We start from the raw sequence: 57,671 nt of genomic DNA on the forward strand, positions 1-57,671 counted from the left end.
AATGAAAAAACAAACATTACTATTCGTACTCGCTTTTATAAGCATTTCAACAGTATTTGCCCAAAAAAGTAATATTGACAAAGACATTAAAATGTACACCCAAGTTTGGAACAACATTGTGAACAAAGGTGATATTAACCAAATCAACGATAAAAATTTCGACACAAACCTTGTGATGGTTACAAGTCCAGAAAACATCGTTGGTATTGAAGCCTTTAAAGCCTATTACCAAAACTTCTTAACCGGATTTTCGGACGTTACATTTACGGTTAAAAACATTTTTGGCCAAGGTGACCAACTTGTAAAACATTGGCAGTTCAAAGGGAAGCATACTGGTAATTTCTTCGGAATTCCACCTACTGGAAACCTCGTTGAAGTTGAAGGCGTTACAATAGCGAAAATGAAAAACGGAAAAATTTTACAGGAACAGGATTTTATGGACAGTTCGGTGTTTATGCAGCAATTGGGAGTGGTTTCCAATCCTGAAAATTTAGAAATTGTTGAAGGGCTTTACAAAGCATTTTCAGCGGGCGATATTCCTGGCGCGCTTGCCCCAATGGACCCAAAAATTGTATGGAATGAAGCTGAAGGAAATTCCTTGGCAGATGGCAATCCTTACATAGGTCCGGATGCGGTTTTAAATGGTGTTTTTGCAAGAGTTGGCGGGAATCACGAATATTTCAAACTGGAGAACATTCAGCTTCACGAAATGAGCAACAACCAAGTATTATCAACCCTTCGTTATGATGCCAAAGTGAAGAAAACCGGAAAAGCCTATAATGCCCAAGTTGCACATCTTTGGACGCTTAAGGACGGAAAGATAATTGCTTTTCAGCAATATGTGGATACTAAGAAACTTGATGAAGCTGAGAACAAATAAAACATTAACCAAAAAGTTACCCGACTTCTCGGGAACTAAAGATGAAAATAGCACTAATTACAGGAACAAGTAAAGGCATTGGCCTTGAAACAGCATTGGCTTTCGGTCGTGCTGGCTATAAAGTATTTGCCACGATGCGAAATCCAGCAATGGCTTCAGATTTCAAACAAATAATTAAATCCGAATCACTCGATATTCATATTTCCGAAATGGATGTGGATTCTGATGCTTCAGTTAAAAAATGTATCGATACCGCAGTCCAAAACCACGGTCAGATTGATGTGCTTGTGAACAATGCAGGTATAGAACGTCACGGCTCTATTGAAGAATTGCCTTTGGAAGATTTTAAAGCCATTATGGAAACCAATTATTTCGGGGTGCTGCGATGTACAAAGGCATTGTTGCCTCAAATGCGGAAAAATCGTAGCGGTTGTATTATTAATGTGGCTTCTGTTTCTGGGCATAAATCCAACAGTCCACTAGGCGCATATGCCGCCAGTAAGTTTGCACTTGAAGCCATTAGCGAAGCCTTGGCTGGAGAAGTAAAACCATTTAATATTAAGGTTGCCATCGTAGAACCTGGAATTATAAATACACAAATGGCAAATGATATTTCAGTAGATGAAAAATCTATTTACCCACATTCCAAACGCTTGGCAGGTCTGTTTTCAGCATCACTTCAAAATCCAACAGCGCCAACACTTGTGGCAGACAAGATTTTGGAAATCGCAGAAAGCAACACTTGGAAGTTAAGACATCCTGTGGGTCCTGATGCTGAACCCTTCATTCAATGGAGAAAGTCAATGACGGATGAAGAATGGGTGGATTGGAATGCCGCCAATGACGACGATTGGTATGAAGCAGTTCAAAATACATTTGGATTGGATGCTAGATAGCTGATTTTCCCGCAATATGCAGACACCAAAAAGAACGCAAATGCGGAGAATTAAATAATTGCAGTTATTGATAATCACGTTCATCAATATAAAGCCGTTGAAGGAAAAGCAAAATTCCAGCAAAACAGACAGTCCCCATGAAATAAATATAAAAAAGGATTTAAGACCACAATTTTAAATACCAAAAACATGGCAAAAGCAACAAACAATCTAAAAAATAGATTCGGTCGAAGTTTAACAGACAACGCATTAACACGCTATGTTACTTTCTCTGCTCTCTATATAGCCCAAGGAATACCGGAAGGCATTACCTATTTTGCCATTCCAGCTTGGTTGGCGATGAATGGCAAATCGGCATTGGAAATAGCTGCATTTGTTGGTGTTATCGGTATTCCCTGGAGTTTTAAAATTATAATTGCGCCTTTAATGGACCGTTTCACATTTTTGGCAATGGGCCGAAAGCGGCCGTGGGTAATTTTTGGCCAATTAGGTTTAATAGTCAGCTTTTTGAACATTGGCTTAGTTCCAGACCCGTTAAATAATCTTTCTGCATTAATGGTCGCGGGGTTTTTCATCAGTTTTTTTGGCGCATTTCAAGATGTGGCAACAGATGGAATGGCGGTAGATGTTATTCCGCCAAATGAACAGGCCAGAGCCAATGGCCTTATGTGGGGAACCAAAACAATAGGTATTTCAGCATCTTTGGTCATAGGCACTTGGCTTATTAATACCGTTGGTTTTTCAATCGCGGTTTCCTCACTGTCCATTGCGGTGGCAGCAATCATGTTTTTTCCTATTTATTTTAGGGAACGGCCCGGCGAAAAATCGATGCCGTGGACTCTCGGCGCAGCTTCACCAGATTCCAAACAAACGCAATTGCAAAGCTGGAAGCATATTTTTAAAAGTCTTCTTAAAGTAGTAAGCCTAAAATCCAGTATCGTTTTTGGGGTTGGCGTTTTTATGGTGGGTATTATGTTTGGGCTTGTTGACACACTTTTGCCCATATTTACCATTCAGGAATTGGGCTGGACAAACACCTCCTTTTCCCAAGTTTTCTCAGTTACTTCAGTAATCGGTGGAATATTGGGAATGGTTATAGGCGGCTACTTAGTGGATTATTTTGGAAAAATAAAAATGCTGACCCTATATCTTGGCATCTTGGCACTCCTGATAACAGTCTTTGCTTTTATTCCAAATTTATGGGGCAGTAACATCATTATATACAGTTTTATACTGAGCTACTATACTTTTTACACTTTTTTGTGCATTGCAGTATTTGCATCTGCCATGCACCTGTGCTGGAAAACGGTGGCCGCAACACAATTTACGCTTTATATGGCATTGAGCAATATGGGGCGGGCCTCGGGCTCGGCCTTATTGGGGGTTCTGAAAACAAATTTCACTTGGGAATGGGTCTTTATTTTTATTGCCATCATGCCAGTGGTTATGGCAATCCTTATACAATTTATCAATTTTACAAAACACAGGGACCAGGTAGATAGCTTCGTTGTTTTAAACCAAACCTTGGTGGCGCCGCCTGTGATTAAGGATTAACTTCAAACGATGATTAAACTCTCTAGAAATAGCAGCAGAAACCCACTTAATAAACGCAAGGCCAAAAACCGTCCCGTTTGGGACACGAATATCGGTAAAAAAATAATCGAACACAATCTCGTCCTTTAGGTACGAAATATCATATTACGTACCTAAAGGCACGTTTTTAAAAACGATAACGCATTAATGCCACCGATATAGAGTCCCTAACGGGACAGAATCAAAATCCAATAAATGATTAAACTCTTCCGAAATACCCGCAAAAACCTTCTCGCAGAGGGCAAAACCACAAAATACCTAAAATACGCCATTGGTGAAATTATCCTCGTGGTTATTGGTATTTTGATTGCCTTGAGCATTAATAACTGGAACCAAAACAGAAAAGAAGCAATTGAGGAAAAAGCGATATTAAAAACATTATTACAAAATCTTAACGCAGCAAAAAAGCAGTCTGAAGCACTTATTTCTGAAGAAGAAACCCTAAAAATAAGCCTTATAAGACTTCTTGGAATTGATGCGAACCCTTCTAAAAAAAATGATACAATAATTCCTGATTCAATTTTTAAAACTACAGTTTGGGACCTGCAAAGCGACCAACCAACTTTTAACGCCTATAACAATTTAAAAAACACTAATAAGCTTAGTTTAATAAAAAGCAAAAAAATAAATGAAAAGTTTACAGACTTAGAATTTTACCTAAACAGGCTCAACGACGTACTTGAGGACAGGTTGAGCGTACATCAAATTCGTGTAGATAATATATTGGAAAACGATATTAATTTCATCCCCTTAGTAAAATCGAGCGTACCAACTATTAATATTGAATACGAACCACAAAATAATTATAATCAATTATTAAAAGTTAAAAGAATTAGAAACCTTCTGGGTATGAAATTAGACTTTACCCAAGATGCTATTGATCATCGCATAAATCTCGATAAAGAAATAAAGGATTTAATAACGCTAATTGAATTAGAATTAAATAAAAAATAGCCGAAATACAACATAAATTATGAGAACAAAACTTTTAGTATTTAGTTTGATGGGACTTTTAATGAGTTCAGCATTATACAGTCAAACCCTAGATGAAAAATATACAGAAGATGTAAAAACCATAGCTACAATTATAGATGCCTATTACGCTGTAATTTCAGGAGCAAGCGAAGATCCTTGGCAATTTGAAAGAGACAACTATTTACATTCAGATACTGCAGTTATAACACGGTTAGACGACAACGGAAAAGTAGATTCACATACTTTGGAAGCGGAATACATTCCTTTGTTATTGCTTCCTAAAGAAGATTTTTACGAAAAAGAACTCAAACGAAAAGTGAGTCAATTTGGCAATATGGCGCAAGTTTGGAGTGCCTATGAAGTAAGAACCAAGCCAGAAATCGCTTCAAATATAAGAGGATTAAATAGCATTCAACTTCATTTTGAAAACGGAAGGTGGTTTATAGATAGTTGGACTACGCAAATGGAAACGGAAACCAATACTTTAGTTACAGATTTTTTGAAAGCGGAGTAAAACTTTTAATAGATAATTGTTGTGACCAACTAAAAATATAGGGAGAAAAAATAGAAATCAGTTATGATAAAGCTTTTCAGAAACATCCGCCAAAACCTTCTAAATGACGAGCCTTCCATAGCTTTAGCGAAGGGAGGAGGCAAAACCACAAAATACTTTAAATACGCCATCGGCGAAATCATCCTAGTGGTCATTGGTATTTTGATTGCGTTGAGCATCAATAATTGGAATGAAAACAGAAAAGTACAAAAAGAACAATCGGTATTCCTGACCAATATTGTGCAAGACCTCACGGAAGATTTGACGCAAATCAATAAAATTATCATACATCAGTCGAACAAGCTGGAAAAAGTAAATGCCTTAACCATTGAATTGTCGAAAACAAATGATAAAGATTTCAAAACTATAGAGACCCTATTTTCCCAACTTCAAACTACTGAAAATGACACCTTTTTTGCAAATATGGGAACCTACTCCACCTCAAGCTCTGAAAAAGTCATTGGAAATTTAAATCCTGAATCGCTCAAAATTGCAATTACAAATCTATACGAACGATTTTATTACCGATTGACCTATAATGGCGATTTATATGATGCCGACGACCAAAAAGTAGCTTTTGAAAGAGGGAAATTTTATAACAAAATCACTAAAAAACTAAAAGATAAATATGTAATTGAGAACAGCGAATTTTCAAATCTCATCAGCATTATTTCCTATGACAATTCATTCTATTTGGAATTATGCCACAAAACAAAAGAGGAAATCGAAAGAGTTACGTCTCTCATCAATCAGCGTTTAAAAAATTAACCAATGATAAAACTCTTCAGAAACATCCGCAAAAACCTTCTCGCAGAAGGCAAAACATCAAGATACCTAAAATACGCCATTGGCGAAATTATCCTCGTGGTCATTGGGATTTTAGAACGGAAAATTATTCATTGCACACGTCCCGTTAGGGACTTTATATTGGTAGAAGAGAAATAAAGTATCAACCAGCGTGCCGTTAGGTACGCAATATAAATGCACAATACATGGCAAACACCTATACACAAATCCACATACAAACCGTTTTTGCGGTTCAAAACAGACAGAGCTTAATATTAGGACAATGGAAGGAAGAATTGTACAAATATATAACCGGAATAATTCAAAATTACGACCATAAAGTGCTTCAGATAAACGGAATGCCAGACCACATTCATATTTTATTCGGAATGCGGCCAACGCAATCTCTTTCAGATTTAATGAAATTTGTGAAACAGGATTCGTCAAAATGGATCAACCAAAAAGGGTTTGTAAACAGAAAATTTTCGTGGCAGGCTGGTTATGGTGCATTTTCATATTCGAAATCAGATGTGCAAAATGTGATAAATTATATCAAAAATCAGGAGGCACATCATAAAACAAAAACATTTACCGAGGAATATTTGCAATTATTAAAGGATTTCGAAATCGATTTTGATAATCGTTATATATTCCATCCCATTGAATAATATATGCTGTACCTAAAGGCACAGAAATAATACCGTTAACATATTGCTACCAATATAAAGTCCCTAACGGGACAGATTCAGAATTTTAAATAGAAATGAATTTTACAGACAATCAAATTATAAACCATGAAAACTAAACTACTCCTTTTCTTAAGCATCGCAACGCTTCAATTAAGCGCCCAGAACTATCAAAAAATTCACAACAAAGCCATATTAGTGGATACCCACAACGATTTTCTTATGCAGACAATGGAAAAGAATTTCGTTTTTGATACCAATTTAAAAGGTAAAACCCATAGCGACTTAAACCGAATGAAAGAAGGCGATGTAGATGTGCAGTTTTTTTCCGTTTTTAGTGACGGCGACCAATCGAATCCGTATGCTTTCGCCAATCGTCAAATAGATAGTTTGGATGCCGTTATAAAACGAAATCCAAATAAAATTGTGAAAGTTTTCAATTCAAAAGAACTTTTAAAAGTTGTGAAGCAGAAGAAGATTGCTTCATTAATGGGACTGGAAGGCGGCCATCAATTTGAGAACGATTTGGGCAAACTTGAAGCACTTTACAATCGTGGTGTTCGCTATATAACCTTAACTTGGAACAACTCGACTCCTTGGGCAACAAGTGCTTCCGACGAGTCCTCCCCTAACCCCTCCAAAGGAGGGGGACTTAATTCCGAAGGAAAAAAAGGGCTTACTGCTTTTGGAAAACAAGTAGTTCAAAAAATGAACAGTTTGGGGATGATGGTAGATATTTCGCACGTTGGCGAACAAACGTTTTACGATGTAATCACCACGACTACAAAACCCATTATTGCTTCCCATAGTTCTGTTTACACGCTCTGCCCGCACAAACGAAATTTAAAGGATGACCAAATAAAAGCCATCGCAAAAAATGGAGGCGTTATTCAAATCAATTTTAATTCAGGGTTTATAGACCCGAGTGTTGATAAAAGAGAATCTGCCTTTCTTGAAAAACACAAAGTGGAAATAGATTCCCTTAAAAAAAGTGGGGTGCATCCGTTCCTAGCTGAAGCGGCTATGTACCAAAGATATACGGATGAATCAGAAGCGCTTCGAGCTCCTTTTGATTTTGTAATTCAACATATAGAATACGTCATCAAATTGGTTGGTGTGGATTATGTGGGAATCGGCTCCGATTTTGATGGCATTTTGTTGCCTCCAAAACAATTGGATGATGTAACGGATTATCCTTTAATAACAAAAGTTTTGGTTGAAAAAGGCTATAGCGAAAAGGATATCGACAAAATCCTTGGCGGAAATCTGCTTCGGGTTTTGAAGGCGAATGAAAATAATTAGTAATTGATGGGAACTGAAATGCAACACGAAAGAAACATCCCATCCAACGGAAGCCATTATTCATTGTAAGACTCAAAACCTTTGCGACCTCTGCGCCTCTGCGGTGGATTTTTTTACCGCAAAGGCGCAGAGAACGAAGAGAAATTTCGAAAACCTCATTAAATACTTTTAAACAAACTAAACCAATCATTATGAAAAACACAATTTACTTTCTAATCATTTCAGCAAGCCTTCTTTTAAGCTGCGTCGAAAAACAAGAAACAAAGACCGAAACCGATAGCAAATCCGGCTATATGGATTATTCAAACACCGACGACCAAATAACGGGCGGCATCAAAATGATTCCCATTACAACTCCAAAAGGCACCTTCAATGTTTGGACAAAACGCGTGGGCAACAATCCAAAAATGAAAGTCTTGTTACTTCATGGCGGTCCTGGAGGAACTCACGAAGCTTTTGAAAATTTTGACGGCTATCTTCCGAATGAAGAAATTGAATACATCTATTATGACCAGCTAGACAGTTATTACAGCGACAAACCAAACGATTCTACCCTTTGGACTACAGAACATTTTGTGGAAGAAGTGGAGCAGGTTCGCAAAGCTTTAAATTTAAATAAAGACAATTTTTACTTGCTCGGCCAATCGTGGGGCGGAATTTTGGCGATGGAATATGCACTGAAATATCAAGAAAACTTGAAAGGATTAATAATTTCAAATATGATGGCGAGCATCCCCGAATATGAAAAATATGCAGAAGTTTTGGGAGCCCAACTACCGCCACAGGTTTATAAGGAAATCAAAGACATGGAAGCCAAAGAAGATTTTTCAAATCCTAGATATACGGAGTTGGTGATGAACAATTATTACACAGAGCATATCCTTCGAAAACCTTTGGATGAATGGCCAGAGTTTATCAATCGCACATTTGCGCACCTCAACCCAAATATTTATATCTATATGCAGGGCTATAGCGAATTTGGTGTAACTGGGGACGCAACCCTTAAAGGCTGGGATGTTTCCGATAGGCTAAAAGAAATTAAAGTTCCAACATTAATGATTGGTGGCAAATACGACACTATGGATCCAAAATATATGGAATGGATGAGTACCCAAGTGCAAAACGGAAGAAGTTTAACTGCCAATGCAGGCCACGTTTCACAATATGACGACCCAGAAACTTATTTCCCTGGATTGATAAAGTTTATAAAAGATGTGGATGATGGGAAGTTTTAGCCATTTCGCAAAAAATTAACCACAGAGACACAGAGTACACAAAGAAAGCTCTGTGAAATCTGTGCCTCTGTGCCTCTGTGGTGAAGTTTAAAAACGTTTTCTCAATCAATGATAAAACTCTTCAGAAACATCGCATAATATCTTCCCATCAACTTCAAAAACCACGGCTTCGGTAAGCATTTCCACAGCTTCGGAAAGTTTTATAGCCCCTTTGCACCTAAGATGTAACTTTTTGTACCTTAATTCATTAACTTTAGCACACTCCCCGCAAAAGTCAACCAATTCACGGTACAGAAAGAGTTACAGAAGTTTTTAAATCTAAAAAAATTATATTCAAATGAAATCAAAATCAATAAAAGGAAAATCTACAAAAGAAATCAAAACTGCCTTGGAAGAATGTTTCGCTGACGGTTTCAATCCAACTTTAGCAATTTGCTTTATTTCAAAAAGCCTTGACCGAAGCACTATTACTAATTTGTTGGATGCAGCCGGCATCAGCGTTTTCGGCTGCACCACGAATGGGGAATTTATAGATGAAGAACCCGAAAAAGGCTCGGCAGCTATTTTGTTGATGGACATGAACAAAGACCATTTTCAAATTTATTTTGAAGAATATCCGGAAAAAAATTATCGGGAAGTTGCAAAAGGAATTGCTAAAAAAGCAAAAGAAAAGTTTGCAAACCCTGCTTTTTTTATCGGGATAAGTGATGCTTCTGCAGATGGTGAAGAAGTGCTGCGTGGCATTGAAGAGATAGCAGGATCAGCAGTAAACGCATTTGGAGGTGCTGCAGGAGATGATTATTCATTTTCTGAAACATTCGTATTTACTAATGGGAAAGACAGTGGCAAGGCCATGGTATGTATTGCATTGGATGAGTCAAAAGTGCAAATAAATGGTATTGCCACATGTGGATGGAAGCCAGTGGGTACAGAAAAACTAGTGACCAAAAGTGAAGGAAACCATGTGTTTACAGTAGATAATCTTCCGGTGTTGGATCTTACTGCAAAATATGGCGGTATTACAAATGTATCCCCAGAAAACGATAGTTTATTGATAGAAATAGCTGCCAACTTTCCTTTACAATTGCAACGTGAAAAGGGTGATCCCGTAATGCGGCCAGGCCTTGTGGTAGATTGGAGCGATCGATCTTATTACACCAGTGGTGCAGTGCCGCAAGGATCAAAAGTCCGTTTCTCTTTACCGCCCGATTTTGATGTGATGGAGAAAGTGGTGAAAGGTGTAGAGAATTTAAAAGCTACAGTAATGCCCGAAGCAGATGCGGTGATAGTTTTTAGTTGTACAGGAAGAATATTATCCTTGGGACCATTGATGTCACAGGAACTTGAAGGCATCAAAAATGTTTGGAATGTTCCAATGGTAGGCATGTTCAGTAATGCAGAATTGGGAAGAGCAACTGGAGGAAATCTCGAAATGCACAATTTGACAACTTGTTGTGTGGCATTAAAAGAAAAAGCCCCCCAACCCCCAAAGGGGGAGAATACGTGAACGGAAAAGTCAAAAAACTTCTCCCTTTGCGAGGCACAAAACAATCAAGGGGAGGTGTCGAAGGCGGAGGGGTTCAGCCCCAATTTTAATTGTCAATCAAAACACCATGCAAGCAAAAACAATAAAAGGAAAATCTACGGAAGAAATAAAAACCGCTTTACAACAAAGTCTAACGGACGGTTTTAAACCAACTCTTGCCATTATCTTCCTTTCCATAAAACAGGACCGAGACGCTATTTGCGAAATTTTCAGCAGTGAAAAAATCGCAATCTTTGGCGCTACGACGGCTGGAGAGTTTATCGATGGAGATATTGAAGATGGTAGCATTGTCATGATGTTGCTCGACATGAATCCAGCTTATTTTAAATTGGAGTTTCTTGAAATTAGTCAAGAGACTACTTTTGAAAGTGCAAAAAAATTGGGTCAAATAGCGAAAAAAACTTTTGCCAACCCTTCTTTGATAATAGCTACGGGCGGTGTGTTTATAGATGGTGAAAAAATTATTGAAGGCATCACAGAAGGATTTGGTAAATATGCTTTATCAGAGGACAGGGAAATAACCGTATTTGGAGGTATGGCAGGAGATGATTTGATAGCTGAAAAACCAATTGTTTTTACCAACGGGAAAAGTAAGGACAACGCATTGTTAGCGCTCATTATTGATGAAGATAAAATAGATGTAAGAGGAATCGCTACTTGTGGCTGGAATGCTATTGGCACCACAAAAATAGTTACTAAAAGCAAAGGTAATATTGTATATACCATAGACCATAAACCAGCTTTGGATATGCTAATGAAATACCTTGGCGTTGCCGTAACGCTGGATGACAAAACGGAAATTGTGCCATTTTTAAACTCATGGTATTATCCATTGCAATTAGAACGGGAAAATGGTGATACTGTAATACGTGCAACCCGATTTGCTAATCAAAAAGACCGTTCACTTATATGCACTGGAGGTGTAGCTCAAGGATCAAAAATCAAGTTTTCGCTACCCCCAGATTTTGATTCCACCGAAACAGTAGTTGCAGAATGTGAGAGCATTAAGGACAACGCAACGCAACAAGCCGATGCCTTAATCATGTTTTCATGCGTGAGTAGACATTTATCATTTGGGGTTTTAATGAAAGAGGAAATAGAGCAGGTGCAAAACATTTGGAACGCACCATTGGTAGGCTTTTTTACCTATGGCGAATATGGAAAATCAAAAATTGGTAAAAATGAATTTCATAACAATGCATGTTGTATTGTGGCTTTAAAGGAAAAATAATTCCGAAAACCTTGCCCCGACCCTGAAGGGAGGGTTTTCTATATTTAAATTATGGAAAAAAATAAATTGAAAATATTGGGAATGCACGATGGAGCAACTCCATCGGTTTTTAGGAATGCTGCAAAATTGAGAGTATCAATGACCGAAACTGAATTGAAACTTTGGGAATATTTAAAAATTAAACCATTAGGTTTTAAATTCAGAAGGCAACATCCCATTGGCGGCTTTGTTTTGGATTTTTATTGTCATAAACTGAAGCTATCTATTGAAATTGACGGGGGATACCATTTAACAAAGGAACAAACTGAAAAAGATAAAATAAGAACAAATTACCTTAGTGAAATTGGCATCTCTGAAATAAGATTTACAAACGAACAAGTCCTAAACAAATATGAAAATGTGATAGAAAACGTCAATTCTAAATTGCGCGCTGGCCTCCCCCTTTAGGGGGCTGGGGGGCAGGGCGAGCGTTGGCGATGGTCATTCAAAATTTATAATTTAATTAAATTCCCACAAAATTTGCAATAATTATGAAAGCAAAATCAATACACGGAGCATCCGTTTCAGAAATAAAGACCGCTTTGGAAGTTGCAATAGTAGGTGGTTACAGTCCTACCGTCGCCATTGTTTTTATTTCAGTTAAACAAGAAAGAAAGGCGGTGTGTCAACTTTTAGAGGAAAAAAACATGGACATTTTTGGCGCCACCTCCTGTGGCGAATTCATCAATGGTCATCAAAGCATGGGAGAAATTGCCATTTTACTTTTGGAAATAGCAAAGGAACAGTACACAATCCTATTTGAGGATATAGAAAATTGTACTATGGAGACTACTGCTTCTAAAGTAGCAACTAAGGCGCTAATAGAATTTAGCAACCCTTCTTTGATTGTTTGTAGTACTAAAATAAACCGACAAGGAGAAGTTTTTGGAGGCGATACATTGGTAAAAAGCCTATCACAAAGTCTTGGTCTTGATAAACTGTTTTTTGGTGGTATGGCTGGAGATGATTTGGAAATTAAAGAGACTTTTGTTTTTACCAATAAAAGTGAGACTAATCATGGACTCATAGCATTAGTGCTAAACGGAGACAAAATCGCTTTAAAAGGAATGGCAGTTACAGGTTGGAAGCCTTTAGGAATTACAAGGACTGTTACCAAAAGTAAAGGGAATTTACTCTATGAAATTGATGGTAAATCTGCAGTGGAATTATATTTTAAATATTTAGGAAAGGAAGATAAATTGTCCGAAGAAAATTTTAAAATTTTTGAAGAACTATCTATTGAATATCCATTCATTGTAGAACGGGACAACAACGAAACCGTACTAAGGACCGCAATGAAAATTGATTCCAAAGAAAGAGCATTAGTGATGGACATGCCAATGCCAAAAGGTTCAAAATTTTGGTTTACAAGCCCCCCAGAATTCGATATTGTTGAAGAGGTTATTGAAAAAGCAACACAATTAAAACTAGATACCAATGAAGATGCAGATGCTTTGTTAGTTTTTTCTTGTGCAGGCAGAAAACCCATTCTTGGGCCCATGGTAACCGATGAAAACGAAGGCCTTGCTGGATTGTGGCAGACACCCATGGCAGGATTTTTTACCTATGGCGAGTTTGGAAGGGCATTACAGGGCAAGCAAAATTACCATTCAGGCGCTTGTTGTTGGGTAATATTAAAAGAAAAAGCATGAACGAGCACCTTCAAAAAATACTCGATTTCATTGAGCGGTCGGAACATTTTTCCGAAGAAGAAAAAACAACGCTGATTAAAGCGGCAAAAGAAACAGACCGCGCACTCACCATTTCAGAATTTAAATTGGAACGCACCGAAAAAGTAAAGCGCACCACTGCAATCCTACTGGAAGAAACCATTGAAGAACTGGAACAAAAACGAAAATCTATTGAAGAAACAAACGCTGCGTTAAATAAATCGTTGGAAGAATTAAAATCCGCCCAAGCGCAATTGATTCAGGCAGAAAAAATGGCTTCTCTTGGGGAATTGACCGCCGGAATTGCCCACGAAATACAGAATCCGCTGAACTTCGTCAATAATTTTTCCGAAGTGAGCAAAGAATTGCTCGATGAGATGAAAGAAGAACTGGACGCAGGCAATTATGAAGATGTAAAGGAAATAGCAAACGACGTTATTCAAAATTTGGAGAAAATAAATCACCACGGAAAGCGAGCAGATGGCATCGTAAAAGGAATGCTGCAGCACAGTCGCAAAAACACAGGCGAAAAAGAACCAACTGACATCAATGTTTTAGTTGACGAATATCTGCGTCTCGCCTTCCACGGTCTGCGCGCAAAGGACAAAAGTTTCAACGCAACTTTAGAAACCGATTTTGACGATTCCATCGGAAAAATTGAAATCGTGCCGCAGGATATTGGGAGGGTGGTTTTGAATTTGATTATGAATGCTTTTTATGCAGTTTCGGAACGCAAAACAATGGTTGCAAAAAACTTGACAGGTCTAAAATCGTACCAGCCAACAGTTTCAGTTTCCACAAGAAAATTTAAAGATAAAATAGAAATAAATGTTTCTGATAACGGCAACGGCATTCCTAAAAATGTGCTGGACAAAATATTCCAGCCCTTCTTTACCACCAAACCCACTGGGCAAGGAACGGGATTGGGATTAAGTTTGAGCTATGATATTCTGAAATCACATGGTGGCAGGATTGAAGTTCAATCCCAACCTAATGAAGGAACAATTTTTACCATTTTGTTACCTTTAACCCACAAATAGTCATGAAAAAAATAATGCTCCTTCTATTCATATTGCCACTGGCTGTTGCCGGACAATCTGAGCAATCCGCCTTTCTGGATGCTGATCTGGAAAACCAATGGGGCGTGCTGGTAAATGATTGGAGCTATCATTTGGGCGATAATAAGGAGTGGGCAAACCCAAATTTTAATGATTCTTTATGGCCCAAATTTTCAAACGTGATCCTAAATGTGCCGGATTCCGTCGCCAAAGCAAACAAAAAAGGAATCGTTTGGTTCCGAAAAAAAATAAAGACAATCCTACCGCTAAACCAGCAATTGGTGCTGCGCATACATCAAACCGGAGCTTCAGAAATCTATTTGGACGGGCAATTAATACACCAATTGGGCAGGGTAAGTGCAGCGCAGGATTCCATAATTTATTACAATCCAGGACGGGATTTGCTTTCCTTCCCGCTTGTACCGCAAAAAGACCAAATACTGGCAATACGGTATGCCAACGACCCTTCCCAATTTCCGGTTTTTGCGAGCGATACCGGAATGATTTTGCGGGTGGCAACGCTAAGCCACGCAAATGCAGACCCGCCGCTGCTTAACTATAAAATAAGGTACTACATTGTTTTGGGCGTGGCCATATTTATGCTTATCCTCTTTTTGGCGTATTTTTTCTTTTTCCCGACCGAAAAAATAAACCTATACTTCGCCATTTCGAGCCTTTTTTTCATTCTGTTTATAATCGCTGTTTTAATTTCGTTAAACACCCATCAAAGACCGTTTTTGGCAGAATTTGGCGTAGGTTTCTTTTTAACCTCCCAAGCACTGCTGATTCTCTTCTGTATCTACAAAATCCTAAAACAACGGTTCGGCATCCTGTTTTGGTCCGTAGCTGTAATAGCTGGGCTGCTTATTATTTTGTTGTTCCTTTTCGATTATTTGCTTATAACCCAAATTATAGGTACAATAGTGCTTTTGGAAATATTGCGCATCAGCATAAAATCCCTAAAAACTGATAGGCGGGCGGCGCTTATATTTTTGGTTTTCTGTGTAATAAACATCGCCTTTTGGATAGGTATTATTTTGGACCAACTTTCCGTAATAACATTTCCGTCCCTTTGGCTGTACCAACCATTTGCTTTTTTGCTGATGCCGCTGAGTCTGGCTATTTATCTTGGTTATACCTTCGGAAACAGAAGCAAATCGCTTATAAATAAACTGAAGGAAGTAGAGCTGCTTTCCGAAGAAAACCACCGCATTCTTTCCACGCAAAATGAGACACTGGAAATGCAGGTAAAAGAGCGCACTTCGGCATTAAATACTTCTTTGGAAAATTTAAAAGCTACGCAAAGCCAACTTATACAGGCCGAAAAAATGGCAAGTTTGGGAGAACTTACCGCTGGCATCGCACACGAAATTCAAAATCCGCTGAACTTCGTCAATAATTTTTCTGAAGTAAGCAACGAGCTTTTGGCTGAAATGAATTTGGAACTCAACAAAGGCGCTATTGAAGAAGCGAAAGCTATTTCAGAAGACATAAAACAAAACCTTGAAAAAATAGCTCACCACGGAAAGCGAGCAGACGGCATCGTAAAAGGAATGCTGCAGCACAGTCAGAAAAACACGGGCGAAAAAGAATTCACAGACATCAACAAATTGGCAGACGAATATCTACGCCTCGCCTACCACGGTCTGCGCGCAAAAGACAAAAGTTTTAACGCAACTTTAGAAACCGATTATGACGATTCCATCGGAAAAATTGAAATCGTGCCTCAGGATATTGGCAGGGTTGTTTTGAATTTGATTACGAATGCTTTTTATGCCGTAAACGAACGTAAAAATGAATCGAATGATAAAGATTTCAAACCAACCGTTTCGGTTTCTACAAAAAAAGGGAAAGAGAAAATTCAGATTTCAGTAAAAGACAACGGCAACGGTATTCCCAAAAATATTTTGGACAAAATTTTCCAGCCTTTTTTCACCACAAAACCAACAGGACAGGGAACTGGATTGGGACTAAGCTTGAGTTACGACATTGTAAAAGCGAACGGCGGGGAGCTAAAAGTGGAAACCAAAGTTGACGAAGGAAATCCCGATGACTTCGGGAAAGGAAAGGGAACTGAATTCATCATTTCATTACCAATAAAAAGATAATCGATGAAACTGACCAAAAAAATAGAAACCGAAGTATTAAAAGTGTATGACACTTGGCTGCACAGCTATTTAAATGGTGACGTGGCTACCTACGATTCTTATTTGGATGAAGAATATCACTTTATTGGTTCTACAAATAATGAAGAATTTTTAAACCGAAAAGCTACCACAAAATTCTTTTATGATACCGCTGAACAATTAGCCGGAAAATGTGATTTAAGAAACGAAACCCGAACACTGGAACAATTCGGGGAGCTCATTTTCATTACCCATTTTTTTGATGCTTGGTTTCTTAATGATACTGAATACAATTATTACGGAAGGTTTCGGTTTACATCGGCACTTCAGAAAAATAAGGAAGGCTGGCGTTTTATCTACCAACATTTCTCCATGCCCGATTCCAAAACAGAAGAAGGCGAAACCATTGGTTTTGAAAAAATAAACGAAGAAAATCAACAACTTCGTGATGCCATACAACGCCGCACGATAGAGTTGGAATCAAAAAACAGAGAACTTGAAATTGAAGGTGCGCTACAAAGAATCCGTGCAGAAGCGGTGGCCATGAAACAATCAAGTGATCTACTGGATATCGTGGTCACCATGCGTACCGAATTTATCAAACTAGGTCACGAAGCCCACTATTTCTGGCATATGATGTGGCTGCCTGAGAAATACGAAAAGGCAATGACCTCGGGCGATGGTACAAAAATTGGTTTTGTAATGGAGCTTCCAAGACATATCCACGGTGACATCCCAATGTTGGCCAATTGGGAAAAGAGTGATGATGCTATTATTATCTACCCAATGGATACCGAAGCCGCTTTAGCCTATGTGGATAAAATGGTCACCCTTGGCGATTTTCAGAATATAGATCCGCAAGCACCCAGTGAAGATGACATTCGCCACATTGGCGGACTCACATTTATTATGGCGCGCACCACCCACGGGGAGATTGGGTACAGTTTGCCGGGTGTGGTTAAACATCCTCCAAAGGAAGATCTCGAAATTTTAGAAAAATTTGCTGGCGCTTTTGACCTTGCGCACCGCAGATTTCTCGATCTTAAAAAAGCTGAAAAGCAGACCCGAGAAGTAGCGATAGAGTTAGGTTTAGAAAAAGTGCGTTCACGAAGTTTGGCCATGCATAGCAGTGATGAATTAAGAGCTGCCAGCGCATTGTTGTTCATTGAAATTACCAAATTAGGAATCGAAAGTATTACAAGTGGCTACGTACTTCTGGACGAAGACGAAAAAATAGGTTGGAACTATATGCCAGATCCTTCAACTGGAAAAATAATGCCTATCGCTACTGGGGTTTTTCACGATAAAACGGACAATATGAAGTCTATTATCAAAAACTGGAAAAAACAAGAACCCGTTTTTGTATTGGATTTGGACGAAAAACAAACGATCGCTCACCAAACCTTCATTGCAGAAGAAAGCTTAAATTTTCCAATTTCAGCAGAAAAGTTGATTGCCGTTTCCCCTCCACAACTAAAACTTCACACCTTCAACTTTAAGCAAGGGTATTTATTGATTGTTGGTGGCGAAAAACTGTCCCAAGAACAGATAGATGTGATGTTGCGCTTTACTAAAGTGTTTCAACAAACGTACACCCGTTTCCTCGACCTTCAAAAAGCCGAAGCACAGGCACGAGAAGCACAGATTGAAATGGCATTGGAAAAAGTGCGGAGCCGAAGTATGGGCATGCAAAATTCCGAAGAACTCAAAGAAGTCATTCAGGTTGTTTACAATCAATTTATTCAACTGAATATCAACATTGAGCATACAGGTTTCATTATAAATTATAAAGAAAGGGACGATATGTATATTTGGTTGGCAGACAATCACGATGTGCCAACGCAAGTAACCCTTCCCTACTTTGATTGCGCTCATTTCAACAGTTTTAATGTAGCAAAGCAGAGGGGTAATGATTTCTTCGCTAATCAGCTTTCTTTTGAAGAAAAAAACAAATTTTATAAAAATTTGTTTGAATTTATACCTGAGGCATCTAAGGAAATAAAAGACTACTACTTCGGCCGTAAAGCCCTTGCCATTTCTACTGTATTGTTAGATAATATTGGTCTTTATATAGAGAACTTCGACGGTATCCCCTATTCCGAAGAAGAAAATGCAATTTTACTGCGCTTCGGAAAAGTTTTCCAACAAACCTACACGCGTTTCCTTGACCTTAAAAAAGCCGAAGCACAAACTCGAGAAGCACAGATAAACTTGGCAGTAGAAAGAGTACGTGCAAAGGCACTGGCTATGTATGCTTCGGAAGAAATAATGGAGGTTGTATTTAAGCTGAAAGAAGAAATAATGGGCTTGGATATTCCCAATGTGGCGGCTGCAACCATTCATATAAAAGAAAAAGATGGTACATATACCATGTGGGATCTTACAGCGATGCAAGCAACAAAAAGGAAACTGTATCAACCAATGAAAGTAAATTATCGCTTGGAAGAAATTAACCCCCATCTTTTTATAAAAAGAATGTGGGAGCACACTGACCCCTATTTCTTGGTGGTTCAGGATGAGGAAGATTTTAAACGGACCCTTCAATTTCTTCGGGATCACGATAGGGGAAAAGAAGCAAGCGATTCAGAAGAATTATTAAAAAATGCTAAAATAAAGAAAGCATATCATCCTACAATACCTCTCAACAACGGTAGAATGTGTATTGATTTACTCGAACCGCCTTCCGCAGAAATTGAAACCATCTTAACTAAAATGGGCGCTGCTTTTGATCTGGCTTATAAACGTTTTGAAGATCTTAAAAAAGCCGAAGAGCAGACCAAAGAAGCCAAAATTGAAGCCTCGCTCGAAAAAGTTAGAAACGTAGCCCTCGCGCTCAAAAAATCTGAAGATATGCTGGATATTGCCCAAGTGTTGTACGAGCAATTGCTGGCCCTTGGCTTTACCGATATCCGAAATGCAATTATCGATATTCATAATGACGATACCGAAACTTTTTTAGATTACGACTATTCCCACGATATGTCAAGTGCTGTCACAGAATTCTCATTCTATGGTGACCCTGTGATTGAACAGCAAATCAAAAAGGTGCAATCCAGCAATGACGCGTTTTTTGAAATTGAATTGAAGGGCGCAGCACTGGAAGAACTCATAGAAACGCGGTTACGAAATGGCGAAAAAGACGATCCACGGCTTCGGCAAATTGATCATCTTACCTATAATCTCTATTCCTTTGGGAATGGTGCCATTGGAATTTCGAATTTCGGAATTTTAAGCGATGATCAAAAGAAGATTTTGAAACGCTTCCGTAACGTGTTCACATTTGCTTATAAAAGATATACCGACTTGGCAAACGCCGAAGCACAGGCACGGGAAGCACAGATTGAAGCCGCTTTAGAAAAAGTACGTTCCCGTTCTTTGGCGATGCACAAACCAGATGAATTACAAGAGGTGGTAGCTTTAGTTGCCGAAAAATTAACGGAACTGGGCGTAATATTCGATGCCGGTGGTGTGATACTTTGTACCTATTTCCCAGACAATAAAGATGTGGTGCACTGGATAGTTGCGCCAGACTTTTCCCATTCGGGGAGTTATTTTGTTCCTTATTTTGACAACCCCATTTTTAAAGACGCTTGGGATTCAAAAATCCGTGGCGATGCCTATTTCTCAAAGGAATTTTCTGTTGAAGCGAAGAATCACTTTTTTGAATACGCTTTTGAGCATAGTGATTATAAACATTTTCCGGAAGATTATAAACAGCATGTCCTAAAAGCTGATAAACATAACCTCTCAGCTGCTTGGTCAAAAAATTCTGCAATCATTATTCCTTCACTAACAGGTGTTGTGCCTTCAGAAAATGAAGCTGAAATCATAAAACGTTTTGCCAAAGTTTTTGAGCAAGCGTACATCCGTTTTATGGATCTTCAAAAAGCTGAAGAACGAGCACGTGAATCGCAAATAGATATTGCATTAGAAAGAGTGCGCTCACGAACCATGGGAATGCAGAAATCTGATGAGTTGGCTGAAACATCAGCGGTATTATTTAAGCAAATAAAAGAAATCGCTACTGAAACCTGGAGCTGTGGTTTTTGTATTTGGCAAGAAAACGATGAAGTAGAATTATGGATGGGTGCAGATTCGGGAGGAATATTACCTCCTATGTTAATTCCGTATAAAGAAGAACCTACGCATAGAGATATTTATAAAGCTTCGCTTAATGGAGCGGTGGAATATAACAAAATCTGGAAAGGCAAGGCTTTGAAGGAACATTATGCCTTTTTAAGAACAATCCCTTCCGTAGCAAAAGCAATTAAGGTAATGGAAGATTCTGGTCTCACATTACCGGATCAACAATGCTATTATGTTGGCTTTTTTAAATATGGGTATCTGTTATTGATTACAAAAGAACCCAACGATAATCTAATCGAACTTAGCAAACGCTTTACAAATGTGTTTGACCTTACCTACACGCGTTTCTTAGACCTTCAGTTAAAGGAAAAACAATCGGTTGAGTTGTTAGCTGAAAAACAACGTCTTGAAGTAACGCTAACCGATTTACAGGCCACACAAAAGCAATTAATTCAATCTGAAAAAATGGCTTCGCTTGGAGAATTGACGGCGGGCATCGCCCACGAAATTCAGAACCCACTGAATTTTGTGAATAATTTTTCTGAAGTAAGCAACGAACTTTTGGAAGAAATGGAAGAAGAAATGGCTTCCGAAAATTATGAAGAAGCACTGGAAATCCTGAACGACATAAAACAAAACCTCGAAAAAATAACCCACCACGGCAAACGCGCAGACGGCATTGTTAAAGGAATGTTACAGCACAGCCGAAAAAGCACAGCCGAAAAAGAACCCACAGACATTAACCAACTGGCGGATGAATATTTACGCCTCGCTTATCACGGTCTACGCGCAAAGGACAAAAGTTTTAATGCCACATTGGAAACAGATTTTGATGAAAGCATCGGTATGGTCAATGTTATTCCACAGGATATGGGAAGGGTGATTCTGAATTTGATTACGAATGCTTTTTATGCCGTAAACGAGAAAAAGTCGGTCGTTGATAAAGACCTGTCAGGTTTTAAAAACCTGACAGGTCTAGATTCATATAAGCCGACGGTGTCAGTTTCAACAAAAAAATTAAAAGACTCTATCGAGATTATAGTAAAAGACAACGGCAACGGAATTCCAAAACATGTATTGGACAAAATATTTCAACCATTCTTTACTACAAAACCAACAGGTTTAGGAACGGGATTGGGACTATCTTTAAGTTATGATATTGTAAAGACACATGGAGGAGAATTGAAAGTTGAAAGTAAGGAAAGGACAGGAAGTGAATTCAGCATTAATTTACCAACAAAAAATGATGTTTAAAAAACTACACATACAAACAATAAAGCAGATGCTTTTGGCACTAACTTTTTGCAGCCTGTTTGCGGGCAGCCTAATGGCACAGCAGCAAGTGGATGCAACTAAACAGAAAGCCAATGCTTTAAAGGCACAGCTTAATCGGGCAACTTCAGATTCATCCCGAGCACGCCTTGCAACCCAACTTTCTACCACATACCGTTTGCTCATTGAAAATGACAGTTGTAAAAAGTATGCTTCACTTGCCATTCCGCTTACAAATAAATTCACCACCATAAACAATAATTCCAGTATTGCCACAAAACATAAAATGATACGCGCAAAAGCCATTGAAAACCTAGGGTCGGTGCTATCTTATGAAAATACTACGTTGGGTCTTGACACTTTAAATGTAGCCTTACGGTTATGGCAGGAAACCGGAAACAAACCCGGAATAGCAATGGCATATTTCACCTTAGCCCAGGGCTACGGTTATAAAGGCGATAATTTACAAGCCATAGAATATTTCAACAAAAGCATCAAACTATTTGAAGAGACAAATAATAAATATGACAAAGCATCTGCATTAATTAGCTTAGGCCTTGAAAAACGCTATTTGGGCAATTATGGCGACGCTCTGGAAAGCACCCTAAAATCCTTACAGATTGCCAAAGAAATCAGGGACACGACTTTAATGACAGACGCCTTATTGGCCAATGGTTTCAATTATATGTTGGCAAAAAGTTATCCCGAGGCACTACAAGACCAACGGAAAGCATTGGAATTATATAAGCTGACCAAAGATTCGGTGGGTATAGCAAGGACCTATAATGATATGGGGGTTACAGATATGTTTGCCAATAAGCTAGATGACGCTTTAATAAACTATAAAAAAGCGTTAGCGTTACGCAAAAAACTGGGAGATGTAAGTGGCATAGGCTATTCATACAGTTACATTTCGAGGATATACAAAATGCAGGGCAAGTTTGAAGAGGCCATCACAAATACAAAAGAAGGGATTAAGTATGCATTGCAATGGGGCGACATCCGGTTTATTATTGATGGCTATTTGGATGCTGGCGATATCTATTTGGAACTGAAAGATTATGAAAATGCTTTAACCAATTACAACACAGCTTTGGATATCGCAAAAGAAAATAAAGCTTTCAATTATCAGGCTATTTCCCTAATGCAAATAGGAAAAGTGCATACCAATTCAGGAAATACAAAAAAGGCATTAGTAGCACTTCAAATGGCCGAACAGGTTGTATTGCCCAGAGACTACAAAACGCGTCGTTCCATTTATGATAGAATGAAAGATACCTACGTAAAGGACAACGATTACGAAAATGCCTTTGAAAGCCAGTTTAAATTTCAGCAAATGAATGACTCTGTGAATGCCGCAGAAAAAGCAGAAAAAATAACTGCCCTTACTCAACAGGTCATTTATGAAAACAAACGTGCCCTGCAAAAGGCCAGTCAGGATAAGGAAATAGCCATACAGCAATCCCAAATAAAACAACAAAAACTTATACGCAACATCAGCATTGGCGGCTTACTGATAGTCATTGGCTTTGCATTTGTATTTTTTATGAGGTTCAAGGAAAAAAGAAAACTGAACGTTGCGCTCGAAGAATCACTTTTTGACCTCAAGGCTACCCAAAAACAACTCATCCAATCCGAAAAAATGGCAAGTTTGGGCGAACTTACAGCAGGCATTGCCCACGAAATTCAAAACCCGTTGAATTTTGTTAATAATTTTTCAGATATGAGCAATGAACTTTTGGACGAAATGGAAGCAGAATTGGATAAAGGTGATATAGAAGAAGCCAAAACCATAATGGCTGACATAAAACAAAACCTCGAAAAAATAAACCATCACGGCAAGCGCGCAGAAGGAATCGTAAAGGGAATGCTCCAACACAGCCGAAAAAGCACGGACGAAAAAGAGCCAACGGACATCAATGTTTTGGCGGACGAATATCTGCGACTCGCCTATCACGGCCTTCGTGCAAAAGACAAAAGTTTCAACGCAACCTTGAAAACCAATTTTGATGAAACCATCGGAAAAATTGAAATCGTTCCCCAGGACATCGGTAGGGTTATTTTAAATTTGATAACAAATGCCTTTTATGCTGTAAACGAGAAAAAATTGGCCGTTGATAAAGATCTGACAGGTCTGGATTCCTACCAACCCACAGTTTCAGTTTCAACAAAAAAACTGAACAACAAAGTTGAGATTTCAGTAAAAGACAACGGAAACGGAATTCCGCAACAAGTTTTGGATAAAATATTCCAACCCTTTTTCACAACAAAGCCAACTGGACAAGGGACTGGGTTGGGGTTAAGTATGAGTTATGATATTATTACCAAGGCCCACGGAGGCGAATTGAAAGTTGAGACTAAAGAAGGCGAGGGAACCGAGTTTATTATTCGATTGCCAATAAATTAAAAAACCTAAAGACTAAAAGAACGATATAGTTCAATAAAATGAAAACGAGCATTGCCATATTTCGGATTATTTACCTCAGCCTTGCGGTACTGTTCGTCGTTTCGTGTAATTCAAACCGTTCCGAAAAAGGACAAAGCACCTTTGAAAAAAACGACACCATCTCGCCCCCCGTGGTCGTACCTGCAGAAAAGCCCATTATAAACGTCCTTTCAGAAAGCAAAGCCGAGGTCATTTTGTTGTCACAAAGACCCGCACCCGTGAAAACTTCATCTGGGTTTTATGTGGAAATGGAAAATTTCAACACCCAACAAGGCCTAGCAATGAGCAGCATACTTTGTGGCTACAAAGACAGCGCAGGCAACCTTTGGTTTGGAACAGCCGGCAACGGGGTTAGCATGTACAATGGCAAGTCGTTTACCAATTTCACCTCTGCCCACGGACTTATCCACAATCTCATCAACTGTATAACCGAAGATAGCCAACGGAATATCTGGTTTGGAAGTTACGGGGGCGTGAGCAAATATAACGGCAAAACCTTCGAAAATTTTACCACCGAACAAGGCCTAGCGGACAACGATGTTTTAAAAATTATTGAAGACAGCAAAGGCACCCTTTGGTTTGCATCGCAAAAAGGGGTTTGCAGTTTCAACCCGAATGATACAATTGCTGGGCAGAAGCCTTTCAAAAAAATGGAACCATTAAAGGGCCAAGTGAACGACATTATGGAAGACAGCCAAAACCAGTTATGGTTCGCAGGCAGCGAAGGGGTTTGGAAAACCTCGCCAAATGCAAATGGCGAACTGATAAATGTTTCAGATAAATTCAATTTAAAAAGCGAAGTGGCAATGGCTATTGCCGAAGATAATGACGGAACAATCTGGGTAGGTGCAACGGGCTCCCTTTTCAGATTCAGACCCGCAAGTTCCAATGTTTCTGAAAAAACATTCGAGCCTCTAACCGAAGCTGATGGATTAGTAAACAATTCCATTATGTGCATTACCGTGGACGGTCAAGGCAAGGTTTGGATTGGCACGGAGGGCGGTGTTTCCAAATACGATAAAAAAACAGGCAACTTTATAAATTTCACAAAGGAACAAGGGCTTGCCTTTAATCGTGTAAACAGTATTACCGAAGATACTGCTGGCAGTCTCTGGTTTGGCACTTATGGTGGTGGGCTCAACAGATACGATGGACCATCCGTTTTGGAACTCACGAACAAACAAGGACTTCCGGGCAATGCCGTTTACGCCACAACCCAAGATAACGAGGGCAATATGTGGTTTGCCCCCTCCAACGCTGGCATCGTAAAATATGTTGAAAATGATGGCGCGCCGTACAGCGGCACCTATATAAATTATACTTCCGAACAAGGGCTTTTGAGCGATACCCAATTTGCTGCGGCAAAAGACAAAGAAGGCAATTTGTATTTCGGGAGTTACTCAGGGCTAAGCAAATTTACAGGGAAGACACTGATAAACTACACGGAAAGCAATGGTTTGCCGGACAATGAAATCACCACTCTCTATTGCGATAAAAAGAATCGTCTCTGGATTGGGACCTATAGCGATGGGATAAACATATTTGATGGCAAGTCGTTCCAAAATTTCAATACGGAACAGGGTCTCGTGCACAAAACGATTTGGGGTTTTTGCGAAGATAGCCAAGGAAATATCTGGATTGCCACCCGAGGCGGCCTGAGCCGGTACGATGGTCAAAATTTTATGAACTTCACCAAAAACCAAGGCCTGCCGGACAATAAGCTTTCCTCCGTAATTGAGGACAAAAACGGAAACATAATAATCGGCAGTTGGGGAGGCGGCATTTCCATCCTGAAAAAAGAACGGCTTGAAAAACTCAATTTACCCAATGCCGATCAATCCGAGCCCATTTTTGAAAACTTCAGCACAGCCCAAGGTTTGGCGAACGATGTGGTATATAAAATTTTGGAAGATTTCAACAAAAATATAATCATAGGAACTAACGTAGGTTTTACGATTTTAAAAGGCGGCATTTCTTCCGAAAAGGGAAAAATAGCGAAAGATGGCATTGAAAATTATAATGAAAATACTGGATACCCGATAAAAGACATCAGCAATAACCATAGCATGTACGAAGAAGGAAATGGTATAATCTGGGCCGGCACCGGCGATAAACTGGTGCGTTTTGATTATGGTAGCGTCCTTAGAAACACCGAATCGCCGAAGGTTATCCTTCAAAACATTAAAATAAACAACGAACCCATAAGCTGGCGCAGCCTCGAATGGGCGCGGAAAAAAGATACCCTTTCCACTGAAAAAAACAACAATACCCCTTCTTATATTACCGATGAAATGCTTACCTTCAAAAGAAAACTGCCTGCGAGCAAGCTGGACAGCATGGTACATACATATCGTAATGTGCATTTTGACGGAGTTCAGCCTTTTTACGCAATTCCCGAAAATTTGGAACTCCCCTATTCCAAAAACAACATCAGCTTTAATTTTGTGGGAATCCAGACCACACGGCCACAATTGGTGCGCTATCAATATATGCTGGAGGGATATGACGAACATTGGAACCCCATAACTGAAAACAGCACCGCCACTTTTGGCAACATCCGCGAAGGCAATTATACTTTTTTGGTAAAAGCCAAAAATGCAAATGGGGCTTGGAGCGAACCGTTAAATTATCAGTTTTCTATCATGCCGCCGTGGTACCGCACTTGGTATGCGTATCTGTTCTATATTTTGCTGTTTTTCACTGCAATGTTTTATTTGGACAGGTTTCAACGAAAACGGGTACTTTTCAAAGAGCGGCAAAAAGGAATACAAAGTAAACTGCAGCATGCTAAGGAAATTGAAGAAGCCTTTACTAAACTAAAGTCCACCCAAGTACAGCTTATCCATTCCGAAAAGATGGCCTCGCTCGGAGAATTGACCGCTGGCATCGCCCACGAAATTCAGAATCCGCTGAATTTTGTAAATAATTTTTCAGAAGTGAGCTATGAGCTTTTGGCCGAAATGAACGACGAATTGCACAATGGAAATATAGAAGCAGCCTTAGTAATTTCGGCAGACTTTAAACAAAACCTCGAAAAAATAAACCACCACGGAAAGCGCGCCGAAGGAATAGTAAAGGGAATGTTACAACATAGCAGAACAAGTAGCGGTAAGAAAGAACCCACGGATATAAACACTTTATGCGATGAATACTTACGGTTGGCCTACCACGGGTTGCGGGCAAAGGATAAAAGTTTTAACGCCTCAATGAAAACGGATTTTGACGATACAATCGGTAAAATAAATATTATTCCACAGGATATGGGTCGCGTGATTCTGAATTTATTGACCAATGCTTTTTATGCCTGTGCGGAACGAAAGAAAGCCCCCCTAACCCCCAAAGGGGGAACAAGCGAAGCCCAAAGTAAATATGAGCCAACCGTTTGGGTATGCACACGAAAGTACCCCCCTTCACTTGCATCCGACGAGGGAGGCACGACCGAGAGGAATGCACACAGGGGGGACTGGATTACAATTTCAGTAAAAGACAACGGCAACGGTATTCCACAGAAAGTTTTGGACAAAATATTCCAGCCTTTTTTCACTACCAAACCCTCTGGAGAAGGAACTGGCTTGGGCTTGAGTATGAGTTATGATATTGTTACAAAAGGTCATGGTGGCGAATTGATTGTAGAAACTAAAGAAGGGGAAGGAACTGAATTTATTATTAAACTACCAAAATAATTATATTATGAAGATACTAGTAGTAGATGACGAACAAGACGTAAAAACCCTTTTCCTGCAACGTTTCCGAAAGGAAATAAAAACAGGCGAAATGGATTTTGACTTTGCCTTTTCGGGCGAAGAAGCGTTGACCTATCTAAATCAAAATTCAAAAGAGGCGGTATTGATTCTTTCAGACATCAATATGCCCGGAATGAGCGGTTTGGAACTTTTGAAACACATTAAACAAGAATTCCGTAAACCGCCGCCAGTGGTTATGATGATTACAGCCTATGGTGACGATGAAAATTTCAACACCGCAAAAAGTCTTGGCGCAGACGACTTTTTGACCAAACCCGTGGATTTTAAAGTACTGAAAGAAAAATTATTGCAGAAGTGATGGAAGACAGATGACGGATGTACGAAACTGAATATTGAATATTGAATATTGAAAACTGCGCCTTAATCTTGAAGGTAGCACAAAACATAAAATTATGGCAAAGATACTTGTAGTTGACGATGAGGCAGATCTGGAAACACTGATAAAACAGAAATTCCGAAAGCAGATACGCGAAAAGGAGTATGAATTCTTCTTCGCCATAAACGGCGTGGATGCGTTGGAAAAACTCAAGGAGGAACCTGAAGTGGACATCGTTTTGAGCGATATCAATATGCCTGAAATGGACGGGCTTACACTCTTGACCAAACTGAGCGAGCTGAGACCACTGCTGAAATCTGTCATCGTTTCGGCCTATGGTGATATGGAAAATATTCGAACGGCAATGAACCGTGGCGCTTTCGACTTTATTACAAAACCAATAAATTTTGAAGACCTGATAATTACAGTTGAAAAAACTATAAAGCACAGCAACCAAATAAAACAAACATTACAGGCCATTAAAGAAAATAATATTTTAAGAATGTACGTGGACGAAAACGTATTGAATTTTATGGGCAGCCGAGAATATGAAACCACCATTATGGCAAACGAAACCATTGAGGCGACGGTTATGTTTATAGATCTTTGCGGGTTTACAAAAATCAGTGAGACCACTCCAGCCGATACTGTTGTAAGTATGATAAATACTTATTTTGATGTTATGGTACAAGAAATAATGGAACAGCAGGGCTTCATAGATAAATTTATAGGCGATGCGGTTATGGCGGTTTTTCGGGGCGATTATCATTTGGACCGAGCAATTGACGCTGCGCTGGCCGTTCGAAACAAAATTAACAACATCGCAAAAATTGAAGGCTTACCGGATTTTGAACCAAAAGTTTCCATCGGCATTAAAAGTGGTGAAATGATTTCCGGAAACATTGGCTCTGCAAGTTTGAAACGGTTGGATTATACAGTAATAGGAGACACCGTAAACACCGCCGCCCGCTTACAGGATGCCGCAAAACCAGACCAAATAATCATTGGCGAAAGCTGCTACAACACGGTAAAAGAAGCCTTCAAATGTAGAAAGCTTGAGAGCATAAAAGTAAAAAACAAAACCGAACTTTTAATAGTCTATGAAGTCTTGGAATAAAGAGGCATCACCTCAAGCAAAAGTATAACGCAGCATTTTAGCGCAAAAGAACAATCTTATGGAACAACAAGAAAAACAACCAACCTCGCCAATCAAGAACAAACATACTGACGATCTAGTAGATCACTATTGGGGCAGCATTAATTACGTGACTGGCTTAATAAAAGCTTCCGAACTTAAAGCGGGGCTAATTCTTTCCTTTTATGGAATTTTGCTGAATTTTATTTATCAAGGCACAACTGCGGCAGTAAAAAATGCACCCAACGAAGTTGTGCTGTACATTCTATTGGGACTTTGGTTCTGTTGTACTGTGGTGTCTATTTATTTCAGCATACGTTGTTTCATCCCAAGAATTGAAGCTAAATATGACAAGAACATATTTTTTTTCCGGGATGTTATTTCAAAATTTGGGACCATTAATGAATTCTCAAAAACCTTTTACAGCATAAGCCGGGACGAAGACCAGCTTTTTGACCATTTGGGACAACAGGTGTTTATCATTTCAAAAATTGCTACGATAAAGTTTAAAAATGTGCAGCGATCGCTTAAATTTTTGGCTTTGGGATTATTACTCCTATTGCTTACCATTATTTATTATGTGATTGCTACATTATAAAAACCCCAATCAAATAGCTTAACGGGACGAATAGGCAAATCATAAATGGTTCAAATTAAAATTGTGCTGAAATCGTTACCTTTAGATAATTCTCTAAATTATTAGTTATGAAACTTATAACCTCTTTTTTCATATTGCTTTTTATAGTTTCGTGTAAGCAACAGGAAACGAAAAAAAATTATCTGGGTGTAGTAAACATTTCCGTCACTGGAAAGGAAAGTGCCCAGCCCCACTTTGAAAAAGGATTATTGCTATTGCATTCCTTTGAGTATGAAGATGCTCGAGATGCTTTTCAAAAAGCACAAAAGAAAGATCCAAAAATGCCGATGGCATATTGGGGCGAGGCAATGACTTATAACCACAGTTTATGGCAGGAACAGGACTATGAAGCTGCCAGAGCTGTTTTGGCAAACTTGGACGGTATTGATCTAGATAAGAAAACATCAGAAATTGAAGAGGATTTAATTAAAGCGGTACACATACTTTACCAACCAAAAACAGAAAAAAAGGAGCGGGATATTGCCTATGCCGAGTTTATGGAAGGTTTATATAAAAAATATCCGGCCAATCAAGAAGTAGCCGCGTTTTATGCTTTATCCCTGCTGGGTGCTGTTCCCGAAGGAAGGGACGATGTTCTTTACGGCAAAGGAGCAAAAATTGCAAAAGGTATTTTGAATGAAAACCCAAACCATCCAGGAGCTCTTCATTACCTTATCCATTCCTATGACGACCCAAACCATGCTACTCTTGCCCTGGACGCAGCCAATGCATATTCAAAAGTAGCGCCAGATGCCAGCCACGCATTACATATGCCTTCACACATCTATGTTGCAATGGGGATGTGGGATAATGTAATTTCTTCAAATATTGCTTCATACCAAGCAAGCATTAACAGGATGGAGCAAAAAAAACTGGACAACGATGCCCGCGGATATCACGCTTTTCATTGGTTGGAATACGGCTATCTTCAGAAAGGAAATTTTGAAGAAGCAAAAAAAATGGTGCTCGATATGAAAAAATATGCTACCGAAAACTCCTCAAAAAAGGCAAGAGTACATTTGGTGTTTTTAAAAGGAACCTATTTAACCGAGACCGATGAATGGGAAGGTGAAATAGCTAATATTCCTGTAAACATAACAGATTTGAATATTTCCGTCCGCTCCAAATATCACTTTCTGGAAGGGATGAAAGCTTTTAAAACGGGCAACACAAAAAAAATGGACAGCATACTAACTATAATGGACCAAGACCATAACAGGGAATCGTTTGTTGTTTCGGAAGGCAGTTCCAAACTTTGTTCAGGCGTTACTCGCGATGAAGCCACACAAATGGATTTGAAAGGATCTGAAATTAGGCAAAACCAATTAATGGCACTTCGGGCTGAACTAAATAATAATACAAAACTTGCAGAAGAACATTTTATAAAATCCATCGATATTGAAAACAGCATAAGCTATAGTTATGGACCACCGTCCATTCAAAAGCCTACCCACGAACTTTATGCAGATTGGTTGCTCGACCAAAACAAAAAAGAAGAGGCCGCAAAACAATACGAGCTTGCCTTAAAAATTGGACCCGGTAGATTGCTAGTTTTAAAGGGAATAGAAAATACCAAACAAGTTATGTAGTTTTGCGGACTTCAAAAAGCATCGGACTTAATTTTTCAATTTCCACTTTGTGGACACAATGGCTTTTACCTATCTTTAAATTCTGAAAAAAAACTTCAGAAAAAACCATGAACATCGACCAAATTTTTAAAAATAATGAAGCTTGGGTAAAGGAGAAACTAGGCAAAGATGCCCACTTTTTCAAAAACCTTTCTGAAGGTCAAAATCCAGAAGTACTATATATTGGGTGTAGCGATAGCAGGGTTACGGCAGAGGAAATTATGGGTGCCAAACCAGGTGAAGCATTTGTTCTGAGAAATATTGCCAATATGGTTTCAAACTTAGACCTGAGTGCGATGAGCGTAATAAATTATGCTGTTAATTTCTTAAATGTCAGCCATATTATTGTTTGTGGCCATTATGGATGTGGTGGTGTAAAAGCTGCCATGCAAAGTAAGGATTTGGGCATTTTGAATCCTTGGCTTAGAAGCATTCGCGATGTTTATAGATTGCACAAACAAGAACTAAATGCAATTAATAATGAAGCTGAAAAATACCGCCGCTTGGTAGAACTGAACGTTCAAGAACAGTGCGTAAACGTAATTAAGACAGCTGATGTACAAATTGCTTACAGATCCAGAAATCTTACAGTTCACGGTTGGGTGATGGACATGGAAACTGGAAGATTAATTGATTTAAAGATTGATTTCGATAAAGTTCTGAAAGGAATTATGGAAATATATCACTTAGATTAATTTACATTTATTCTAAAAAAATGCTGCTTTCCTGAATTGGCAAGCAATAACCAAAAAGCCATGATTTCTCATGGCTTCTTGTGGGGGATAAAAAAGTGTAATTACAGTTTTTCAAAAGTTAGGTAGTCTGTGCCGCCATTGCCACCACTAATATCAAAGAGTTCAACTCTTGTAGTTGTGTATGTGTCAACATCCCAATCATCATTAAATTCGTCGAAAGGCATTGCGGTTCCGAAATCCAATATTACGTCAAGACCATTGCTGCTATTAACAACACTCCAAGTTCCAGTTATTGTATTACTGCTATTTTCTGCAATCACACTTCCATCTGTGTTAAAAGTAAGAATATAGCCGCTGTAATCGTTAGTTTCATCATCTCCATCGTCTATATAGCTTTGCACAAACCATTGCCCATCCTTTAGGATATTGGTAAGTTCTGTAGTGTTTCCTCCCCCATTACAATCTTCGTAAGGGTTTCTTCCAAAATTAAGATAATCCGTCCCGCCGTTACCGCCGCTAACATCTATCAATTTTATTATTTGGGCATCAAAACTAATTAAATCCCAATCATCATTTAAATCTTCAAAAGGATCATCGCTGCCAGTGATTTCGAAATTCAAAACAAGGTCTATTCCACTGCTGCTATTGGTAACTGCCCAAATACCATTAACGGTGTTATTTGTACTTGTGGCAGTAACTGTTTCATTTGCGTTGAATTTAAATTCATAAGCAACATAATCACAGGTTTCATTATTTCCATCGTCATCCAATAGGTTTACATACCAAACACTATTTGTCAAATTATCAGTAAACTCAGAAGTGTTTCCGCCGCCTCCGCCGCCGCCGTTCGGTGTACGTTCATAAGTTAGAAAGTCAACACTGCCGTCGCCACCGCTAATGTGTTTCAATTTAATGATATCTGGGGTTGCTTCTATAATGTCCCAATCTTCGTCAAGCTCATCAAAAGGATCATTGGTTCCGAAGAAAAGATTTAGGTCTGGGGTATTGCTATTCGTCAAGCTCCAAGTGCCATCAACCATGTTGGAAGTACTTACTGCTCGTGCTGTATTGTCTGTTCCGAATGTAAATTCATAACCCGCAAAATCACTTGTTTCATCTACATCATCGAAAAAATAGGTTACAAACCAAGAGCCCGAGGTCAATATGGTTTCAAAATCTGAAGGAAAACCACCTCCATTGGAGGAACAGTCGGAAATTAATGTAACTAATTCTGCATTGCTATTAACTTGCACAATAGTGCCATCCTGCAATACAACGCTAATGGGAAACTGCAATGCAATATAAGTTCCGGGTTCTAAGGAAAGCAAAAAGGCAAGAAGTTCACCATCATTGCCAACCGTCTGCGTTCCGGTTTGTTGCTGGTTTGAATTGTAGATGAAGAAAGTAAGCGGATAAACGAGATCTATACAATCTATTGAAGATGTATTGTTATTGTCTGAAGTACGAAGCAATAAATCTCCCAGTTCGGAATTTACGGCTACTAAATCTGTGTTCGAATCATCAAAAGGCTGGGAATCTTCTTTTGTACAAGAGCTTACCAAAAAAATTAATAAGCAAGCTAAAAATGTGAATTTGGTTAATTTATTCATGATTGTTTCTTTTTATGTTTTATACAAATAAGACAGGCAACTTAAAGAAAACCCTACCATCATTTATAATTTTTTAAATAAAATTAGAGCTTCAATTAAAATGAAATAAAAAAGACCACCCGCAATTAGGATGGTCTTAATGAGTAGATGAAAATTAATTTTTAGATTCTTTCAAATGTTAAAAAGTCCGTACCTCCATTGCCACCACTTACATCGGTAAGTTCAATTTTTGAACTGCTCACCGAAATAATATCCCAATCATCAGAAAGGTCTTCAAAATCTGGGGGCGAAGCAAAGAAAATATTGAAATCTATACCACTTGAACCTCCGTCGTCGTCACTAGAATTGCTATCAGTTACCGACCAAGTTCCCGTAATTGTTGTACTTCCATTTACGGCTACCAAAGAACCGTTTTCATTGAAAGTAAACGCATAACCCGTAAAATGGTTAGTTTCTTCATGGTCCGTATCAAAGAAATAAGTGACTTTCCAAGAGCCGGTCTGTGCAGTGGTTATGGTCTGTTGCACAGTTGCATTCTGTTGTGAATCGTTATTGTTGTCGTCTTTGCTACAAGCCGCGACAGTTACAATGTACATAATGATTACAAACATACTTGCTATTTTCATTTTCATAGTTTTCATAGTTATTAAATTTAATTTTATTGTTTAAAATATTAGGTTTTTAATTTTATCAGTTCTTTTTGAAAATTAAAGTATCTTCAATTTGACCTTGGCTATTTCGGGTGATAAATGTTACTGAGGTAGATGTGTATTGAAGGGCTTTGTATTCATCATCATCTGCACCATCTAAAGGACTGTCCATATCAAATTCAAAATTTAATTCTTGGCCGTCCACCGTTACAATCCATATTCCGTCTACATTTTCTGATCCATTTGTGGCCAGAATAGTTTGATTGCCAAAGAAGGTAAAATCATAGCCGGAATAATCTGAAGTTTCATCATCACCATCAACTAAATACTTTTCAATATACCAAGTACCCGATTGTAGAATATCACGAAGTTCCTGTGGATCTGGACCACCTCCACCGCCGCCATTTGGCTCTCGCCCGAAATTAAGCTTGTCTGTTCCGCTTCCGCCACCACTCTCGTCAGAAAGGCGGATAATGCTTTGCGTGGCTTCCAATACATCCCAATCATCGTTCAATTCATCAAAATTATCGTTAGTACCTGTTTCAAAATTTAGAATAAAATCTAAATTACCGCTATCAACTTCAGCGGTCCAAAAACCATTTATTGTATTGTTGCTGCTTGTAGCAATTGCAGAACCATTTCTTAAAAATGAAAATTCATATTCATTGAAATTTGCAGTGAGGTCAGTCCCATTTTCCTCCAGCAAATTCACGAACCAGCTTCCTGTGCTCAAGTTTTCTATGAAAAGGTTTAGTTCCGTATTGTTCCCGCCGGTATTTGGAGTACGGCCAAACGTTAAATAATCTGTGCTACCATCACTTCCGCTGATGTGTTTCAGCTTAATAATTTCTGCGGTTGCTTCAAGTATTTCCCAATCTTCATCAAGCTCGTCCAAAGGCGTATTTGTTCCGAAGAAAATATCGAATTTAAAATCGTCTCCAAGTGCCCAAGTTCCAGGCACATTTGTTCCAGATTTTACAGCTTGTGCCGTTCCATCCATAGCGAAGCTAAATTCATAGCCAGCATAATTATCGGTTTCATCATAATCATCAAAAAAGTATTCAATGTACCAAAGCCCAGTTGTTAAATCTTCTTCAAATTGTGAAATATCTATAGGGTCGGTATTGGTATTTGCCACGCAATCGGCTATCAAAGTTTGTAATTGCTGATTGCTGTTCATTTCCGCAGTTGACCCATCGGCAAGAATTACTGAAATTGGGAAATCCAAACTAATAAAATCATTCGGCCCCAAACCTTGCAGAAAGCTGAAAAGCTCTAAATCACTATTCACAACAACAGTCCCAGTTTGTTGTTGATCTGAATTGTACGTGAAAAAAGAAATGGGATATACAAAATCCAAACATCCAATTTCAACATCATTTGTGCCACAAGTGGCGGCAAAAGCATCCAATTCGCTTTGGTTGTTTACAACTACTTGTGTAAAATCAAACAGCTCCAGGGTAATTGGAAACGTTATTTCTAAAGTATCAGTATCGTTGGGAAACTGATTGAAAATTAGCTGTATCAACAAAATATCTTCGGGAGTGTTAATTGTAATTTGTTGTCCGTTTGCAACAACCGTAATCGGGAGCACTACAGAAGCACAACCATTTCCGTCAATTATATCATCGTAACTGCCCGGATTTTGAGACGTGCGCAACAACAAACCCGTTAATGGTGAATTTGCTGTTATAGTATCGGCAGGCGTTTCGTCTATATATTCTTTTTCTTCTTTTTGACAAGAAAAAAAAGTAATGCTCATTAAAAGCAAAACGAAATATTGGAGAAAGTATATTTTTTTCACACTAAATATGTTGAGTGGTTTATATTAATAACAAATAAATTAAAATTTACCCTACCCTACAAGTTGAAAAACTTTTAAATATATTTGAAGCCGTCAACCACGTTTATGAAAGAGCCTGAAAATGTTTGTAACGAAAATACATTCAACCGTCTTTATGAAACTCATGGAAAACCGGTTTGGCGTTTTATCTATTTTAAATGTGGCGATGGAGCGCAAGCTGATGATTTGGTTCAGGAAGCTTTCATAAAATTGTGGCAAAACTGCGCAAAGATAACGAAAGAAAAAGCAAAATCATTTTTATATACCGTCTGCAACAATGCTTTTTTAAACGAAGTTGCGCATAAAAAAGTGGTTTTGAAACACGCCAAAATTCAAACCGACCACACAAATTTCCAGTCCCCGGAGTTTTTGATGGAAGAAGCCCAATTTCACGAAAAGCTTAAAAATTCACTTGAAAACCTTACCGAAGCCCAACGCACCGCTTTTCTACTAAATAGAATCGAGGGAAAGAAATATGCTGAAATCGCGGAAATGTTGAACATTTCGGTGAAAGCAGTGGAAAAACGAATGAGCCAAGCTTTGGGAAAGCTTCGGAAAGAAATTGGAAATATTTAAATTTTAAGGTAGGGTAACACGCACTTCGGCTGTTTTACCTATGAATACAAAGAAAATGGAGAAAGATTACTTATTGCACAAATGGCTCAACAACGAAGCCACTCCTGAAGAACTGGAACAATTAAAAACAGATCCGGAGTATGCATCGTATGTTCAGATTGCCGCTGCCAGTTCGGGTTTTGAGCTTCCCAAAATGGACAGCGAAGCAAACTTTGAAGCCATTTCAAACAAAATAAAACCAGTCCATCAATTACACAAACCCAATATTTTTTCAGTTGTTTGGAAAGTTGCCGCAGTATTTGCGGTTTTGCTCGCTGGCTATTATTACATTTCTATTTTAGACACTTCAGTGAAAACTGAAATCGCGCAGACCGAAACTTTTTCATTGCCTGATAATTCTAAAGTCGTACTAAACGCAGGTTCAAAAATCACATACAATAAAAAAAACTGGTCCAATTCACGTGAGCTTTCTTTGGATGGCGAAGCTTACTTTAAGGTGACAAAAGGAAATAAATTCAGCGTAAAAACCGTTGAAGGTACCGTTAGTGTTTTGGGAACACAGTTTAATGTTTCTGCAAGAGATGGGCTTTTTGCGGTTGCCTGTTACGAAGGTTTGGTGAGTGTTGCTTTCAACGATACACTTTTAAAAGTGCCCGCTGGTAGCAAAATACAGATTGAAAACGGAAAGTTGGTGATAAACGAAGCTGCCGAAAACCCTTCACCTGTATGGCTTGCCGACGAAAGCAATTTTGAAAACGCACCGCTATCACTAGTAATAAAAGAAGTTGAAAGACAATACCCGATTAAGGTTACTTTGGAAGATATTGATTCCGAAAAAAGATTTACCGGCAGCTTTACCCACGAAAATCTTGACCTTGCCTTAAAAGCAATCTGTGAGCCACTACAATTGAACTATAAAATAAATAAAAACGGAGCCGTAAGCATTCATGCCAAAAATAGCAAGTAGCTACAAAATCATCCTTTTCCTTTTAGTTTTCTGTGCATTTGGAGCGAAATCCGTAGCGCAGGAAACTGATGAAACCACACTCTTGGCCTATTTAAAATCTTTGGAAAAGGAACACAATGTTCGGTTTTCGTACGTTCTCAAAGAAGTGGAACAAGTTACACTGAAGCCACTGTCAAATGGGAACAATTCCATAGAAAATGTGCTTTCCCATCTTCAGCAGAACACGCCTTTACTTTACCACCGCATCAACGAACGCTATATCACCATTACTTCCAAAGAAAACGAAGGCAGTCTTTGTGGGCGGATTATAGATTTTGAAACCCAGTTGCCGTTGGAAGGCGCAACTATTATTTCAGAAAACAACTCATTCAATACAATCTCAAATGCGGAAGGTTTTTTCTATATCCCTTTGCAATATAAAAATGCAAACTACACGGTTTCGTTTGTTGGCTATACTTCAATCAGAAAAAACACTTCAAGCTTATCAAGCGATTGTCCGGGACTGCTTTTAATTCCTTCGGTTTCTGAATTGGAAGCCGTGATGATCCAAAATATTTTTACTAAAGGGATCAACAAAAATTTGGATGGATCCATTATAATTTCTGCTCAAAATTTCGGCCTTTTGCCAGGGCAGGTGGAAAACGATGTACTGCAGATTGTGCAAACTCTTCCCGGGGTGAAAAGTGTGGATGAAACTATTTCAAACATAAACATTCGAGGCGGAACGCATGATGAAAACCTATTGCTTTGGGACGATATAAAAATGTATCAAAGCGGACACTTTTTCGGGTTAATTTCGGCTGTAAATCCAGATATTACCAAAAGCATAACGATTTATAAAAACGGGACAAATATTCGTTATGGCGAAGGAGTTTCGGGTGTTATCGATATGCGTTCAAAAAATAAAATTTCATCAGAAACCGAAGCAGGAATTGGATTCAATTTGATAAACGGCAACGGGTTCTTGGATATTCCCATTTCGGAAAAACTCGGTATTCAAGTTGCCGCCAGAAAATCCATCAATCATCTTTGGGAATCTCCCATTTATAAAAATTACACCAAACGTATTTTTCAGGACAGTGAAATTTCAAATATTGAAAACAGTGAAAATAACGTCGCAATCACTACCGATGAAAATTTCAGTTTTTACGATTTCAGTACCAAATTGCTGTGGGATATTTCAGAAAAGGACAAAGTGCGAATCAACTTTTTGACGATAGACAATTCCTTGGATTTCACTGAAACTTTGGAAACCAATTTCCAATCAAAAACTAGTGAACTTGACCAACGAAGTTTGCTGGGAGGCGTTTCGTGGAACCGACTGTGGAATGATAAAATTGAGACTACCGCTTTGGCCTACGGCACCTATTATTTGCTGGATGCCATCCATAAAGACATTTTCACTACCCAAGAACAAATACAAAAAAACGAAGTTTTGGAAACTGGCGTTAAACTTGACGCAAGCATCGGGCTATCGCAAACTTTAAAGCTTCAAACTGGGTATCATTTTTCAGAAATAGGTATTGCGAACACACAGGATGTAAATCTACCACGATTTCGCGATTATGAAAAGAACGTACTTCGAACCCATGCGCTTTTTGCGGGATTGAATTATGTTTCCAACAATCAAAAAACCTTTGTTTTTGGAGGTGTGCGTGGAAATTATTTTTCGAAGTTTGAAGAAATTTTATTAGAACCGCGATTGAGTTTACATCAAAAATTTGGGAATGGTTTTGCGGTTGAGGTTTTGGGCGAATTCAAAAGCCAAAGCATTTCACAAAGAATTGATTTTGAAAGTGATTTTCTCGGTATTGAAAAAAGAAGATGGATATTGGCTGACGAACAAAGCACACCCATAATTAAAAGTAAACAAGCTTCCGCGGGACTTGTTTACAGCAAGAATGGACTTTTTATGAACGTGGAAGGATTTTATAAAATAGTGGAGGATATAAATAGTAATAACCAAGGGCTACAGAACCAGTTTCAATTTGTAAAAGCCATTGGAAATTATACGGTAAAAGGAGCCGAATTTGTGGTGAATAAAAAAACAAAATCGTTCAGCACGTGGCTGAGTTATATGTACAGTAAAAACGATTATGAATTTGAAAACCTCGAACCATCAACGTTTTCAAACAATCTGGATATTCAGCATTCCGCAACGATTGCAGGAAGTTATTCCTGGAATGCTTTGAAAGTTGCTTTAGGGCTGAATTGGCACAGTGGAAAACCCTATACAGTTCCGTTGGAAAATTTTGAAACAACCACGGAAGGTGGCGTAACAACTATTCAATTTGATGCTCCAAATAACCAGCGATTGCCAGATTATTTTCGTGCAGATCTTTCTGCAGAATATCTTTGGAAACTATCCCCAACTATTGATGCCAAAATAAATATTGCACTTTTGAACCTTTTGAATACCGAGAACACTATTAACATCCGCTATGCCTTGGCAAGGGACGAAAACAATGAAATAACCGTAAATCAAATTGAGGAAATTTCTTTGGGAATTACACCAAACTTTTCGTTTCAGGTTTTATTTTAAAAACTACATCCGTTCCGGAACCTCTATTCCCAAAAGGGCAAAAGCACTTTTGATAACCTCTCCAACGGCTCTTGAAATTTTCACCCGGAACGCTTTTTCAGTTTCATTGTCAGTTGCCAAAATGGGCACGTTTTGGTAGAAACTGTTAAACTCCTTTACTAAATCGTATGTGTAATTTGCAATTAGCGCCGGACTGTAATTTTCCGCAGCCAACTGAATAGTTTCAGGATATTGTTGAATCATTTTTATAAGTTCCTTTTCCTTGGGATGCATTTCGAAGGCTGTCAGGTCGAGTGCTCCCGAAGCTTCGGTAGTGACCTCTCCAGCTTTTCGGAGAATAGACTGAATCCGCGCATACGTATATTGAATAAACGGACCCGTATTTCCTTGAAAATCCACACTCTCTTCTGGGTTGAAAAGTATTCGTTTTTTGGGATCCACTTTTAGAATATAATATTTCAATGCTCCCAAACCGATCATTCGGTAAAGTTGCTCTTTTTCTTCTTTTGAAAAATCATCGATCTTCCCCAGTTCTTCCGAAATAGTTCGGGCGGTTTCAGTCATTTGTGCAATCAAATCGTCAGCGTCAACAACGGTTCCCTCGCGGCTTTTCATTTTTCCGGATGGCAGATCCACCATTCCGTAACTTAAATGAAATAGGTTCTTCGCCCAACTATAGCCCAGCTTTTTCAGAATTAAAAACAAAACCTTAAAATGGTAATCCTGCTCGTTGCCCACGGTGTAAATCATTCCACCAACATCGGGATGATCTTTTACGCGCTGCACAGCAGTACCAATATCCTGCGTCATATAAACCGCAGTGCCATCGCTTCGCAAAACAAGTTTTTCATCGAGGCCATCTTCAGTTAAATCGCACCAAACAGAGCCATCGTCTTTCATAAAAAAGACATCATTTTTTATACCCTCGTCAATGATATCTTTTCCCAAAAGATAAGTATCACTTTCATAATAATAAAAATCAAAATCTACGCCTATGGATTTATATGTTTCCTCAAAACCCTTGTAAACCCAAGCGTTCATTTTTTTCCAAAGCGCTACAGTTTCTTCATCGCCAGCTTCCCATTTACGGAGCATTTCTTGGGCTTCAAGTATTAATGGCGCTTGTACTTTCGCTTCTTCTTCAGTTTTTCCTTCTTCTTTTAAAGCTTCAATTTGTTTTTTGTATTCTTTGTCGAATTTTACGTAATAATTACCAACAAGCTTATCGCCTTTCAAATCAGTTGAATCCGGCGTTTCACCATTTCCGAATCTTTCCCAGGCAAGCATACTTTTACAAATATGAATTCCCCGGTCATTAATTATTTGGGTTTTATAAACCTTTTTTCCCGCAGCTTTTTCAATTTCAGCAACGGAATAGCCGAGTAAAACATTTCGAACGTGACCTAAGTGCAGCGGTTTATTTGTGTTTGGCGAAGAATATTCAACCATCATAGCTTGTCCGTTTTGCTCCCCTTTTCCGAAAGTTGAAAAATCCTCAACCGAATTGAAAAAGTTCAAATAATACGAATCACTCAAAACAATATTCAAAAAACCCTGAACCACATTGAATTTTTCAATCTCCGAAACATTTTCGACCAAATAGTTGCCAATAGCTTCTCCAATCTGCACAGGATTTCCCTTAACTACACGGAGCATTGGGAAAACAACGGCAGTAATATCACCCTCAAAATCTTTGCGGGTGGGTTGTAATTCTACCGTTTCCAAAGTAGCATTATAAATTGTTGAAACTGCCTTCTTTATTTCGGATTCTATTCTTTGCTGAAAATTCATACTATATTTTGGATGTGCTAATATTTGTGAAGAAATTGATTTTTCAAATTAATCATTATTCGTTAGGCATTATTCATTCTAAAAGAGAACCCCTTCGCTGAAGCTTCAGAGTTCGAAGGCAAAGATACAAGTTTTTAAATTTGAAGTATTTCCAAATCACGTATCTTTAAAGTAAAAAAATGCTACTTCACGTATCCTATAATGACAAGGAAATAAGCCGGAAAATAGATACCGAACTCGGTAAACCATTTACAATAAGCGAACGTTTTAAAATGCGTGGCATCGGTTCTCCAAAATTAGTTCTTACAGAAAGCAGCATTCAAATTAGCAATTTGATGAATCTGGACAATAATCGAAACGTATGCAATATTGAAATGCGACCGAAAGGTATTATTGTTGGTTTCCGAAGCAATTTGAATTCCTATGCGCTCATCATTCCCTATTATAAATTGGTTCTTCATAAAGGCAAAGCAGAAGAATATTCTATTTATAAAGATGATTATTTTTTCAAAATTGAAGCGCGGGCAAAAGACAAATCCGTCCATAATTTTATGAAGAAATTGATGGAAGCAAAAAATGCCGCTACTCTCGACCGTTTGGAAGATCTTTAGCGCAACACAATTGTAAACTTAAATTAACTTTTCAGTAAACTTCAAATAGAAAAACCGTACGTCCTTTGCCAAAAAACTATGGACATTTTTTTATATGTTTTTGCGGCACTATTTTCAGTAATAAATCCTTTGGGAACTGTACCCGTATTTGTAGGTTTAACAAGTGATGAAAGCCCACAGGAGCGAAACAAAACTTCACTTTTGACCACGATAAATGTGATCGTTATTTTAATCATTTCTTTCTTCGCTGGAACGTATTTATTGGCTTTCTTCGGAATAAGTTTGAATGCATTGCGGATTGCGGGCGGAATGATAATCGTTACTTCGGGGTTTGCACTTTTGACGGGAACTTTTTCCAAACACAAAGGGATGAAGAACAAACGGGTTCAAAAAGATTTGGATAAACGCGAAAAGTTTTCGCTGACACCGCTCGCAATTCCGATGCTTGCAGGGCCTGGCTCAATTTCATTATTGATTACCTTTAACCAGAAATACCAAGGTTCGAATGATATTATATTGGTTGTTTTGGCAGTATTAGCAGTTGGTTTGGCAACTTTTATTATTTTGAGAAGCTCTCATTACATAAGTAAATTTTTGGGTGCTTCGGGCATTAACGCTATTTCACGAATTGTTGGATTTATAGTAATTTCCATCGGCGTCGAATACATCAGCGCAGCTGTAATTTCTATTTTCAAAACAATAAATCTTTGAAAATCAGCGACGGTTTTTAAGGAGTGCGCCAGCTATAAGCGCCAAAACCCCAATGCCAATCATTCCTAAGGATTGATTGCTTAAACCTTCCTTCGCATTAACTTCCAGTGGACCAATATCCAAGACTTGCTGCGGCACGAAGGCATTGTAAAGACCAAAAATAATTAAAACTACCCCCACAATAAGCAATACAATTTTTAAGATTTTCATGAATTTTGGATTTTGTTTGGTTGAAGTTTTAAAGATACCGTTTTGAAAAATAAAGCGAAGCATAAGTTAACGGGTTTTTAACCTCTGTTTATTTATTATAAATTATCTTTAAACAAAATTATAAAATTGAAAATTCTACTCACAGGTGCCAACGGATATATTGGGATGCGTTTGCTTCCCCAGCTTTTAGAGAACGGACATGAAATAATCTGTGCCGTTCGCGATAAAAACCGGCTTCCGCTGGATCCAGAAACCATAAAAAAGATAACAGTATTTGAAGTTGATTTCGCGGAAGAAGTGAACACCGAATCTTTTCCGAAAGATATAGATGCTGCGTATTATTTGATTCATTCCATGAGCGGTGGCGACAATAATTTTGATGAAATTGAAGCGCGCGCAGCAGAAAATTTCAATGAATATATGGCGGTAACATCTGTGAAGCAGGTTATATATTTAAGCGGAATTGTTAATGAAGAACAGCTTTCCAAACACTTGGCTTCAAGAAAAAAGGTGGAAGATATTTTGTTCAAGGGAAGTTTCCATTTAACAGTATTGCGAGCGGGAATCGTGGTGGGCAGCGGTAGTTCTTCTTTTGAAATAATTAGGGATTTGTGTGAAAAACTACCAATTATGGTAGCTCCAAAATGGTTGCAAACTAGAATACAACCCATAGCCATTCGCGATGTGATTACCTTTCTTTATGGTGTTTTAGACAATGAAAAATGTTTTGACCAATCTTTCGATATTGGTGGCCCCGATGTTTTAACGTATAAAGAAATGCTATTGAAATATTCTAAAATTCGCGGATTGAAACTTTGGATAATTTCTGTTCCTATTATGTCTCCTCGGCTATCTTCTTATTGGTTGTATTTTGTAACCTCAACTTCCTATAAACTTGCCGTAAACCTTGTGGACAGTATGAAAATGGAAGTTGTTGCAAGAGACAACAAACTCCAGGAAATCTTGAATATCAAACCCATTTCTTACGAGGAAGCAATTAAAAAAGCATTTTTAAAAATTGAGCAAAACCTTGTTATTTCCAGTTGGAAGGATTCCTTGGTTGCCGGTAGAATTTCGAATTTAAAAGAATATATACAAGTGCCCAAGTTTGGATGCCTGAAAGACGAAAAAGTTTTGAAAGTGGATGATCCCGAAAAAGCATTGAACAACATTTGGGCCATTGGGGGTTCGCATGGGTGGTATTATGCAAACTCGCTTTGGAAAATACGCGGATTTATGGATAAGCTTTTCGGTGGGGTTGGTCTTAGACGCGGAAGAACACATCCAGATGAAATTTACACTGGTGATGCGCTAGATTTTTGGCGTGTGCTATATGCCGACAGGGAAAGCAAGCGACTATTGCTTTTTGCCGAAATGAAACTTCCGGGAGAGGCGTGGCTAGAGTTTTGTATAAATGAGAACAATGAATTGATACAAACTGCAACCTTTAGACCAAAAGGTTTGTGGGGCCGTTTGTATTGGTACTTGATGCTGCCCTTCCACTATTTCATTTTTGGCGGAATGATAAAAAACATCGCTGAAGGAAATTATGTTTCCCATCCAAGCTAGGATTTAGGGAGAAACACCTCAGCCATCATACAGCGGGCGCTTCCGCCGCCGCAGGTTTCAATAGTGGTGAGATCGCTACTTAAAATTTCGCAATGCTTTTCAATTGCTGCAATTTGTTCTTTGTTTAGGCTATTATGCGCCGCAGCGCTCATAACCAAATATTTTTTGTCGTTTCCTTGCAGTTGGAGCATATTGCCTGCAAAGTGGTGCATTTGTGCTTCGGCTATCTTAATAATTTCCTTTCCATCTTTTTTTAGATGCTGAACAACATTCTTCTTTTCAGTAGCATCATCAATTGATTCCAAACAAATTACGCAGAATTTTTCAGCAACACACATCATTACATTTGTGTGATAGATGGGTAAACGTTTGCCGTCCACGGTTTGGTTTGCGGTAAAGATTATTGGTAAGTACTCAAAATCTTCACAAAACTCAATAAGCAGTTCTTCATCTGCTCTAGGTGAAAGGGCGCAATAAGCTTTTCGGTTTACTCGGTCTAAAAGCAGGCTTCCGGTGCCTTCCAGAAAAAATCCTTCATCTTCAGCAGGCGTATAATCGAAAATATTATTTATTTTAAAACCTTCGCTTTCTAAACGTATCAAAATTTCCTCACGTCTTTCGCGACGGCGGTTTTCGGCAAACATTGGGTACAATCCTATATCGCCATTTTCGTGAAAACTGATCCAGTTATTCGGAAAAATGGAATCGGGTGTATCCATTCGCAAATCATCGTCTTCAACAATAACATTTACGCCTATCGCACGTAGTTTTTCAACAAAAGCATCGAACTCTGACTGCGCCTTGGTATTGATTTCAGCATTTTTAAGCGCTATGTCTTCCTGAAAAAAATTGTTGACCGCCGTTTGCTCGTTCATACGAAACCCGACCGGGCGAATCATTACGATTGTATCTGTTATTTGTTTTGCCAATTGGAGTGATTTTAGGATGCAAATCTAAGGGATTTTCCTGGGGGAAAAAATGGTTTTAGCGACGTAAGTTTTAGAAATAAAATATACTATTTGCGAACTGACAACGTTTTTAAAAAACACGTATCTTTCAATGAAGAAAATAATTTTATTATTGGCCGCCATTGTATTTTCAATAACACTCTCAGCCCAAGAATGGCAAACCGATTTTAAAACCGCAAAGCAAATTTCTTCCGAAGAAAACCGTTCAATAATCCTCGTTTTTCAAGGAAGCGATTGGTGCGCTCCGTGCATAAAATTGGATCGTGAAATATGGAGCACCGATGAATTTAAAACGTATGCAAAAAATCATTTTGTGATGTTACAGGCAGATTTTCCCCGAAAAAAGAGAAATGCATTGCCTGATGCCCAACAGCAAAAAAACAATCAACTTGCGGAAAAATATAACAAGCGAGGCTATTTTCCATTCGTTGTAGTTCTTGATAAAGACGGTACTGTTTTGGGAGAAGCGGGTTATGAAAAAACTTCGCCCGAGGCTTATATAGAAAAACTTGAATCGTTTCTAAAATAGTTTGAAAAAGACAACCTCATTGCTCATTGCACTGCTTTGTGTGAATTTCACGTTCTCACAAGAAATATTTAAACGTACCCTAAAATTAATGGGAAGCCGTTTTGAAATTACGGTTGTTGCAAAAGATTCAACTGAAGCTAACGATTATATTGATTTGGCGGTTGGTGAAATAACTCGTATTGAAAAGCTCATTTCCTCATGGGATTCGGCTTCTCAAACTTCAGAAATAAATAGAAGCGCAGGCATAAAACCTGTAAAGGTTGATGAAGAACTCTATAATTTAATCGGACGTTCTGCAGAAATTTCAAAATTGACCGACGGCGCTTTCGACATCAGTTTTGCTTCCATGGATAAAATCTGGAAGTTTGACGGCAGCATGACCGAGATGCCTTCGGAAGAAGCCATAAAACAATCCGTTGCTAAAGTAGGGCATCAAAATATTATTCTTGATCCTGAAAATTTTACGGTTTTTCTAAAATTGGAGGGAATGAAAATAGGCTTTGGCGGCATAGGCAAAGGATATGCGGCCGATAAAGCAAAAAAACTTTTGATGGAAAAAGGGGTTAGTGCAGGAATAATAAATGCTGCTGGCGATATGAACACTTGGGGGAAGCAACCCGACGGTGAATTTTGGAAAGTGGCCATCACCAACCCGATGGACAAAAATAAGGCCTTTGCGTTACTTCCCTTAAAAGATAATGCCGTGGTTACCTCCGGCAATTATGAAAAATACGTTACTTTTAATGGTGTTCGCTACACGCATATAATTAACCCTCGCACAGGCTATCCCGCCACAGGAATTATCAGCGCCACAGTATTTGCTCCAAAAGCCGAAATTGCAGATGCTTTGGCAACTTCAATTTTTGTTATGGGAAAGGATGTTGGTATTGACCTTATAAATCAACTGCCAAAAATAGAATGCATCGTTATTGATGAAAAGGGTGAAGTTTTCACTTCAGAAAATATTGAGATTGAAACCATTAAAAAGTAAGCAGTCACAGTTTGCAGTACTTCGATAAGCTAAGCAATCATGACAGTTTCAAAAATAAAAATCATGAAAAAACTAATAATTCTTCTTTGCCTTGTTCTTTCTGGCTCATTAGGTTCCTGCACGGTTGTTAAGGAATACGAAAAGGTAAAACTGAATGATCCCGATATGGTATTGGCCGACAAACCCGTAGACAGGTTTGAGGTTAATGCGCAGGCCTATCGCGAAGCTGCATCGGGTGCCAACGGAGGTAAAACTGGTGGTGGCTGCGGCTGTAATTAATGTTTTATATGAAAAATATAGTTAGCTTATTTATCATTCTGTTTTCAACAACAGTTTTTGCACAGGATTCTACTTCCACTTATAAAAAGCGCGTACTTGAAGCCACCGAAGTAGATTTTCTTACAAGTTATTACAGCCAAGACGGTGACAATGCCGCCGTAAGTGGCGGTATCGGCACAGAAAAACTTACGGATTTCACTCCAACTATTGTCGTAGCGATTCCATTAAATGCTGACGATGTTTTAACAATTGACGCGGGTGTTTCTGCATACACCTCTGCTTCATCGAGTAATGTTGATCCTTTTGATAGTAATAGCCCCGCTGATCCTTATGTAGCTTCTTCAGGCGCCTCGGCTAGCGATCTTTGGGCGGGTGGAAACCTTAGTTATTCACACAGTAGTGATGACCGAAACAATATAGTAAGTGCAAAGGTTTCCGTCTCTTCGGAGTATGATTATTTCTCATTGGGGTTTGGTGGAAGTTATACTAAACTTTTTAATGAAAAGAACACTGAATTGAGTGTTCACGCTAATGTTTACTTAGATTCTTGGAAATTATTGTATCCAATAGAACTGCGCGAATCTTCTACTTTTAATGGATTGGATACCAAAAACAGAAATTCGTATTCACTAGGTTTTGGGTTTTCGCAAATACTTTCAAAAAGCCTTCAGGGCGCACTTTCAATCGACTTAGTACAGCAGCAGGGCTTACTCTCCACTCCTTTTCAAAGGGTTTATTTTTCAGATCTTCGCGATCGTTTTCGTGAAAATTTTCAACTGGCGGATGATATTGAAAGACTGCCAGAAAATCGTTTTAAAACAGCAATCGGCGGAAGGTTAAACTATTTTATAAATGAAATGTTTGTGTTACGGACCTATTACCGTTACTATTTTGATGATTGGGGAATAACCTCGCACACAGCAAGTATTGAAGTTCCCATAAAAATTACCGACAAATTTACATTGTATCCAAGTTATCGTTATTACAATCAAACTGCGGCCGATTATTTTTACCCTTATGAAACGGCGCTTTCTACAGATGAATTTTACACTTCAGATTATGATCTTTCTGAGTTTTCTGCAAACCAATACGGTTTTGGAATAGGCTATACTGATATTTTCACTAAATTGAAACTGTTAAAGTTTGGTTTGAAAAGTATAGATTTAAAATACGATTATTACAAACGCGACAGCGGTTTGTATTATAGTCTTATTTCGGCAGGATTTAAGTTTGTAGGAAATTGATCTAAGCACCCAGAAAACTCTCGCCTCCTTTAAGTGAATCTTCATATTCTGAAAGTAACCTTATATAAAAACTATTTTGAAGCTGACCGATTTCCAAACAACCGTTTAGCGTTTCTTCCAAGTTGGTATAGATTACTTTGTCGGCAAGGGCTTCATTCAAATCATAAAGCCTTAAGGGATTTGTCGTCAACGGCTTGGGATTCCAAATAGAAATCAATTTTTCAGAGTAATCAATATTCACATCAATTGCATTGAAGTAAAATTTCAATAAAGATTTATGAAAATTTTGGAACGCTTTGTTTGGCTTTATATCAAAATCACAACTAATAGTTACGAGACTTCGCATCTGCTCTTGTATCATTTCTTCTCTTTCTTCCATAACAAAGTTTATGTTACTGAAGATAAGTAGAGATGGTTTAAAAAGATTTTATCAAACCTTACTTTAGCGTGAATTTAACTCCTAAAGTTTAAATGCGTTAAAGAAATTAGGAAAGAATTTATAGCTTTATTCTTTATTTTGAAGTCCTTGACTTTCCCAATTGAGAAACCCTCCTTCCATATCGTAGATTTCCTTGAAACCCATTTCTTTCATTATTTGGGCTGCCTTGGCACTTCTTTTTCCGCTTCTGCAGTATAAATAAACAGGTTCCTCTTTATCAAGTTTTGCGACTTTTTCTTTAAAATCATCATCTGTTACACAGATATTTTGGGCAGTTCTAAGATGATCCTCTCCAAATTCCTCTTGTGTCCGTACATCAACCAGCTGAAGGTTTTCGCTATTGGTAACTGCATTATATACTTCTTCAGGGGCTATAACTGTAATTTCCTGAGCAGTGCTGGTTTCTTTACAAGCAGTAAAAAAAAGTAGCGCTGTTAATCCAAACATTAAAACCAGTTTCTTCATAATAAAATGTGTTTAATTAATTATTTCACCCTGCCATTCCATAATTCCGCCTTTAAGATTGTAAGCGTTTTTTACACCCACGGAATTTAGCAACATACAGGCTTGGCCACTTCTGCCACCGGAACGACAATACAAATAATAATTTTTTTCTGGATCCAATTCTTTTGCACGTTTAAGAAATTCGGCACCGTTAAAAATATCAATCTGTGTTGCTCCTGGAATGTAACCTTCTTCAAATTCAGCATCGGTGCGAACGTCTATTATTACTGAATTATCGTCGTTTTTAAGTTGTTCACTCCACTGCTGTTGATTCAAATCTGCCATATTGTAAATTTTTCTACAAAAATAAGGAATCGAAATGAAGCGAAACAAAATTTCAAAAATTATTATCAGAACTTCAATTTTTAAAAAAACCTTTCTATATTTGGACTTTGAAAAAATGAACACATTCAATACAAATACTTGGTGGTGGAAAAACTTACGAAAAACGTCGTGAGCGAAACACCTATAGTATAAAAATATACGAAAAGGCTTGTCAATCACGACAAGCCTTTTTTTTTGGCTTTAACCAAAATGGAACTTTTGATTAATATTTCAGCAAATAAAGAATGAAAATAGAAAATAAAAAATATTCATTAAAAACATATTCAAAAAAACTTTTGGCAGATACGCTAACACCAGTTTCGGTGTATTTGCGGCTTCGTGACAAATTTCCGAATAGCCTATTGCTAGAAAGCAGTGACTACCATGCCAACGACAATAGTTTCAGTTATATCTGTTTAAACCCGGTTGCTTCCATAAAAGTTGAAAATGAAACTATTTTTCAACATTTTCCCGATGGGACAACTCTTGAAAATAAAATTAATGAAAACACGAATGTCCCCAGAGTTTTAGATGAATTTGCTTCTTCTTTTTCTTCTGAAGAAAGTAATTTCAAATTTATAAACAACGGTCTTTTCGGCTTTATGGCTTTTGATGCGGTGCGTTATTTTGAAGATATTAAACTTCATAAAAAAGAAGAGAATCTTGAAATGCCTGATTTGTATTACGCCGTTTATCAAAACATAATCGCGATAAACCATTTCAACAATGAAGCTTATATTTTTGCGCATTGTTATGAAACCGAAAACAACATTCCGCAGATTGAACAAATTTTAAAGTCCAAGAGTTTCGCTGAATATCCTTTTGAAAGAAACGGCGAGCGAACAACAAATTTGAATGATGAAGATTTTAAAGCTTTGGTTCGCAAATGCAAAGAACATTGCCAGCGTGGCGATGTTTTCCAAATTGTGCCAAGCAAACGTTTTTCACAGAAATTCACAGGTGATGAGTTCAACGTTTACAGGGCATTGCGAAGTGTAAATCCTTCGCCCTATCTTTTTTATTTTGATTATGGCAATTTCAAAATTTTCGGAAGTTCTCCCGAAGCTCAATTGATTGTAAAAGGAAATCGAGCAGAAATCCACCCAATCGCGGGAACTTTCAAACGCACCGGAAATGACGAACAGGATGCGGAGCTAGCAAAAAAACTTTCCGAAGACAAAAAAGAAAACAGCGAACACGTAATGCTCGTAGATTTAGCGCGAAATGATTTAAGTCGCCACGGAACAAATGTTAAAGTGGAAACCTATCGGGAGGTTCAGTTTTTCTCGCACGTTATTCATTTAGTGAGCAAAGTTACGGCTACAAAAAATCAAAATACTTCAACAATGCAGATTGTTGCAGACACATTTCCCGCTGGAACTTTAAGTGGCGCGCCCAAACATAAAGCATTGCAATTGCTCGAAAAATATGAAAATAGAAGTCGTGAATTTTACGGCGGCGCAATCGGTTTTATGGATTTTAGCGGCAATTTTAATCACGCGATTATCATTCGTTCGTTCGTCAGCAAAAACCATACTTTACATTATCAAGCCGGTGCTGGCGTGGTTTCCGAAAGTAACGAGGAAAACGAATTGCAGGAAGTTTATAACAAATTAGGCGCACTTACAAAGGCGCTGGAATTAGCCGAAAAAATAGCCCCCTAACCCCCGAAGGGGGAATTTTAAACTCTATATAATATGGAAAAGGAAAAAATAAAAGAAGCTGAAAATCAAGCTCCCTTACCTCTTGGGGAAGGGATGGGGATGGGGCTGAAAATATTAGTAATAGATAATTACGACAGTTTTGTGTACAATCTGGTTCACTATTTAGAGGAATTGGATTGCGAGGTAACCGTAAAACGAAACGATAAGTTTTATTTAGAAGAAGTTGAAAATTACGACAAAGTACTTCTCTCTCCCGGCCCAGGAATTCCTGACGAAGCAGGCTTGCTTAAAGCAGTGATCCAAAAATACGCAACTTCAAAACCAATCTTTGGAGTGTGTCTGGGCCAACAAGCAATTGGTGAAGTTTTTGGTGGAAAATTGGAAAATTTGAGTAAAGTTTTTCACGGAGTTGCCACAAAAGCTACAATCATTGTTGAAAACGAACCTCTTTTTAAAGGAATCGAAAAAGAGTTTGAAATTGGTCGTTACCACAGTTGGGTGGTTTCAAAAGAAAATTTTCCCGAGGTTTTGGAAATCACTTCAGTGGATGAAAACGGACAAATTATGTCCCTTCGCCATAAATTTTATGATGTTTGCGGCGTACAGTTTCACCCCGAAAGTGTGCTCACTCCAATGGGGAAACAGATTATTAAGAATTGGGTGGAGGCCCCCTAACCCCCAAAGGGGGAATTATTGTTCAGTTCCAGTAGGCTCGCGATTTATCGCGTGCTTCATTTTTCAAGTAATTAGTGTTAGTAAATAAAAAATTGGCGTCTTTGCGCCTTTGCGAGAGAAAAAATGAAACAGATTTTAAACAGATTAATAAATCACGAACAGCTCACCAAAGATGAAGCACGAACCGTTTTAGTAAACATTTCCGAAGGAAAATACAACCAAAACCAAATTGCTGCTTTTTTGACGGTTTTTATGATGCGGAATGTAAGTTTGGAAGAACTGGAGGGTTTTAGGGACGCATTGTTAGATTTGTGTTTAGCAATAGATTTTAGTGAATACAACACTATCGATTTATGCGGAACCGGTGGTGATGGAAAAAACACGTTTAATATTTCAACCTTGGCGTCTTTCGTTACGGCCGGAGCTGGAATAAAAGTCACAAAACACGGAAATTACGGAGTTTCCTCGGTAAGCGGAAGCAGTAACGTAATGGAAGCTTTGGGCATAAAATTCAGCAACGAAAAAGATTTTTTAAAACGCAGTTTGGACGAAGCTGGAATCTGTGTTTTGCACGCGCCACTCTTCCACCCTGCAATGAAAAATGTGGCACCAATTAGAAAGGAATTGGGCGTAAAAACATTCTTTAATATGCTTGGACCAATGGTAAATCCCGCATTTCCGAAGAATCAATTGGTCGGGGTTTTCGATTTGGAATTGGCGCGTATGTACGGTTATCTCTATCAAAAAAGTGAAAAGAATTACGCAATACTGCATGCGATTGATGGTTACGATGAAATATCTTTAACTGGGCCCGTAAAAGTAATTTCGAAAGCTTCGGAAAGCATTTTGACTGCTGAAGATTTCGGAGTGCAGCAGATTGACGAATCTGATATATTTGGCGGTGAAACCGTAAAAGAATCTGCAGAAATTTTTCTAAATATTTTAAACGGAAAAGGCACCAAAGCCCAAAACAACGTTGTTTGCGCAAATGCCGGAATGGCAATTTCAGTAGTTAAAAACTGTACGATAAAAGAGGGATTTCAAAAAGCAAAAGAAACTTTACAATTCGGAAAAGCATTGAAGTCTTTAAAAAAATTACAACAATTATCGAAAACGAATTAACGATTAACGATTAACGATTAACGATTAACGAAAATGACAATATTAGATAACATTACCGCCTATAAACTCAAGGAAGTTACAGCAAAAAAGGAAGCAATCCCAGTGCGGTTACTTGAAAAGTTTCCACTGTTCGGGAAAGAAACCAAATCATTGGCAGCGGCATTGCGAATTTCAACCACTGGAATTATCGCTGAGCACAAGCGTCGTTCACCCAGTAAATCGGTAATTAACGACAAGGTTTTATTGCCCGAAGTTGTTTCGGGTTATGAAATTGCGGGCGCCAAGGGAGTTTCAGTTTTAACGGATTCCAACTTTTTCGGAGGTTCGTTGGATGATCTTTTGGTTGCCGAAAAAACAGTTTCTATCCCAATTCTTCGGAAGGAATTTATAATCGATCCGTATCAAATCTATGAAGCAAAAGCGTATGGCGCCGACGCTATTCTATTGATTGCCGCTTGCCTTTCGGCAGAAGAATTGAAGCAATTTTCACATTTGGCAAAAAGCTTAAAATTGGATGTTTTGCTAGAAGTTCATAATCTTGAAGAACTTCAGAAATCATTGTTGCCAAACGTAGATATAATTGGTGTAAACAACAGAAACCTAAAAAACTTCAAAGTGAATATTGAAATAAGCAAAAAACTTTCGAAGGAGATTCCGAACGATTTCGTAAAAATTTCCGAAAGCGGCATTAACGATGTGGAAACAATAAAAGACTTGAGAACGTATGGTTTCGAAGGTTTTTTGATTGGAGAAAATTTTATGAAAACCGATAATCCCGGCGAAACTGCAAAAGCATTTATAGAAAAATTAAGATGAAAGAAAAAAAACAAACCCCCTCCCCTTCGGGGAGGGTTGGGGTGGGGATTAAAATCTGCGGAATGAAAAATAATATAACTGAAGTTGCAGCGCTTCAGCCTGACTATTTGGGTTTTATTTTTTACGAAAAAAGTCCGAGGTATTTCGATGCGGAAGAGATTCCTTCGCTGCCGCTTGGTATTAAAAAAGTCGGCATTTTTGTGGACGAAAAACATTCAAAAGTGCTTGAATTGGTCAAGAAGCATGATTTAGATATTATTCAGCTTCACGGCAATGAAACTGTAGATTTTTGTGACAAATTAAGAAAAGAATGTCAGGTCGAGCGCAGTCGAGACCTTAGCATTTGGAAGGTGTTTTCGATTAAAGACGAATTCGATTTCGAAATTTTAAAACCATATGAGAGTAGTGTAGATAAATTCCTTTTCGACACAAAAGGAAAAGAAAAAGGTGGAAACGGTTACACTTTCAATTGGGAGATTTTAAAAAAATATACTTCAAAAAAACCTTTTATTTTAAGCGGCGGTATTGGTTTGGAAGAAATTGATTCCCTCAAAGAATTACTAAAAACAGACCTTCCCATTCACGCTATTGATGTAAACAGCAAGTTTGAAATTGAACCGGGCTTAAAGGAAATTGCCCTCCTGCAAGGTTTTCAAAACCTTATAGGTCTTTAGTGTATTGGGAAACAGTACATATTAGAACCACCACTCAATACTCAATACTCAATACTCAATACTCAATACTGAAAAAAATGAATTATAACGTAAACGAAAAAGGCTATTACGGCGAGTTTGGCGGAGCATATATTCCCGAAATGCTGTATCCAAATGTTGAGGAGCTTCGGCAGAATTATTTAAAAATAATGGCCGAGGAATCTTTTCAAAAAGAATTCCGTCAACTATTGAAAGATTATGTTGGGCGTCCTACTCCGCTTTATTTTGCAAAACGTCTTTCAGAAAAATACAATACTAAAATATATTTAAAGCGCGAAGACCTTTGCCATACAGGCGCTCATAAAGTGAATAATACCATCGGCCAGATTTTAATGGCAAAACGTTTGGGCAAAACCCGAATTATTGCTGAAACTGGTGCCGGGCAACACGGCGTCGCAACTGCCACAGTTTGCGCTTTGATGGGTCTGGAATGCATTGTTTTTATGGGCGAAATTGATATAAAACGCCAAGCCCCAAATGTAGCCAGGATGAAAATGCTTGGAGCGAAAGTGGTTCCTGCCACGAGCGGCAGCAAAACATTAAAAGATGCCACCAACGAGGCTATTCGCGATTGGATAAACAATCCTGTGGATACACATTATATTATAGGTAGCGTAGTTGGTCCGCACCCATATCCTGATATGGTCGCACGTTTTCAAAGTGTAGTTTCCGAAGAAATTAAAATACAGCTCAAGGAAAAAGAAGGTCGTGAAAACCCAGATTTTGTTGTGGCTTGTGTTGGCGGTGGCAGTAATGCAGCTGGTGCTTATTATCACTATTTAGACAAACCAGAAGTTGGAATAATCGCTGTAGAAGCCGCTGGAAAAGGAGTTAATAGTGGTGAAAGTGCTGCAACTTCTGCATTGGGAAAAGTCGGGATTATTCACGGTAGCAAAACGCTATTAATGCAAACCGCTGATGGGCAAATCACAGAACCATATTCTATTTCCGCAGGTTTAGATTATCCGGGCGTTGGCCCTATGCACGCCAATCTTTTTGCAAGCGGACGAGGCGAATTTATTTCAATAACCGATGATGATGCGATGCAAGCAGGACTGGAGCTTAGCAAATTGGAAGGTATTATTCCAGCTATTGAAACCAGCCATGCACTCGCAATTTTTGAAACTAGGAAATTTAAAAAAGATGATGTGGTTGTGGTGAATTTAAGCGGGCGTGGCGATAAAGATTTGGACACTTATATAAAATATTTTAACTTGAATTAGGTACTTTATCATTTCCGCCTTCGCGGAAATGAAAAAATAAACTTTTTATGAATCGAATTAAAAATAAACTTTCAGAAAACAAAAAAATTCTATCCATCTACTTCACCGCAGGTTATCCGAAATTGGATGATACAGTTGAAATACTTCAGCAATTGGAAAAAGATGGCGTTGACATGGTTGAAATCGGCTTGCCGTTTAGCGATCCATTGGCAGATGGGCCCACCATTCAGCAGAGTTCGCAAGCAGCACTAAAAAATGGAATGACCACCGAATTGCTTTTTCAGCAATTAAAAGACATTCGAGAAACTGTTTCAATTCCATTGATAATTATGGGCTATTTCAATCCTATGCTTCAGTTTGGGGTTGAAAATTTCTGCAAGAAGTGCGCTGAAGTTGGCATTGACGGCTTGATTCTTCCAGACCTTCCTTTGGCGGAATATGAAGAGCATTATGAAGAAATCTTCAAAAAATACAATCTCATAAATATCTTTTTAATCACGCCGCAGACTTCTGAAGAACGAATTCGACAAATTGATAACGCTTCC

The 57,671-nt window shown here is 38.4% G+C and carries 50 protein-coding genes (1 of these 50 only partly in view); 41 read left to right on the plus strand and 9 right to left on the minus strand.

What is annotated here, in order from left to right; genetic code table 11:
• Position 1: 1 nt before the first annotated feature.
• The 24 genes from ESV24_RS15490 to ESV24_RS05315 all read left to right on the plus strand — a co-directional run bounded on the left by ESV24_RS15490 (position 2) and on the right by ESV24_RS05315 (position 32,555).
• Positions 2-880, plus strand: a complete 879-nt coding sequence (locus ESV24_RS15490; protein ID WP_146951070.1) for an ester cyclase — start codon at positions 2-4, stop codon at positions 878-880.
• Positions 881-921: 41 nt separating this feature from the next.
• Positions 922-1,776 carry an SDR family oxidoreductase gene (locus ESV24_RS05210; protein ID WP_111814710.1) on the plus strand — a complete coding sequence of 285 codons (855 nt, stop codon included), beginning with the start codon at positions 922-924 and terminating at the stop codon, positions 1,774-1,776.
• 189 nt (positions 1,777-1,965) lie between these two features.
• Positions 1,966-3,330, plus strand: a complete 1,365-nt coding sequence (locus ESV24_RS05215; protein WP_111814708.1) for an MFS transporter — start codon at positions 1,966-1,968, stop codon at positions 3,328-3,330.
• 234 nt (positions 3,331-3,564) lie between these two features.
• The gene (locus ESV24_RS05220) at positions 3,565-4,323 is read left to right on the plus strand and encodes a DUF6090 family protein (RefSeq protein ID WP_111814706.1); all 759 of its coding nucleotides are present in this window, start codon (positions 3,565-3,567) and stop codon (positions 4,321-4,323) included.
• A gap of 19 nt (positions 4,324-4,342) precedes the next feature.
• A complete protein-coding gene (locus tag ESV24_RS05225; protein ID WP_111814704.1) occupies positions 4,343-4,858 on the plus strand; it encodes a hypothetical protein in 516 nt (171 codons plus the stop codon).
• A 63-nt stretch (positions 4,859-4,921) separates the two neighbouring features.
• Complete coding sequence (locus ESV24_RS15445; protein ID WP_200829509.1) at positions 4,922-5,665, plus strand: DUF6090 family protein; 744 nt, start codon at positions 4,922-4,924, stop codon at positions 5,663-5,665.
• A 3-nt stretch (positions 5,666-5,668) separates the two neighbouring features.
• Positions 5,669-5,842, plus strand: coding sequence for a hypothetical protein (locus ESV24_RS15260; protein ID WP_160110586.1), 174 nt, complete (start codon positions 5,669-5,671; stop codon positions 5,840-5,842).
• A gap of 47 nt (positions 5,843-5,889) precedes the next feature.
• Positions 5,890-6,351 (plus strand): IS200/IS605 family transposase, encoded by a 462-nt coding sequence (gene tnpA, locus ESV24_RS05235; protein ID WP_111814702.1) that lies wholly within the window; start codon positions 5,890-5,892, stop codon positions 6,349-6,351.
• 126 nt (positions 6,352-6,477) lie between these two features.
• Positions 6,478-7,671, plus strand: a complete 1,194-nt coding sequence (locus ESV24_RS05240) for a dipeptidase (protein WP_111814700.1) — start codon at positions 6,478-6,480, stop codon at positions 7,669-7,671.
• A 191-nt stretch (positions 7,672-7,862) separates the two neighbouring features.
• Positions 7,863-8,906: a proline iminopeptidase-family hydrolase gene (locus ESV24_RS05245; RefSeq protein ID WP_111814698.1), complete on the plus strand. Its 1,044-nt coding sequence runs from the start codon at positions 7,863-7,865 to the stop codon at positions 8,904-8,906.
• A gap of 337 nt (positions 8,907-9,243) precedes the next feature.
• Entirely contained in the window at positions 9,244-10,413 is a 1,170-nt protein-coding gene (locus tag ESV24_RS05250; protein WP_111814696.1) for an FIST signal transduction protein, read from the plus strand.
• Between the two features lie 106 nt (positions 10,414-10,519).
• Positions 10,520-11,683 carry an FIST signal transduction protein gene (locus ESV24_RS05255; protein ID WP_111814694.1) on the plus strand — a complete coding sequence of 388 codons (1,164 nt, stop codon included), beginning with the start codon at positions 10,520-10,522 and terminating at the stop codon, positions 11,681-11,683.
• 51 nt (positions 11,684-11,734) lie between these two features.
• Entirely contained in the window at positions 11,735-12,130 is a 396-nt protein-coding gene (locus tag ESV24_RS05260) for an endonuclease domain-containing protein (protein WP_235003983.1), read from the plus strand.
• Positions 12,131-12,213: 83 nt separating this feature from the next.
• Positions 12,214-13,374, plus strand: coding sequence for an FIST signal transduction protein (locus ESV24_RS05265; protein WP_111814692.1), 1,161 nt, complete (start codon positions 12,214-12,216; stop codon positions 13,372-13,374).
• Positions 13,371-14,432 carry a sensor histidine kinase gene (locus ESV24_RS05270; protein ID WP_111814976.1) on the plus strand — a complete coding sequence of 354 codons (1,062 nt, stop codon included), beginning with the start codon at positions 13,371-13,373 and terminating at the stop codon, positions 14,430-14,432. The genes ESV24_RS05265 and ESV24_RS05270 overlap by 4 nt, the downstream gene beginning before the upstream one ends.
• Before the next feature lie 14 nt (positions 14,433-14,446).
• The gene (locus ESV24_RS15495) at positions 14,447-16,558 is read left to right on the plus strand and encodes an ATP-binding protein (protein WP_235003982.1); all 2,112 of its coding nucleotides are present in this window, start codon (positions 14,447-14,449) and stop codon (positions 16,556-16,558) included.
• 3 nt (positions 16,559-16,561) lie between these two features.
• Complete coding sequence (locus ESV24_RS05280) at positions 16,562-21,916, plus strand: nuclear transport factor 2 family protein (RefSeq protein WP_111814690.1); 5,355 nt, start codon at positions 16,562-16,564, stop codon at positions 21,914-21,916.
• Entirely contained in the window at positions 21,906-24,341 is a 2,436-nt protein-coding gene (locus ESV24_RS05285) for a tetratricopeptide repeat-containing sensor histidine kinase (protein WP_146743126.1), read from the plus strand. Before ESV24_RS05280 ends, ESV24_RS05285 begins: the two co-directional genes overlap by 11 nt.
• A 38-nt stretch (positions 24,342-24,379) precedes the next feature.
• The gene (locus tag ESV24_RS05290; RefSeq protein ID WP_111814686.1) at positions 24,380-28,063 is read left to right on the plus strand and encodes a sensor histidine kinase; all 3,684 of its coding nucleotides are present in this window, start codon (positions 24,380-24,382) and stop codon (positions 28,061-28,063) included.
• 7 nt (positions 28,064-28,070) lie between these two features.
• Positions 28,071-28,442: a response regulator gene (locus ESV24_RS05295; protein ID WP_111814684.1), complete on the plus strand. Its 372-nt coding sequence runs from the start codon at positions 28,071-28,073 to the stop codon at positions 28,440-28,442.
• Between the two features lie 94 nt (positions 28,443-28,536).
• A complete protein-coding gene (locus tag ESV24_RS05300) occupies positions 28,537-29,577 on the plus strand; it encodes a response regulator (protein ID WP_111814682.1) in 1,041 nt (346 codons plus the stop codon).
• A 58-nt stretch (positions 29,578-29,635) separates the two neighbouring features.
• Complete coding sequence (locus tag ESV24_RS05305; protein ID WP_111814680.1) at positions 29,636-30,193, plus strand: Pycsar system effector family protein; 558 nt, start codon at positions 29,636-29,638, stop codon at positions 30,191-30,193.
• Between the two features lie 107 nt (positions 30,194-30,300).
• The gene (locus ESV24_RS05310) at positions 30,301-31,821 is read left to right on the plus strand and encodes a tetratricopeptide repeat protein (protein WP_111814678.1); all 1,521 of its coding nucleotides are present in this window, start codon (positions 30,301-30,303) and stop codon (positions 31,819-31,821) included.
• 107 nt (positions 31,822-31,928) lie between these two features.
• Positions 31,929-32,555 carry a carbonic anhydrase gene (locus ESV24_RS05315; protein WP_111814676.1) on the plus strand — a complete coding sequence of 209 codons (627 nt, stop codon included), beginning with the start codon at positions 31,929-31,931 and terminating at the stop codon, positions 32,553-32,555.
• A 101-nt stretch (positions 32,556-32,656) separates the two neighbouring features.
• On the opposite strand, the gene ESV24_RS05320 is transcribed toward ESV24_RS05315, so the two are convergent.
• The 3 genes from ESV24_RS05320 to ESV24_RS05330 form a co-directional block, all read right to left on the minus strand.
• A complete protein-coding gene (locus ESV24_RS05320) occupies positions 32,657-34,165 on the minus strand; it encodes a hypothetical protein (protein WP_111814674.1) in 1,509 nt (502 codons plus the stop codon).
• A gap of 161 nt (positions 34,166-34,326) precedes the next feature.
• Positions 34,327-34,806: a hypothetical protein gene (locus tag ESV24_RS05325; protein WP_235003981.1), complete on the minus strand. Its 480-nt coding sequence runs from the start codon at positions 34,804-34,806 to the stop codon at positions 34,327-34,329.
• Between the two features lie 49 nt (positions 34,807-34,855).
• On the minus strand, positions 34,856-36,619 hold the full coding sequence (locus ESV24_RS05330) for a hypothetical protein (protein WP_146743125.1): 1,764 nt from the start codon (positions 36,617-36,619) through the stop codon (positions 34,856-34,858).
• Between the two features lie 105 nt (positions 36,620-36,724).
• Here ESV24_RS05330 and ESV24_RS05335 point away from each other — a divergent pair, with 105 nt between their 5' ends.
• Genes ESV24_RS05335 through ESV24_RS05345 form a run of 3 tightly spaced genes read left to right on the plus strand, consistent with a single transcriptional unit; the run spans position 36,725 to position 40,743 of the window.
• A complete protein-coding gene (locus tag ESV24_RS05335; protein ID WP_111814670.1) occupies positions 36,725-37,234 on the plus strand; it encodes an RNA polymerase sigma factor in 510 nt (169 codons plus the stop codon).
• Positions 37,235-37,274: 40 nt separating this feature from the next.
• Positions 37,275-38,201 carry a FecR family protein gene (locus tag ESV24_RS05340; protein ID WP_111814668.1) on the plus strand — a complete coding sequence of 309 codons (927 nt, stop codon included), beginning with the start codon at positions 37,275-37,277 and terminating at the stop codon, positions 38,199-38,201.
• On the plus strand, positions 38,182-40,743 hold the full coding sequence (locus tag ESV24_RS05345) for a TonB-dependent receptor (RefSeq protein ID WP_111814666.1): 2,562 nt from the start codon (positions 38,182-38,184) through the stop codon (positions 40,741-40,743). Before ESV24_RS05340 ends, ESV24_RS05345 begins: the two co-directional genes overlap by 20 nt.
• A 3-nt stretch (positions 40,744-40,746) precedes the next feature.
• On the opposite strand, the gene argS is transcribed toward ESV24_RS05345, so the two are convergent.
• Positions 40,747-42,534, minus strand: coding sequence for an arginine--tRNA ligase (gene argS / locus ESV24_RS05350; RefSeq protein ID WP_111814664.1), 1,788 nt, complete (start codon positions 42,532-42,534; stop codon positions 40,747-40,749).
• A 179-nt stretch (positions 42,535-42,713) separates the two neighbouring features.
• Here argS and ESV24_RS05355 point away from each other — a divergent pair, with 179 nt between their 5' ends.
• A complete protein-coding gene (locus ESV24_RS05355) occupies positions 42,714-43,145 on the plus strand; it encodes a hypothetical protein (RefSeq protein ID WP_111814662.1) in 432 nt (143 codons plus the stop codon).
• Between the two features lie 78 nt (positions 43,146-43,223).
• Positions 43,224-43,856: a MarC family NAAT transporter gene (locus ESV24_RS05360; protein ID WP_111814660.1), complete on the plus strand. Its 633-nt coding sequence runs from the start codon at positions 43,224-43,226 to the stop codon at positions 43,854-43,856.
• Between the two features lie 3 nt (positions 43,857-43,859).
• On the opposite strand, the gene ESV24_RS05365 is transcribed toward ESV24_RS05360, so the two are convergent.
• Positions 43,860-44,066, minus strand: coding sequence for a hypothetical protein (locus ESV24_RS05365; RefSeq protein WP_111814970.1), 207 nt, complete (start codon positions 44,064-44,066; stop codon positions 43,860-43,862).
• Between the two features lie 126 nt (positions 44,067-44,192).
• On the opposite strand from ESV24_RS05365, the gene ESV24_RS05370 reads away from it, so the two are divergent.
• Positions 44,193-45,635, plus strand: coding sequence for an SDR family oxidoreductase (locus ESV24_RS05370; RefSeq protein WP_111814658.1), 1,443 nt, complete (start codon positions 44,193-44,195; stop codon positions 45,633-45,635).
• Here the strand turns inward: ESV24_RS05370 and ctlX are convergent.
• Positions 45,632-46,534, minus strand: coding sequence for a citrulline utilization hydrolase CtlX (gene ctlX, locus ESV24_RS05375; protein ID WP_111814968.1), 903 nt, complete (start codon positions 46,532-46,534; stop codon positions 45,632-45,634). The two genes, ESV24_RS05370 and ctlX, sit on opposite strands and share 4 nt — an antisense overlap.
• 160 nt (positions 46,535-46,694) lie before the next feature.
• Here ctlX and ESV24_RS05380 point away from each other — a divergent pair, with 160 nt between their 5' ends.
• From ESV24_RS05380 to ESV24_RS05395, 4 genes are all read left to right on the plus strand, one after another.
• Positions 46,695-47,132 (plus strand): thioredoxin family protein, encoded by a 438-nt coding sequence (locus ESV24_RS05380; protein ID WP_111814656.1) that lies wholly within the window; start codon positions 46,695-46,697, stop codon positions 47,130-47,132.
• A 1-nt stretch (position 47,133) separates the two neighbouring features.
• Positions 47,134-48,123, plus strand: coding sequence for an FAD:protein FMN transferase (locus ESV24_RS05385; RefSeq protein WP_111814654.1), 990 nt, complete (start codon positions 47,134-47,136; stop codon positions 48,121-48,123).
• A 63-nt stretch (positions 48,124-48,186) separates the two neighbouring features.
• A complete protein-coding gene (locus tag ESV24_RS05390) occupies positions 48,187-48,402 on the plus strand; it encodes a DUF4266 domain-containing protein (protein ID WP_111814967.1) in 216 nt (71 codons plus the stop codon).
• 8 nt (positions 48,403-48,410) lie between these two features.
• The gene (locus tag ESV24_RS05395; RefSeq protein ID WP_111814965.1) at positions 48,411-49,646 is read left to right on the plus strand and encodes a DUF3570 domain-containing protein; all 1,236 of its coding nucleotides are present in this window, start codon (positions 48,411-48,413) and stop codon (positions 49,644-49,646) included.
• A gap of 1 nt (position 49,647) precedes the next feature.
• On the opposite strand, the gene ESV24_RS05400 is transcribed toward ESV24_RS05395, so the two are convergent.
• The 3 genes from ESV24_RS05400 to ESV24_RS05410 all read right to left on the minus strand — a co-directional run bounded on the left by ESV24_RS05400 (position 49,648) and on the right by ESV24_RS05410 (position 50,874).
• Complete coding sequence (locus ESV24_RS05400; protein WP_111814652.1) at positions 49,648-50,025, minus strand: hypothetical protein; 378 nt, start codon at positions 50,023-50,025, stop codon at positions 49,648-49,650.
• Positions 50,026-50,151: 126 nt separating this feature from the next.
• On the minus strand, positions 50,152-50,550 hold the full coding sequence (locus ESV24_RS05405) for a rhodanese-like domain-containing protein (protein WP_111814650.1): 399 nt from the start codon (positions 50,548-50,550) through the stop codon (positions 50,152-50,154).
• Between the two features lie 12 nt (positions 50,551-50,562).
• Positions 50,563-50,874: a rhodanese-like domain-containing protein gene (locus ESV24_RS05410; protein WP_111814963.1), complete on the minus strand. Its 312-nt coding sequence runs from the start codon at positions 50,872-50,874 to the stop codon at positions 50,563-50,565.
• Between the two features lie 284 nt (positions 50,875-51,158).
• Here ESV24_RS05410 and ESV24_RS05415 point away from each other — a divergent pair, with 284 nt between their 5' ends.
• From ESV24_RS05415 to trpA, 7 genes are all read left to right on the plus strand, one after another.
• Positions 51,159-52,577, plus strand: coding sequence for an anthranilate synthase component I family protein (locus ESV24_RS05415; protein ID WP_111814648.1), 1,419 nt, complete (start codon positions 51,159-51,161; stop codon positions 52,575-52,577).
• Between the two features lie 99 nt (positions 52,578-52,676).
• On the plus strand, positions 52,677-53,252 hold the full coding sequence (locus tag ESV24_RS05420; protein WP_111814961.1) for an anthranilate synthase component II: 576 nt from the start codon (positions 52,677-52,679) through the stop codon (positions 53,250-53,252).
• 123 nt (positions 53,253-53,375) lie between these two features.
• Positions 53,376-54,374, plus strand: a complete 999-nt coding sequence (gene trpD / locus ESV24_RS05425; protein ID WP_111814646.1) for an anthranilate phosphoribosyltransferase — start codon at positions 53,376-53,378, stop codon at positions 54,372-54,374.
• Between the two features lie 33 nt (positions 54,375-54,407).
• The gene (gene trpC / locus ESV24_RS05430) at positions 54,408-55,190 is read left to right on the plus strand and encodes an indole-3-glycerol phosphate synthase TrpC (protein ID WP_111814644.1); all 783 of its coding nucleotides are present in this window, start codon (positions 54,408-54,410) and stop codon (positions 55,188-55,190) included.
• A gap of 62 nt (positions 55,191-55,252) precedes the next feature.
• A complete protein-coding gene (locus ESV24_RS05435; protein WP_111814959.1) occupies positions 55,253-55,864 on the plus strand; it encodes a phosphoribosylanthranilate isomerase in 612 nt (203 codons plus the stop codon).
• A gap of 77 nt (positions 55,865-55,941) precedes the next feature.
• Complete coding sequence (gene trpB / locus ESV24_RS05440) at positions 55,942-57,126, plus strand: tryptophan synthase subunit beta (protein WP_111814957.1); 1,185 nt, start codon at positions 55,942-55,944, stop codon at positions 57,124-57,126.
• A 47-nt stretch (positions 57,127-57,173) separates the two neighbouring features.
• On the plus strand, positions 57,174-57,671 hold the 5' portion of the coding sequence (gene trpA, locus ESV24_RS05445; RefSeq protein WP_111814642.1) for a tryptophan synthase subunit alpha. It continues 264 nt past the right edge of the window; the window shows 498 of its 762 coding nt (coding positions 1-498); the start codon lies at positions 57,174-57,176; its stop codon lies beyond the right edge, outside the window.

This window comes from Aequorivita lipolytica (genome assembly GCF_007997135.1).
GTDB classification, from domain to species: domain Bacteria; phylum Bacteroidota; class Bacteroidia; order Flavobacteriales; family Flavobacteriaceae; genus Aequorivita; species Aequorivita lipolytica.

Excerpts from the sequence above, each read along its gene's own strand:
- ESV24_RS05345 (WP_111814666.1), top strand. The coding sequence starts at position 38,182 with ATGCCAAAAATAGCAAGTAGCTACAAAATCATCCTTTTCCTTTTAGTT.
- ESV24_RS05215 (WP_111814708.1), top strand. The coding sequence starts at position 1,966 with ATGGCAAAAGCAACAAACAATCTAAAAAATAGATTCGGTCGAAGTTTA.
- ESV24_RS05395 (WP_111814965.1), top strand. The coding sequence starts at position 48,411 with ATGAAAAATATAGTTAGCTTATTTATCATTCTGTTTTCAACAACAGTT.
- ESV24_RS15490 (WP_146951070.1), top strand. The coding sequence starts at position 2 with ATGAAAAAACAAACATTACTATTCGTACTCGCTTTTATAAGCATTTCA.
- ESV24_RS05220 (WP_111814706.1), top strand. The coding sequence starts at position 3,565 with ATGATTAAACTCTTCCGAAATACCCGCAAAAACCTTCTCGCAGAGGGC.
- ESV24_RS05400 (WP_111814652.1), bottom strand. The coding sequence starts at position 50,025 with ATGGAAGAAAGAGAAGAAATGATACAAGAGCAGATGCGAAGTCTCGTA.
- ESV24_RS05280 (WP_111814690.1), top strand. The coding sequence starts at position 16,562 with ATGAAACTGACCAAAAAAATAGAAACCGAAGTATTAAAAGTGTATGAC.
- trpB (WP_111814957.1), top strand. The coding sequence starts at position 55,942 with ATGAATTATAACGTAAACGAAAAAGGCTATTACGGCGAGTTTGGCGGA.
- argS (WP_111814664.1), bottom strand. The coding sequence starts at position 42,534 with ATGAATTTTCAGCAAAGAATAGAATCCGAAATAAAGAAGGCAGTTTCA.
- ESV24_RS05335 (WP_111814670.1), top strand. The coding sequence starts at position 36,725 with ATGAAAGAGCCTGAAAATGTTTGTAACGAAAATACATTCAACCGTCTT.
- ESV24_RS05210 (WP_111814710.1), top strand. The coding sequence starts at position 922 with ATGAAAATAGCACTAATTACAGGAACAAGTAAAGGCATTGGCCTTGAA.
- ESV24_RS05410 (WP_111814963.1), bottom strand. The coding sequence starts at position 50,874 with ATGGCAGATTTGAATCAACAGCAGTGGAGTGAACAACTTAAAAACGAC.
- ESV24_RS15445 (WP_200829509.1), top strand. The coding sequence starts at position 4,922 with ATGATAAAGCTTTTCAGAAACATCCGCCAAAACCTTCTAAATGACGAG.
- ESV24_RS05250 (WP_111814696.1), top strand. The coding sequence starts at position 9,244 with ATGAAATCAAAATCAATAAAAGGAAAATCTACAAAAGAAATCAAAACT.
- ESV24_RS05265 (WP_111814692.1), top strand. The coding sequence starts at position 12,214 with ATGAAAGCAAAATCAATACACGGAGCATCCGTTTCAGAAATAAAGACC.
- ESV24_RS05240 (WP_111814700.1), top strand. The coding sequence starts at position 6,478 with ATGAAAACTAAACTACTCCTTTTCTTAAGCATCGCAACGCTTCAATTA.
- ESV24_RS05285 (WP_146743126.1), top strand. The coding sequence starts at position 21,906 with ATGATGTTTAAAAAACTACACATACAAACAATAAAGCAGATGCTTTTG.
- ESV24_RS05270 (WP_111814976.1), top strand. The coding sequence starts at position 13,371 with ATGAACGAGCACCTTCAAAAAATACTCGATTTCATTGAGCGGTCGGAA.
- trpC (WP_111814644.1), top strand. The coding sequence starts at position 54,408 with ATGACAATATTAGATAACATTACCGCCTATAAACTCAAGGAAGTTACA.
- ESV24_RS05315 (WP_111814676.1), top strand. The coding sequence starts at position 31,929 with ATGAACATCGACCAAATTTTTAAAAATAATGAAGCTTGGGTAAAGGAG.
- ESV24_RS05295 (WP_111814684.1), top strand. The coding sequence starts at position 28,071 with ATGAAGATACTAGTAGTAGATGACGAACAAGACGTAAAAACCCTTTTC.
- ESV24_RS15260 (WP_160110586.1), top strand. The coding sequence starts at position 5,669 with ATGATAAAACTCTTCAGAAACATCCGCAAAAACCTTCTCGCAGAAGGC.
- ESV24_RS05225 (WP_111814704.1), top strand. The coding sequence starts at position 4,343 with ATGAGAACAAAACTTTTAGTATTTAGTTTGATGGGACTTTTAATGAGT.
- ESV24_RS05300 (WP_111814682.1), top strand. The coding sequence starts at position 28,537 with ATGGCAAAGATACTTGTAGTTGACGATGAGGCAGATCTGGAAACACTG.
- ESV24_RS05340 (WP_111814668.1), top strand. The coding sequence starts at position 37,275 with ATGAATACAAAGAAAATGGAGAAAGATTACTTATTGCACAAATGGCTC.
- ESV24_RS05365 (WP_111814970.1), bottom strand. The coding sequence starts at position 44,066 with ATGAAAATCTTAAAAATTGTATTGCTTATTGTGGGGGTAGTTTTAATT.
- ESV24_RS05435 (WP_111814959.1), top strand. The coding sequence starts at position 55,253 with ATGAAAAATAATATAACTGAAGTTGCAGCGCTTCAGCCTGACTATTTG.
- ESV24_RS05255 (WP_111814694.1), top strand. The coding sequence starts at position 10,520 with ATGCAAGCAAAAACAATAAAAGGAAAATCTACGGAAGAAATAAAAACC.
- ESV24_RS15495 (WP_235003982.1), top strand. The coding sequence starts at position 14,447 with ATGCTCCTTCTATTCATATTGCCACTGGCTGTTGCCGGACAATCTGAG.
- ESV24_RS05420 (WP_111814961.1), top strand. The coding sequence starts at position 52,677 with ATGGGGCTGAAAATATTAGTAATAGATAATTACGACAGTTTTGTGTAC.
- ESV24_RS05245 (WP_111814698.1), top strand. The coding sequence starts at position 7,863 with ATGAAAAACACAATTTACTTTCTAATCATTTCAGCAAGCCTTCTTTTA.
- ESV24_RS05305 (WP_111814680.1), top strand. The coding sequence starts at position 29,636 with ATGGAACAACAAGAAAAACAACCAACCTCGCCAATCAAGAACAAACAT.
- ESV24_RS05405 (WP_111814650.1), bottom strand. The coding sequence starts at position 50,550 with ATGAAGAAACTGGTTTTAATGTTTGGATTAACAGCGCTACTTTTTTTT.
- ESV24_RS05355 (WP_111814662.1), top strand. The coding sequence starts at position 42,714 with ATGCTACTTCACGTATCCTATAATGACAAGGAAATAAGCCGGAAAATA.
- ESV24_RS05325 (WP_235003981.1), bottom strand. The coding sequence starts at position 34,806 with ATGAAAACTATGAAAATGAAAATAGCAAGTATGTTTGTAATCATTATG.
- ESV24_RS05380 (WP_111814656.1), top strand. The coding sequence starts at position 46,695 with ATGAAGAAAATAATTTTATTATTGGCCGCCATTGTATTTTCAATAACA.
- tnpA (WP_111814702.1), top strand. The coding sequence starts at position 5,890 with ATGGCAAACACCTATACACAAATCCACATACAAACCGTTTTTGCGGTT.
- ESV24_RS05415 (WP_111814648.1), top strand. The coding sequence starts at position 51,159 with ATGAAAATAGAAAATAAAAAATATTCATTAAAAACATATTCAAAAAAA.
- ESV24_RS05260 (WP_235003983.1), top strand. The coding sequence starts at position 11,735 with ATGGAAAAAAATAAATTGAAAATATTGGGAATGCACGATGGAGCAACT.
- trpD (WP_111814646.1), top strand. The coding sequence starts at position 53,376 with ATGAAACAGATTTTAAACAGATTAATAAATCACGAACAGCTCACCAAA.
- ctlX (WP_111814968.1), bottom strand. The coding sequence starts at position 46,534 with ATGATTCGCCCGGTCGGGTTTCGTATGAACGAGCAAACGGCGGTCAAC.
- ESV24_RS05360 (WP_111814660.1), top strand. The coding sequence starts at position 43,224 with ATGGACATTTTTTTATATGTTTTTGCGGCACTATTTTCAGTAATAAAT.
- ESV24_RS05320 (WP_111814674.1), bottom strand. The coding sequence starts at position 34,165 with ATGAATAAATTAACCAAATTCACATTTTTAGCTTGCTTATTAATTTTT.
- ESV24_RS05390 (WP_111814967.1), top strand. The coding sequence starts at position 48,187 with ATGAAAAAACTAATAATTCTTCTTTGCCTTGTTCTTTCTGGCTCATTA.
- ESV24_RS05310 (WP_111814678.1), top strand. The coding sequence starts at position 30,301 with ATGAAACTTATAACCTCTTTTTTCATATTGCTTTTTATAGTTTCGTGT.
- ESV24_RS05290 (WP_111814686.1), top strand. The coding sequence starts at position 24,380 with ATGAAAACGAGCATTGCCATATTTCGGATTATTTACCTCAGCCTTGCG.